A 45,452-nucleotide genomic window follows, 5' to 3' on the forward strand; every position below is an offset into this window, starting at 1 on the left:
GGCACTGAACGGCGCGTTCGCGCACCGCGGCAGCCGGTGAGCTCAGACCTTCGGCCAGCAGCGCCGTGACATCGTCGCCCGAGCGGGCCAGCGCCCAGCGCAGGGCGCCGGCGACGTTGGGATCGGTCTCGGTCAGCGCCGCCTCGACCAAGGCCTCCTTCGGCGCGGGCGCGTCGTCGCCGGAGGTCAGGGCCGCGCGCTGGCGGGTATCGGCGCTCTTCGACCCCAACGCCTGCAGCAGCCCGACCACTTGGAGCACCGCCTCCCAACTGGCAGGACCGGCGCCGTCGATCCGCTGCAGACGCGTGAGCAACTCGGTCTCGGCCGCGATGCGTTCCCTCGTCTGCGCGATGAGGTCGACGACCAGCGTCGCGGGCGTGAAGCCCGGATCGTCTAGCGCACGCCCGATCTCGCGCAGGGAAAGCCCCAGCGACCGCAGGCTCTCGATATGGAAGATCCGCCGGATGTCCTCGGCGGAGTACTCCCGATAGCCGGTGCCGGTACGGGCCGAAGGCCGCAGCAGGCCGAGCGACTCGTAATGCCGGAGCATGCGGGCGCTGACTCCGGAGCGTCGCGCCACCTCGCCGATCAACATGCGGGTCATTCTCCCGGTCCGCCGGTCATTCTCCCCGTCAGCCGGTCACTCTCCCGGCCGGTCCTGGAGGGCGACGACGCGTTTCGCCTCCTCGACGGCGAACGCGAACCCGGCGTCCGGGTCCTGAAGCAACCGCAGTGTGGCCAGCGCGTGCGCGCGTACGCCCCCGTCGGTCGCTGTCGCCGCCGCCCGCAGCGCAGGCTCGGACCTGTCGCCCAGCGCGATCATGGCCCGGCTGAGGCTCAGTTGCGTCTCCCGCCCGCCGCGCCCGAGCTGAGTCGCGAGCAGTGTGGCCAGAGGCGGCTCGTCTCCTTGCGGTACGAGCACCACCGCGGCCCGCCAGGCACTGCGCGCCACCTCGTCCTCGGCGTCGGTCAGCAGCTCTCGCGTGATCGCCGGCCAAGCGCTCCGGTTCCCGAGCTTCGACAGCGTGTGCAGCGCCTGACTGCGTGCCTGCGAACGCGCCGATCCGAGCTCACCCACGAGCGCGGGCAGCGTCAGGGACACCGGGTGGCGGGTGAGTGCCCAGGTCAGCATGTCCCGTACGAAGAACTCGGACTCGATCGCGCAGCGCTCGACCAGCGTGTCCACGAAGCGCGGGTCGGGCGCCGAACCGGCTGCCAGGGCGGCCCGCAGTCGTACGGATGAACGACTGTCCTCGAGCGCCTTGAGCACCCGTGTTCCCTCGGTGTTCTGTCCTGTGATCGTCATCGAGATCACCTCCTCGGCAACGAGCCAAGACCTTGTCACCGTGTCAAGGTCAAACCCCTCGCGCCGCCCGAGCGGCCAGGTAGCCTCCACCGCACAGGAGCCGAGGAGGTCGAGTGGTCCGGGAACACGCAGGCCGGGTGCTGGGGGCGAACCTTCGCGTACTGCGGGGGCAGGCGGGGCTCACGCTCTCCGCCCTGGCCCGGGAGTCGGGCATCGCCAAGGGGACGTTGTCGCAGCTGGAGTCCGGTACGGGCAACCCCACCATTGAGACCGTGTTCAGCTTGTCGAACGCTCTTGGGGTTCCGGTCTCCACGCTCCTCACCGAGCGCACCGACCCGGACGTGGTCCTCGTGCGCTCCGGCGGACTCGAGGTGCTCAGCAGCAACGCCGTCGACCTGCGGATGCTGCGCCGCATGGACATCACCGACAAGGCGATCGAGCTCTACGACCAGCGGGTGCGTCCGGGGGAGGTCCAGCACTCCGCGGGGCACCCGGGACGCGAGCATGTCGTGGTGACATCGGGGCAGCTCAGAGTGGGGCCGCCGGATGCGCCGTACGAGCTGGGGCCCGGTGACTACGTGTGCTTCGACGCCCGGCGGCCGCATGTGTACGAGACCGTCGGCGGACCGGTGGTCTCCGTCCTGATGCTGGAGTACCCGGCCGACGCGGGGCCTCCCGCGCTCGGTGGCTCGTGCGGGATCCCCGCACCGCGCAAGCCGGGGCGTGCGAAGGGTTGACCGCGTCGCCAACTCCTTTCTAGGCTCGGTCCGTTCATTGAAATGAACGGAAGTGGGGTGGGTGGTGTCCCCCGACATCGTGGTCGTGGGTGCCGGCATGATCGGCGCCGCCTGCGCGGAGGCGCTCAGCGCCGCCGGTCTGAGGGTGACGGTCCTCGACCGCGCAGGGATCGCCGGCGGCACGACCGCCGCGGGCGAGGGCAATGTGCTGGTCTCCGATAAGGCACCGGGCCCCGAGCTGGAACTCGCCCGCGCCTCCCGCCGCCGCTGGCCCGACCTGCTCGCCGCGCTGCGCGAAGAGCTCGGCCCCGCGCCGGCCGAGGCGGAGTGGGAGGCCAAGGGTGGCCTGGTGGTCGCGACCACCGACGAGGCCGCGGCGCCCCTGGCGCACTTCGCGGCCGCGCAACGCGCCGTCGGCATCCGCGCTGACGAGATCACCCCGGAAGCCGCCGCGCAGCTCGAACCCCACCTCACCCGGGGCGTCACCGCCGCCGTCCACTATCCCGAGGATGCCCAACTCCAGCCGGTGCTCGCGGCCACCACGCTGCTCGCGGCGGTGCGCGCCCGCGGCGGCGAAGTCCGCGCCGGCACGACGGCGCTCGGCGTGACACGGGACGCCGCCGGACGGGTCAGCGGCGTACGCACCGATGACGGCACCCTCGCCTGCCGTGCGGTGGTCAACGCCTGTGGCCCGTGGGCGGGTTCGTTCGCCGCCCGGGCCGGGGCGCCCATCACGGTGCTGCCACGGCGCGGCATGATCCTGGTGACCGGCCCGCTGCCCCCGGGCACCGTCCGGCGCAAGGTGTACGACGCCGACTACGTCGGCGCGGTCGCCAGCTCGGACGCAGATCTGCAGACCTCGACGGTGGTCGAGGCGACCCGCGCGGGCACGGTGCTCATCGGCTCCAGCCGCGAGCGCGTCGGCTTCGACGAGACCGTACGCGTCGACGTACTGCGGGAGTTGGCACGCAAGGCCGTCGCGCTGTTCCCGGTGCTCGCCGGTGTGCCGGTGATGCGGGCGTACGGGGGTTTCCGGCCGTACGCACCCGATCATCTGCCCGTGATCGGCGCCGACCCGCGGCTGCCCGGCCTGTGGCACGCGACCGGCCACGAAGGCGCGGGCATCGGACTCGCGGCGGCCACCGGACGGCTGCTCGCCGACCTGTACACGGGAGCGGTGCCCGAAGTCGATCCGGAGCCGTTCCGCGTGGACCGGCCGGCTGTCATCGAGGGGGAGGAGGCCGCGTGAAGGTGCTCATCGACGGCAAGGAGACGGTGGCGGCCGAGGGTCAGACCGTGGCGGGCGTGCTGCTCGGCGCGGGGATCACGTCGTGGCGTGCGACCAGGGACGGTGGCCGGCCGCGCGGTGTCTTCTGCGGGATCGGTGTGTGCTTCGACTGCCTGGTCGTGGTCAACGGCATCCCGGACGTACGGGCATGCCAGCGGCTCGTCCGCGACGGCGACGAGATCCGGGCGCAGCACGGTGCGGAACTGCCGTCGTGAGCCGCGTCGTCGTCGTGGGCGGCGGGCCCGCCGGGATGGCCGCCGCGCGGGCAGCCGCGACAGCCGGCGTCCAGGTGCTCCTTATCGACTCGGGCGCGCGGCTGGGCGGCCAGTACCACCGGCAGGACGCGCGCGCGGGCGCCGAGCGGTTCACGCTTCCGCCCGGCGTCGAGCACCTGGGGGAGTCGGTCGTATGGGCGCTGGAACCCGTGGCGGGCGGGCACCGGGTGCATGTGCGCACCGGTCCTGCCGACGGGCCGGGCAGGACCGGCCGTAGCGTCGACACCCCGGCCCTGGTCCTTGCCACCGGCGCGTACGACCGGGCACTGCCCTTCCCCGGCTGGGACCTGCCCGGCGTCTTCACGGCAGGCGCCGCGCAGGCGCTGGCGAAAGGGCAGGGCGTACGCGTGGGGGAGCGGGTGCTGCTCGCCGGCACCGGACCGTTCCTGCTGCCGGTGGCGCGGTCGCTGCTCGATGTCGGCGCACGGGTCGTCGGTGTGCTGGAGGCGGGCGAGCCCGTCACCGGCTGGCTCGCCCGTCCCGGCGGTCTGCTGGCCGGCACCGGAAAACTGGGCGAACTGGCAGGCCACGTCGCGTCGTTGGCGCGCCACCGTGTTCCGTACCGACGCCGCACCGCCGTGATCGAAGCACACGGAACCGACCGCGTCGAAGCGGTCACGACGGCCCGCCTGAACCCCGACTGGACCGTGGTGCCGGGCAGTTCGCGCCGCGTCGAGGTTGATGCCGTGTGCGTCGGATTCGGCTTCACCCCGCAGCTCGAACTCGCCGTCGCGGCACGCTGCGCGCTCGCCGACGGCTTCGTGACCGTAGATGCCGCCCAAGCCACCTCCGTACGCGGCGTGTTCGCGGCCGGGGAGCTCACCGGTATCGGCGGAGCCGAACTCTCCGCCGCGGAGGGCACGATCGCCGGCGTCAGTGCGGCGCGGCTGCTCGGCGCCCGCCCGGCACCACCCGTCCGCGCGCTGCGGAAGGCCCGTACGGGCCGCCGGTTCGCCGCCGCGCTGGACGCCGCCCATCCCGTACGGGACGGCTGGCGCAGCTGGCTGCGCGAGGACACCCTCGTGTGCCGCTGTGAGGAGGTCGCCTACGGGGAACTGTGCGCCGCCGCCCGCGAGCGCGAGGCTTACAGCGGCCGCTCGCTCAAACTCGTCACCCGCGCGGGTCTCGGCCCGTGCCAAGGGCGGATCTGCGGCCGCGCGGTCGGCGAGCTCACCGGTGTCCAGGACGCCGCCGCCACATTCGCCCGGCGCCCGATCGCCGCACCGCTCCGCCTCGGCGAGCTCGCCGAGGACCCGGGCCAAGAGCCCGACGGCCCATAGGACCCGGTGCTTGCGGACGCCTTGCCGGCAACGCCCGCACAAATGGCAGCAACGCCCGCACCGACGACAGCAACTCCCTCACCAGCAGAAGGAGATGGCGCATGACGCAGGAGAAGCTCGACGGAGTCATCGTCGCGACCGCGCTGCCCTACGCCGAGGACCCGAGCGCACCCGCCGGACTCCGCGTCGACCTCGACCGGTACGCGGAGCACTGCCGCTGGCTCATCGAGAACGGCTGCCGAGGTGTCGGGCCCAACGGGTCCCTGGGCGAGTACTCCTCGCTCACCGACGACGAGCGCAGGGCCGTGGCCTGTACCGCGCTCGACGCGGTCGGCGGCGACGGGATCGTGGTGGTCGGCGTGCACGGCGTCGGAGCGCACCAGGCCCGGGCCTGGGCCGAGAAGGCCGCCGAGGACGGTGCGCACGGGGTGCTGTGCCTGCCGCCGACGATGTACCGGGCCAACACCTACGAAGTGATCCACCACTTCGAGCAGGTGGCGAGCGTCGGGCTGCCGGTGATGGCGTACAACAACCCGATCGACACCAAGGTCGACCTGACACCCGAGGTCGTCGCCGAGATCGCCGCGATCGACAACGTGGTGGCCGTGAAGGAGTTCTCCGGTGATGTCCGCCGGATCCTGGAGATACGGGAGAAGGCGCCGGACCTCACCGTCGTCGCGGGGGCCGACGACCTCGTGCTCGAGGCGCTCCTGATGGGCGCCACCGGCTGGTTCGCGGGCTTCCCCAACGTCTTCCCCGCCGAATCCGTACGCCTCTACGAACTGGCCCTCGACGGCAGGCTCGACGAGGCCCGCGCACTGTACGAACCGTTGGTCGCGGCCTTCCGCTGGGACTCACGTACCGAGTTCGTCCAGGCCATCAAGCACGGCATGGACCTCGTCGGCCGCTACGGCGGCCCCTGCCGGCCGCCCCGCGGTCCGCTCACGGGTGGCCAACTGGCCGCGCTCGACGCCGATATGAAACGAGCCGTCGAGTACCTGGCCGAGCAGTCGGTGGGTGCCTGAGATGCGCGCCTCCCGGTATTTCTCCGCCGTCGACTCGCACACCGAAGGCATGCCGACCCGCGTCGTCACCGGCGGCATGGGCGTCATCCCCGGCGCGACCATGGCCGAGCGCCGCGCCTACTTCACCGAACACCTCGACCACATACGCGAGTTCTTCGTCAACGAACCCCGCGGGCACGCCGCGATGAGCGGCGCGATCCTGCAGCCGCCCACCCGGCCCGACGCCCACTACGGCGTCCTGTACATCGAGGTCTCCGGCTGTCTGCCCATGTGCGGTCACGGCACCATCGGGGTGGCGACGGTCCTGGTGGAGACCGGCATGGTCGAGGTCACCGAACCGGTGACCGAGGTCCGGCTCGACACGCCGGCCGGACTCGTCGTCGCCCGAGTGGCGGTCGAGGACGGCCGGGCCACCGCGGTGACGATCCGCAACGTGCCCTCGTTCGCCCTGCAGTTGGACGCGAAGGCCGACGTACCGGGTCTGGGCACGGTCACGTACGACATGGCGTACGGCGGGAACTTCTACGCCATCCTGCCGATCGCCGACCTCGGCATCCCCTTCGACCGCGGCGACTCGGACGCCAAGGACCGCATGCTCAGCGCGGGCCTGGCCATCATGGACGCCATCAATGAACAGAACCGGCCCGTCCACCCGGCCGACCCTTCGCTGGGCGGCTGCAAGCACGTCCAGTTCGTCGCCCCCGGTGACAACGGCAGCGACGCACGCAACGCGATGGCCATCCACCCCGGCTGGTTCGACCGCTCACCCTGCGGCACCGGCACCTCGGCCCGTATGGCGCAACTGCACGCACGCGGCCGACTCGCCCTGAACCAGGACTTCGTCAACGAATCCCTTCTGGGCACCCGCTTCACCGGCCGCCTCGTCGAGGAGACCACCGTGGGCGGCCTCCCTGCCCAGATCCCCACGGTGACCGGCTCTGCCTGGATCACCGGCATGGGACAGTACCTCCTCGACCCGGACGATCCGTTCCCGCGCGGATTCACGCTCTGAGGCAAGGGGTTGCTGAGGTGTGAATCCTTCCCTCCCGGGATCAACCGGTGAAGTTATTCCGGTGGATTGGGGAATTCATTCCCCCGATCATCCCTTGCGTTGCCGGATAACCCCATGCTTTCTTGGCCCCAGCTCAATTCATTCGAGAAATTCATTCCGCTGAAAGGGATGAATTCAGAGCGTGTGGGGGTCCGCAATGAAAGTCCTGCCCCGGTCCGTGACGGAACTGGAGGACGAACTCGCCCGCCCTGGCGTGGAGCTGGCCGCCGAGGCCGGGGCGTGGCCGGACGGCCGGGTGCTGGTTCTCGGTGCCGGGGGCAAGACGGGGACGGGGATCGCGGTGATGGCGCGCCGGGCACTCGACTCGGCGGGCCGCACCGATATCGAGGTGGTCGCCGTATCGCGCTGGACGGACGCCGCACTCGCCACGTATCTGGAGAAGCAGGGTGTACGGACCTTGCGGGCCGACCTTTCCGACCCGGCGGCGGTAGGCGACCTTCCCGACGCCTCCGCGGTCGTCCACCTGGTCGGCGCGAAATTCGGCACCGCGTCGGCCCCTGATCAGGCATGGATGACGAACACCGTGCTGCCCGCCTATGTGACCCGCCGCTTCCCCGCCGCCCGGATCGTGGCCCTGTCCACCGGCAACGTGTACGGGATGACCGCGCCGACCGCCGGGAGCCCTCGGGAGAGCGACCCGACCGACCCGCGGGGCGACTACGCGATCACCTGCCTGGGCCGCGAACAGGTCTTCCGGCACGCCGCGCGCACCTTCGGTACCCCGGTCGCCCTGATCCGCCTCAACTACGCGTGCGAGCCCCGCTACGGGGTCCTCGCCGACCTGGCCCGGACACTCCTGCGGGGCGACGCGGTCGACCTGTCCGCGGGTGCGGTGAACGTGGTCTGGCAGCGGTACGCCAACGAGGTCGTCCTGCGCTGCCTGGGCCATGCCCGCGCCGACGAGGCCTTCACGCTCAACCTCACCGGTCCGGAAACCGCGAGCGTACGCGTCCTCGCCGAGCGGCTCGGTGAACGCCTCGATGTCACGGCCCGGTTCACCGGTGAGCCGCCCGCCACCAGTCTGCTGAGCGACGCGACGCTCTGCCACGGCCTGTTCGGCTATCCGGACCTGCCGCTCGGCGCCCTCATCGACCTTCAGGCGAACTGGCTCCTCGCGGGCGGCGAGACCTGGGACAAGCCGACCAAGTTCGAGCGCAGGGACGGTCGATTCTGATGCCCGCCCGTATCTCCACCCGTACACCCGCCCGTATGCCCGAAGATGTCGCCGCTCTGCTCCACCGGGGCACCGTGATCCCCGCCCACCCTCTGGCCCTCGACGCGGACCGCCGGCTCGACGAGCGCCGCCAACGCGCCCTGACCCGCTACTACATGGACGCCGGCGCGGGCGGCCTCGCGGTCGGTGTGCACACGACTCAGTTCGCCCTGCGGGAGCACGGCCTGCTGCGGACCGTTCTGGAACTGGCCGGCGAAGAAGCTGCCGAGAACGCCGAAGGGCGTCCCGTGGTGCGGATCGCCGGTGTCTGCGGGCCGGTCCGCCAGGCGGTCGCGGAAGCGGAGACCGCCCGCGAACTCGGCTACGACGCCGTCCTGGTCTCCCCGGCGGGAATGCCCGAGGCGGACCTCGACCGCCTGCTCGACCGGACGGCGGCCATCGGCGAGGTCCTGCCGGTGATCGGCTTCTACCTCCAAGAGGCCGTCGGCGGACGGTACTTGCCCCGCGCGTACTGGCGACGGCTGGCCGACCAGGAGTCCACCGTGGCCGTCAAAGCGGCACCGTTCGACCGCTACCGCACTCTCGAACTCGTCCAAGGCATCGCCGAATCCGACCGCGGTCCCGAGGTCGCCCTCTACACCGGCAACGACGACAACATCGTCGACGACCTCCTCACCCCCTTCCACGTGCACGGCCCCGGCGGTCCGGTGGTACGGCACTTCGTGGGCGGGCTGCTCGGCCACTGGGCGGTCTGGACCCGGTCCGCCGGGCGCCTCCTCGCCGATGTGCAGGCAGCCGCACGCGCCGGAGACCCCGCGGCGCGTGAGCGGGCCCTGGCCAGGCTCGCGGGCGACACCGACGCCAACGCGGCCGTGTACGACGTACGGAACGCCTTCGCGGGAGTCATCGCCGGCGTGCATGAAGTGCTGCGGCAGCAAGGCCTGTTGGACGGAGTGTGGTGTCTCGATCCCGCGGAGTCGCTCTCGCCGGGGCAGCGCGAGGAGATCGCCCGGGTCCGGGATCTGTACCCGTGGCTGAGGGAGGAGGACGGCTTCATCGCCGACCGGCTCGCACGCTGGCTCACCTGACCCGGTGTGCCCAACTCCCCGTCCGCCCTCCGCTGGTCCTGCGCCCTTTGCGGTGCTGGCCGGCGGGCGTACGTACCCGATGACGACAATGGAGCCGACACGTGTCCGCCACGCACGGAGGCAGCAGACCCATGACGCCCATGACGCCGGACGACTGGTTCGACACCCTGTGCAGTGCCCGGGCCGACGCCCGTATTCCGGATCCGAAACCCTTGTCGGAGGCGGAGATCGCCACCGCGCTCGACGTGTTCGCGATCCCCGAGCCCGACCGGATCCCGCTGGCGGCCACGCTTCCCGACCCGCGGCGCACCCCGCACCTGTGGGAAGCCCTGCTCCACTGCCGGCGCACCTTGTTCACCACCGACGGCGCCGTGCAGTGGCCCAATGCACCCGAGGAACTCGGCGAGGCGGGCCGGTATTTCTACGCCCACCTCTGCTTCCTGTCCCTGTCCCACGCCCTCTCCCTGCGCCAGGCGCGTGCGATCCCGGACGAGGTGACCCGTGCGACCTTCGCGGACCTCGGCGCCAAGCTCACCACCTACCGCCTCGCACACGGCACCGGCGGCTTCGACCGGCAGACCTGGATCACCCGCCACCTGTGCGGCACCCTGCACCGACTCGGCCGCCTGCAGTTCGAGTTGCGTACGTACGACTCGCCCTCGTGGGGAGCGCAAGGCGCACCGGCGGACGGCCCGGGCGAGGACGAGCCCGTCCTCGACGTCCACATCGCCGACGACGGGCCGCTGACCCCCACCGCGTGCGACGCCTCCTTCGCCGCGGCCCGCCCGTTCCTCGCCCGCCACCATCCGGAGCACCCGGCGGCCTTCGCCACCTGCCACTCCTGGCTCCTGGACCCGGCGCTCGGGAATCACCTGAAGCCGGGCGCCAACATCGTGGCGTTCCAACGCCGCTTCACCCTGCACGGCGACAGCCCGGTCTGCGACGAGGACGTCCTGGAGTTCGTCTTCCACACCCGGCCGGGTACCACGTCCACGGCGGGCCTGCCGCGCGACAACACTCTGCAGCGAGTCCTGCTGGACCAGTTGGACCGGGGTGGTCATTGGCATCTGCGCCACGGGTGGCTCCGTCTGCCGTGAGCCGGAACCACCCGCGGCGCAGGGCCGGGCCGCGCGTTTACATCTTGGGCATGAGCACCGTGTCCACGATGTACACCGTCGCGTTGGCGGTCGGCACGTTGCCGCAGACGACCTTGGAGGAGTCGTTGACCGTGTAGTCCTCACCGGATCCCGCGGTGGTGAGCTTGCTCTTCTCAAGGGTCTCGAAAGAGCCGTTCTCCAGCTGTGCCGGGGTGAGCTTCTGCCCGACCACGTGGTACGTGAGCACCTTGGTGAGCGTCTCCTTGTCGGCGAGGACCTTGTCCAGGTCGGCCTTCGGGATCTTGGCGAAGGCGTCGTTGGTCGGGGCGAACACCGTGAGGTTCTCCGCGTTGTTGAGCGTGTCGACCAGGCCGGCCTTCTTCACCGCGGTCACCAGGGTGGACAGCGCCGGGTTGTTGGACGCGGCGGTGGCGACCGGGTCCGCGGCCATCCCGTCGAAGCTTCCCGCGCCGTCCTCGGGTACGGAGGCACAGGCCGGTCCGAAGGGGCCGGCCATGGGGTCGGCGCTCGCGCTCTTGTCGGCGGACTGCGTCGCCTTGGGCGTCTTGTCCGCGGCCTGGTCGGTGCTGCCCTTGTCGTCGGAGCACGCGGCGAGCGCGAGCGGCAGAGCGAGCGCGGCGGTCGCGGCGACGGCGACGCGGCGAAGACGGAGGGTGGTGTTCATGGTGTTCTCCTTGGGGGTGGACCCGCAGGGTGCGGGCCTTGTCACTGGTTCGTGGGGGAGTGGGACGGGATCAGGTCACGTTGACCACCACCGAATGCCAACCGGAGGCGCCGTCCGGGATCGTGCGGGTGCGCTCACTGGTCTGCGGGGTGCCGGTGCCGTCGGTGGCACGGACCTGGAGGGTGTGGGAGCCGGCCGTGGCGGCCCAGTCCCAGCGCCACTGCCGCCAGGTGTCCAGGGAGCCCTCGGAAGCCAAGTCGGCCCTTTGCCAAGGTCCTTCGTCCACGCGTACCTCGACCCGGTCGATGCCCCGGTGCTGGGCCCAGGCGACGCCGGCCACGGTGACCTTGCCGGAAGCCGGGCGGGCGAACGGCTCGGGCGTGTCGATACGTGACTGGGTCTTGATCGGCGCTTCACGCGCCCAGTCACGCTGCACCCAGTACGGGTCGTACGCATCGAACGTGGTCAGCTCGATGTCCTCGATCCACTTGCAGGCCGAGACGTACCCGTACAGGCCGGGCACGAGCATCCGGACCGGGAAGCCGTGCTCGAAGGGCAACGGCTCCCCGTTCATGCCCAGGGCGAGCATCGCGTCACGTCCGTCCATGACGGTCTCGACCGGAGTGCCGAGGGTCATCCCGTCGACCGAGCGGGCCACCAACTGGTCGGCGGGACCTCCGCGGGACGGCGGGCGGACGCCTGCCTCGTCGAGGAGGGCTGCCAGCGGTACGCCGAGCCAGCGGGCCGAACCGACGTAAGGGCCGCCTACTTCGTTGGAGACGCACGTCATCGTGATGTCGCGCTCGATGAGGGGCCGGTCGAGCAGCTCCTGGAACGTCAGGGTGCGGGGACTGCCCACCCCCTTGCCGTGCAGACGAAGACGCCATCCGCCGGGGTCGACCTGGGGGACGCGAAGCGCCGTGTCGACGCGGTAGAGGTCGCGGTTGGGCGTGGTGAAGGGGGCAACGCCCGGGATCCGGAGGTCCACCGCGCGAGCGAGTGGCGGGGCGGGCGAGGCAGGGAGGGGAAGCCTGACCCTCGCGCGGGCCGTTTCCGCCGTGGCGGACGAGTTCGCCTGCAGTGCCCGTGCCGCCGCTCCCACGCCGGTTGCCGTGACGGCCACGCCCGCGGTGGCCAGGACGAAGCCCCTGCGAGGAAGGCCCCCGGTGGTCGCGGCACCGACTTCCGCGACCACCGGGGAGTGCAGCTTGCCCGCCAGGACGTACAGGACGACGGCTCCGGCGACCGCACCTGCCAGGGCCGGCAAGGCGTCGAGCGGGCCGCCCGCATCCGGCCGGGAGAGCGCAGCCGCCGCACCGAGCGCACCGATCACCACCACACCGGCCGCCGCGATCAGCCGCGAGCGCTGCGCAAGGATCCCCAGGCCCGCCGCGCACAGCGCGAGGACCGCGAGGACACCCAGCTGCAGGACCAGTTTGTCGTCGGTGCCGAACGTCCGGATCGCCCAGTCCTTCACGCCTGGAGGCGTGCGGTCGATGACCGCTCCGCCGACGGCCGTCACCGGCCCCGCCGACGGTCGGGCGCCGACCGCGACGAGCTCCGCGACGGCCAGCGCGGCATACCCGGCGACCAGGCCGCTCAGCGCGGCCCATGCGCCACGCGCTGCTCTCGTTGTCCCTGTGCTCACACCCTTGATTCGAAACGGCGGGTGCTTCCGGCTTGGTCGTTCACCCGAACGTGGCTTCCGAGCCGCGAGTCCCGCAGGTCACACGGACCCACCAAGCCAGATTCGTCGCGGCTCCGAATCACTTGTGCGGGGCAACAGGTGTCCCGCTCATGGACGAGGGGCGGCATGACACGTAAGCAACGCACGGCGGTGATCGGCAGCGGTATCGCCGGACTGACGGCGGCGTACCTCCTGCGCGAGGCCCACGACGTCACTTTGTACGAGAGTGACGACCGGCTCGGCGGTCATGCCCACACCCATGACGTGGTGTCGGGTGACGGGCGCGCGCTGGCCGTCGACTCGGGGTTCATCGTCCACAACGAGCGCACGTATCCCCATCTGCTGCGCCTGTTCGCCGAGTTGGGGGTGGCGACCCGCGAGACCGGCATGACGATGTCGGTGCGGTGCGAGGGCTGCGGACTCGAGTACGCGGGCGCGCGCGGCGCCCGGGGTCTGTTCGCCCGGCCGGCCAACGCCCTGTCGGCGCCGTATCTGTGGATGCTCGGCGAAGTGCCGCGATTCCACCGCGCCGCGCGGCGGCTGCTGGCCGACGGCATCGAAGACAGTGGCACCCTGGGGGAGTTCCTCACCGAGCACCGCTTCTCTCGCTACTTCGTCCGGCACTTCGTCACGCCGGTCGTCTCGGCGGTCTGGTCGTGCCCGCCCGCGACGGCGCTGCGCTATCCCGCGCGCTACCTGTTCGCCTTCCTCGACCACCACGGGATGCTCACGGTCAGCGGCTCCCCGACCTGGCGCACCGTGGTCGGCGGGTCCCGCAGCTATGTGGAGCGGATCGGCAAGCAGCTCGGCGCCGTGCACCTTTCGACACCGGTACGGGCGGTGTGCCGAGGTTCCGACCGGGCCGAGATCCTCACCGAGGACGGCACGGCCGCCGCGTACGACTCGGTGGTCATCGCGACCCACCCGGACCAGGCGCTGCGCCTGCTCGCCGATGCGACCTCGGACGAGCGGCGCGTCCTGGGCGCCTTCCGCTACTCGCGCAACGCGACGCTTCTGCATACCGACCCCACGGTGCTGCCACGCCGCGCCGGAGCCCGCGCGGCCTGGAACTACCGCATGCCCAGCTGCACAGCCGGCGCCGGACACGTGCGGGTCAGTTACGACATGAACCTGCTCCAGGGCCTGGACGCTCCCGAGTCGTACGTGGTCACGCTGGGCGACGACGGCCGGGTCGCCGAGGAGCGGATTCTGGCCCGCATGGTGTACGAGCACCCCTGCTACACACCGGACTCGGTGGCGGCGAGGCGCCAACTCCCGGGCCTGAACGGGCCGGTGACCGTCTATGCCGGGGCCTATCACGGGTGGGGATTCCACGAGGACGGCTGCCGCTCGGGTGTCGAGGCGGCCGCGGCGCTGGGGGTGCGGTGGTGAGCCCCGGAGCGCCGCAGCGTCGGCGGATAAGTACGAGAGACGGGGTGGCCGCAGAGCCCGAAGCCCCGGCGCTGTACCCGGCGCTGGTCACCCACGTCCGCACCAAACCCACGCGCTACGCGCTCGGCCAGCGCACCTACCTCTGGCTGGTCGACCTGGACCGACTGCCGGTGCTGCCCCGCCCGCTGCGCGCGCTGGCGCGGTTCGAGGGCCGCGACCACTTCGCCGGGCGGGACACGACGATCCGCGCCGGCCTTGAGCGTTTCCTCAGGGCGAACGGGATCGAGCTGGAGGGCGGGCGCGTCCTGATGCTCGGCAACGCCCGGGTGTTCGGCCATGTGTTCAACCCCCTGACGCTGTACTGGTGTCACACGGCAGGCGGCCGGCTTCACTGTGTGGTGGCGGAGGTCCACAACACGTACGGCGAGCGGCATGGCTACCTGCTGCTTGCGCATGCAGCGCGCGGCGCCGACGGTCCGAGGCCGGCCGCGAACGGCGCGCGGGACTTCGAGACGGCCAAGGAGTTCTACGTCTCGCCCTTCTTCGCCGTGTCCGGCTCGTACCGGATGCGGCTGCCCGTGCCCGGCGAACACCTGCGCCTCACCGTGCACTTGGAGCAGGACGGCCGGCGGCCCTTCACCGCCACGGTGCGCGGCGAGCGCCGGCCGGCGACCGCGTCGACGCTCATGCGGCTCCTGCTGCGCCAGCCCTGGTCGACCCTCGCCGTGTCCGCGGGCATCCGCCGGCACGGCATCCGGCTGTGGCTGCGCGGCCTGCGCACCGTGCCACGTCCCCCTCATCCCCGGCAGAAGGGAATGCAGTGAGTACGTCTGTCTCCGACGCGTCCGACGCATCGTCGCGCGAAGGATCCGCACCCGGTCCGGCTCCCGTGCGGCTACGGGCAGCCGATGCGGACCGGTGGCCCGATGTGGCGTCCGTCCCGCGTTGTCCGGCGCCGAGACGGGCCGTCGCCCGGGCGCTCGTGCGCCGGGCCCTGGACCGGCTGCCCCTGCGGGCCGAGCTGGGGACCGAGGAAGTCCGCGGTCAGGGAGGGCCGTTGCTGGTCGTACACGACGAACCCGCCTTCATGAGCCGGATCGCGACGGGCGGGCTGATCGGTTTCGGCGAGTCCTACATGGCGGGGGAGTGGGACGCCGAGGACCTGACCGGGGTTCTCGAAGTGCTCGCCGGCAACGTCGCGACGCTGATCCCGCCGTCACTGCAGCGGCTGCGCGGACTGTGGGCCGTGCGCCAGCCCGCCGCGCAGCGCAACACACCCACGGGCGCGCGCACCAACATCCATCGGCACTACGACCTGTCGAACGACTTGTTCGCCTTGTTCCTCGACGGCACCCTCACCTACTCCTCCGCCTGCTTCGACGAACTGCCTGCCAGCCGCGCGCAGCTCACCTCAGCCCAGCACCGCAAGATCGACCTGCTGCTCGACCTGGCCGGCGTCGGACCCGGCACCCGGATGCTCGAAATCGGCACCGGATGGGGCGAGTTGGCGCTGCGGGCCGCAGGCCGCGGCGCGTACGTCCACTCCGTGACGCTCTCCGCCGAACAGCGGACCCTTGCGCGTGAGCGGCTCAGAGCGGCCGGACTCGACCACCGCGCGGAGGTGGAACTGTGCGACTACCGGCAGGTCGAGGGCGAGTACGACGCGATCGTCAGCGTCGAGATGATCGAAGCCGTCGGCGCGGAGTTCTGGCCGGACTACTTCCGCTGCCTGGACCGCCTGCTCGCACCGGGTGGACGCATCGCCCTGCAGGCGATCACCATGCCGCACGAGCGGATGCGCGCCTCGGCGGGCACCCACACCTGGATCCAGAAGTACATCTTCCCCGGCGGCCTGTTGCCCTCCGTCCGCGCGGTGGAGGAAACCCTCACGTCGCACACCACGCTGCGGGTGGAGGCGCGTGAGGGCTACGGCGCCCACTACGCCGAAACACTGCGACTGTGGCGCGAACGCTTCACCGAACGCGCCCTCGAAGCCGACGACTTGGGCTTCGACGCCACCTTCCGCCGCATGTGGACCTTCTACCTCGCCTACTCCGAGGCGGGCTTTCGCTCCCGCTATCTCGACGTCCAGCAATTCCTGCTCACCCGGCGCGACGGAGGTTCCCGATGACCACCACCGGATTCGACTGGGGCTCCTTCGCGGCCCAGCTGCCCTTCACCGCCGCAGCCGCCCTCGGCGTGCTGCTCGCGACCTTCGCCGTCGCGGTACGCAAGGATCTGCACCGGCTCGTGGACGTCGCCTGGGGGGTAGCCTTCTGCGCCGTGGCCCTCGTCTCGTACGCCCTGTCCGCGGGCCAGGGCGATGACGGACGGCGGCTGTGCGTCGCCGTCCTCACCGTCGTGTGGGGTCTGCGGCTCTCCGTGCACATCGCACGGCGGGGCCGGGGCCACGGTGAGGACCCGCGCTACGAGCAGCTGCTCTCCAAGGCGCCGGGCAGCAGGGCGGCTTACGCCTTGCGGATGGTGTACCTGCTGCAGGGAGGCCTCGTGTGGCTGGTGTCCCTGCCGGTCCAGTCCGCGATGTACATCGAGGGGGCGATGAGCCCGGTCGCCGCCGTCGGGGCGGCGCTGTGGCTCCTCGGAATCGTCTTCGAGGCCGTCGGCGACCGGCAGTTGGCACGGTTCAAGTCCGACCCGGCCCACCGCGGCCGGATCATGGACCGGGGCCTGTGGTCCTGGACCCGGCACCCCAACTACTTCGGCGACTTCTGCGTCTGGTGGGGTCTGTTCCTGTTCGTCTGCGACTGGCCGCCGGCTGCCGCGGCCACGGTGATCGGCCCCCTCGTGATGAGCTACCTCCTGACCCGCGGCAGCGGCAAGGCCCTCCTGGAGCGCCACATGGCGGACAGGCCCGGCTACGCCGACTACCGCGAGCGGGTCAGCGGCTTCTTCCCGCGGCCGCCGCGCAAGGCGGCGGGAGGCTGAGGCGGCAGGAACGAGCCGGTGCGTCGGACGGGCCCGACGCACCGGCGGCGCCCGCGGGGGACTTGAACGGCGCCGTAGCGTTTCTTCCTTTTCACAGCCCTAGGCAGGGAACGCCATCACGCCCAGCGGCTCCGTCGTGGGCCGCGGTGAGCCGCCCGCCGGTTCCACCGTGAGGCCCATGCCGCTCGCCCCGTCGATGCGGCCGTCGAGCAGGACGACCCGCTCGGCGCCCGACCCGCTGAACACCCCGGCCGGGCGCATGACGTTCCCGTCGTTGAACCAGAGTTGGTACACCTTGCCGTCGGGCAGTTCCGGGAGGCCCGCCGCGACGAAGGCCGCTCGGTCCTGTGCGCGCGAGACGATGACGGTGCCGCGTGCCCCGTCGGCGAGTTGACCGGCCGCCACTTCGGCGTCCGGCGCGGCCAGAACCGCCGCCAACTCGTCCGCCCGCTGCTGCGCCTGGCGGGCCTGAGACCGGGCGTCCTCGGCCGACTCGTGCTGCCACACGGCGATCCCGCCGAAGGCCGCGGCAGCTGCCAGACACGCTGCAAGCGACAACCGGGGAAGTGCGCGGGCCCAGGTCTGCAGACGACCGCGCGAAGGCACCTCGGGCGGTTCCTGCCGGACCGTCTGGATGCGCTGCAGCACGTGCTCCCGCATGCGTGGGGGTGCGGGCACGGCGACGGCCAGCCCGAGGCGGGTGGTGGTGGCCGCCAGCTCCGCGACTTCCTGAGTGCACGCCTCGCAGGCGGCCAAGTGGCGCTCGAATGCGACACGTTCGACAGGGGCCAGCGCGTGCAGCACGTAGGCACCGGTGGAGGTGTGCAGGTCCGCGGTGGTCACGCGGTCACCCCCAGGCAGTCGCGCAGCCGGATCAGTCCGTCGCGCAGGCGGGTTTTGACCGTGCCCAAGGGGAGGGTGAGGAGCTGGGCGACCTCGCGATAGGTCAGCCCGCGGTAGTAGGCGAGGGTGACCGCCTCGCGCTGCAACGACGTGAGCGCTCCCAGACAGCGGCGCACACGCTGCTGTTCCAGGCGGCTTTCGACCTGCTCGGTGACCTGGTCGTACGCGGGGGTCTGATCGAGGAGCGCGGCTTTGTGCTCGCGCGCCGCGGTCGCCTCGACGGAGCGGACCCGGTCGACCGCACGCCGGTGCGCCAGAGTCATCACCCAGGTCATGGCACTGCCCTTGTCGGGACGGAACCGCGCGGCGGTCCGCCACACCTCGACAAGGACCTCCTGGGCGACTTCCTCCGACTGGGCCGGATCACGCAGCACGCTGCGTACCAGACCGAGTACGGGTGCGCTGACCTGGTCGTAGACCTGTGTGAACTGCTCCTGGTCTCCCCGTGCCACCGCGGCCAGCGCCGTGGCAAGATCCACGCCCCGGGAGGGGCGGGTGCCGGCGTCGCTGCTCTCTGTTGCCCTCACGGATCTCCTCATCGCCTGTGCGCATGTGGTGAAGTCACACGCCACGAGTGATTCGATGCGACCCCTGGTGGCGGATTGGTCTCGGGGCGGAGAAACCCCCGGTCAGCGCAGATTCGGCGCGAGGCTGTCGCGCAGCACGTGCAGTCCGCGCCGCACATGGCTCTTGACCGTGCCGAGCGGAAGCCCGGTGCGCTGGGCGATCTGCGTCTGGGTGAGGTCCGAGTAGTACGCCAGGCGCAGAACCTTCCGCTGCTCGGCGGACAGCCGGTCGAGCTCGTGCTGGATCACGATGCGGTCCACGGCCTGTTGCGCGAGAAGTCCGTCCGGCAGGGTGACGAGCTCTTGAGGTGCTGTCTGTGAGGCGGCCGCGACCAGCTTGGTCCTGCGGGTGCGTGCCGCGAGCGCGTCGGCGATCTTGTGGCGGGTGATGCCGAGGAGCCAGGCGCGCGCGTTGCCGCGCTCGGGCCGGAAGCCGGCACGGCCACGCCATGCGGCCACGAAAACCTGCTGGGTGACGTCCTGCGCTTCGAACTCGTCGCCGAGTGCGCGCCGTGCCACCGTGTGCACCAGCGTTCCCCACTCGTCGTACAGCTGTCGGAAGACCGTGTCGTCGCCCTGCGCGAACGCGGCCTCGAACGTGTCCTGCGCGCGGTCGGCTCCGTCGGCCGCAGTCTCGGCTGTCGTGGTCGTCACGACCCCTCCTTCGACAGGTACGCCAGGCAGTGCACCGTTTCCCTGAAGCGAGGTTCATCCGAGGCGGAAGCAGCGCACAACACGCGTCGTTTGTGCATCGTTTAGGGAGGCGGAGCGAACGCGGCGCTGGAACACTGGCAGTCGGCCGCGGCGACGATCCGGCCCGCGTGTGCCTCCGTATGCAGGCGAAACAGGGAAGTACGGGTGCGGGGCGTGACACCGAGGTGAGGAGCGGCAGATGACGGGCGAGCCGGACGGCCGGGACGGCGGACCACCGGGCGAGGAATCGTCCGGGCTCGCCGACGCCTCGCTGACCACTGGGGCTCTGGCCCGCAGGCTCGGCGTCGCCGCCACCACCCTGCGCACCTGGGAGCGGCGTTACGGCATCGGTCCGAGGAGCCGTGAGGAGGGCCGCCACCGACGCTGGCGGCCGGCCGATGTCGCCAGGATCGAGCACATGTGCCGGCTGACCGCGCAGGGCGTCGCGCCGGGCGAAGCCGCCCGCCTCGCGCTGGCCGGGTCACCACCGAGCACGACGGACCCCGTGACTGTGCGGCAGTCCCTCGGCCAGGGTGCGGCACCCGGCGAGTACGGCGAGCTGCCGCTCGGCCAGGTCTGGCCCGAGAGCCGCGGACTCGGACGCGCGGCGGTCCGTCTGGACGCGGGTGCGGTGCAGGCCAGGCTGCGTGCGGCGGTCGACACCTACGGTGTGGTCGTCGCCTGGGAGCAGATCATCGCCCCGACGCTGCACGCGGTCGGCCGCAAGTGGGCCACATCCAGTGAGTGTTATGTGGACGTCGAACATCTGCTGTCCTGGCATGTCTCCACGACGCTGCGATCGGCTGTTCGAGCGCCGGAGCACGAGCCCTTGCTGCCTCCGGTCCTGCTGGCCTGTATGCCCGAGGAGCAGCACTGCCTGGCGATCGAGGCGCTGTGGGCCGCGCTCGTGGAACGTGGACTGCCCACGCGCATCTTCGGCGCCGGGGTCCCGGTGGAAGCCCTCGAGTCGGCCGTGCGGCGCATCGGTCCGTGCGCGGTCGTGCTCTGGTCGCAGACCCGGCAGACCGCCGATCTCTCCGTGGTCAGGGCGCTGCTTTCCCTGGAGTGGGGTGTCCGCGGCGCCCGCAGCCACCCCTTGGTCCTCCTGGCCGGACCGGGCTGGAGGAGTGCGGTGCACGAGCAAGGAGCAGGCCGTCTCACGGGTCTGGCGTCCGGGCTCGCGGTGCTCGAATCACTGTTCCGTGCGGTGACGCAGTCCTCCGCGGCCCCGCCCGGGCCCCTTCCCGCCGACGAGTGACCTCCATCGGCCGTCGGTCATGCGTCACTCCCGCGGACGCATGACCGACGACCGGGATGGGGGAGTGGTCGTGGTCTTCGGAGGGCTCTCCGCCCGTCTCCGGAGGGGCGCTCCGCTGGGGATTCGCGGCTGGACGGACCGTGGATGCATCAATTCAGGCCACAGGAGGGTGCATCCGTATGTCTCCCGCGCGGGGAAAGGTGGGTGTGACCGCTTCGACCCTCGTCACCGACCGGCGGCCACCCGCCCCGAAGCTCTCCTGAAGGAACGCTCATGACCGTGTCGGTCGTCCTGTTCACCTCCGACCTCCGCCTGCACGACCACCCGCCGCTGCACGCCGCCCTGGACCGGTCGCGCGAGGTGGTGCCGCTGTTCGTACGGGACCGTGCCGTGGACGCGGCCGGCTTCGCCGCGCCCAACCGCCTGGCGTTCCTGGCGGACTGCCTGGCCGACCTCGATGCGGGGCTGCGGGAGCGAGGCGGCCGCCTGGTGCTGCGATCGGGGGACCTCGCGGACGAGGTGGGCAAAGTGGTCACCGAAACCGGCGCCGAGGAGGTGCACCTGGCGGCCGATCACAGCGCGCATGCCCGTCGCCGGGAGGAGCAACTGAGCACGGTCCTCGGGACGTTGGGATGCCGTCTGACCGTGCACGACACCGTCAACACCGTGGTGGCCCCCGGCACGGTGACCCCGGCCTCATCGGACCACTTCGCGGTCTTCACCCCGTACCACCGGCATTGGGCACAGCAGCCGGTGCGCACCCCGCTGCCGGCTCCGCGCACGGTGCGGGTGCCCGAAGGCGTCGGCTCGGAGCCGCTTCCCGTACGCGGATACATCACCGGTGTCTCACCCGCGCTCGCGGCCGGCGGCGAGTGGCCGGCCCGCCAGCAACTGAGCGCGTGGCTGCGCAGCGGTCTGGGTGAGTACGAGGACGGCCACGACGACCTCGGCGGCGACCGTACGTCGCGGCTCTCGCCGCATCTGCACTTCGGCACGCTGTCCCCGGTCGAATGCGTCCAGCGGGCGCTGCGCAAAGGAGGAGCGGGCGCCGAGGCCTTCGTACGGCAGCTGGCCTGGCGCGACTTCCACCGGCAGGTGCTCGCCGCCCGCCCCGCCGCGGCCAAGCGGAACTACCGCTCCCAGCACGACCGTTGGCGCACATCGGTATCGGCCCGTCAGGACTTCGAGGCCTGGAAGGAAGGCCGCACCGGATATCCCGTCATCGACGCGGCCATGCGGCAGCTGCGCCACGAAGGCTGGATGCACAACCGCGGCCGCCTGCTCACCGCGAGTTTCCTCAGCAAGACCCTGTACGTGGACTGGCGCGTCGGCGCCGAGTACTTCCTGTCCCTCCTTGTCGACGGGGACGTGGCCAACAATCAGCTCAACTGGCAGTGGATGGCCGGAACCGGCACCGACTCGCGCCCCAACCGGGTCCTCAACCCGGTGACTCAGGCCAAGCGCTACGACCCGGACGGCGTCTACACGCGCCGCTGGGTGCCGGAACTGGCGGACGTCGCGGCCCCGTTCGTGCACGAGCCGTGGAAGCTCCAAGGACTCGAGCGTGCCGCGATCGACGATTACCCCGACCCCATCGTGGATCTGGCGGACGGACTGGCCCGGTTCAAACGGGCTCGCGGCCGGACGTGACGACGCGCCACGCCCGGCCTTGGGGCTAGGCGTCGCCGGGTGTGCGGCTCAGTGCTCCCGGCCACCACGCCGGACGCCCGATGTCGCGTACCAACGCCGGGACGAGGAGGGACCGTACGACCAAGGTGTCCAGGAGCACGCCGAACGTGACGATGAACGCGATCTGCACCAGGAACGACAGCGGGATCACCGCAAGGGCGGCGAACGTGGCGGCGAGCACCACACCCGCCGAGGAGATCACGCCTCCGGTCGCCGTGAGTCCGCGGAGCACCCCTTCGCGCACGCCGTGGCGCAGGGACTCCTCCCTGACCCGGGACATCAGGAAGATGTTGTAGTCCACGCCGAGCGCCACCAGGAAGACGAAGCCGTACAGCGGTACGGACGGGTCGGTGCCGCCGAAGCCGAGGACGTGCTCGAAGACGAGGGCGGAAACGCCCAGTGTGGCAAGGAAGTTGAGCGCGACGGTCGCGACGAGCAGCAGGGGCATGGCCAGCGAGCGGAGCAGCCCGACGAGGATCACGAGGATGATCGCCAGGACCACCGGGACGATGACCGTGCGGTCGTCCTGCGCGGTGCGCTGGGTGTCGTACTGCTGGGCCGTGTACCCACCGACCAGCGCATCGGCGCCGGGAACCGCGTGCACCGCGGTGCGCAGCCTGGCGACGGTGTCCTTGGCATCATCGCTGTCCGCGGCGGCGCGCAGTGTCGCGTCGATGCGCACGCGTCCGTCCACGACGAGGGGTTTCCCGCCGCCTGGTCGGCCGGAGGCGCTCGCCGGGGCGGCCGACGAGACACCGTCGGTGTCCTCGATCGCGGCAAGCACGGGCTCCAGCCGGTCGGCGTCGGCGATCACCACGGCCGGGTTGCCCGAGCCGCCGGGAAAGTGCCGGCCGAGCGTCTCCTGAGCGGCCACGGAGGAGGTCTCGTTGACGAACACCTCGTCCAGAGGCACGCCCTTGGAGGTGAGCATCGGGGCGAAGCCGGCGCAGATCAGCAGGGCCGCGAGCGTGCCCGCCCAGACCTTGCGCGGCGCCCGGTCCACCAAGTCCGCGATCCTCGTCCACACCCCGTGACCCGCCGACTCCCGCGCGGACTTGGGCTTCGCCGGCCAGTACGCGGCGCGACCGAGCAGCACGAGGACGGCGGGCAGGAACGTGAGGGTGCTGAGCACGGCGCACACGATGCCGATCGCGCCGACGGGCCCGAGAGCCCGGTTGTTGGTGAGATCACTGAGCAGCAGCGCGAGCAGTCCGAGGGCCACGGTGGCTCCGCTCGCGACGACCGGCCCGAACGACCGCCTCAGCGCCGACCGCATCGCCTGCATACGGTCACCGCTTACGGGCAACTCCTCGCGGAATCGTGCCGTGAGCAGCAGCGCGTAGTCGGTCGCGGCGCCGATGACGAGGATCGAGAGGATGCCCTGCACCTGGCCGTCGACCCGTACGACGTCGTGGTCGGCGAGCGCGTAGACGATCGCGCAGGCGAGCCCCAGGGCGAACACCGCGCCGAGGATGATCACGAGCGGCAGCAGCAGACTGCGGTACACGAGCAACAGGATCAGCAGCACGGTGACGAGGGCGGCGGCAAGGAGCAGGCCGTCGATGCCGGCGAACGCGTCGGACAGGTCGGCCTGACTCGCCGCCGGGCCCGCGATCTGCGCCTGCGTGCCGGACACCTTCGCCGCGGCGGAGTCCACCCGGGCGAGCACATCCGGCAGTTTCTCCCCGAGGTCCGGCCGCAGTTGGACGATGCCCTGCATGGCTTCGCCGTCCTCGGACAGCACCGCGGGGGAGGGGCTCCCGACCGTGCCGTCCGCGCCCTTGAGCGAGGCGAGCGCCTCGGTGGCCGCCGCGAGCTGCGCCTTCCCGAGCTTCTGGCCCGCCTCCTCGCCGGTCCACACGACGATCGCGGGGAGCGTCTCCTCTTGCCGGAACTGACGCTGGGCGTCCAGGACTTGAGTGGACTCGGCGTTCCGTGGCAGGAAGGCGGCCTGATCGTTGGTGGCGACGTGCCCCAGCTTGCCCGCGTATGGCCCGAGCGTGCCGCCGATGCCCAGCCAGGCGATCAGCAGGACGACGGGAACCAGCCAGCGTGCGAGCCGTGCTCCGCTGAACATGAAGATCCTCTCGAATCGAGAAAGCTCGATGAAAAACAATCTCAATGATTGAAACATTCTCGTGCGGGCTGGATGAGGCCAGGGTGCCCCGCGCGACAACCGTGTATACGGCCCGACCATCGCGTTCGGATGCGGTGTGTCCTGCCGCGTTCTCGCCCGCATCCAAGAACCCTGGGACACCAGAAGGATCAAGAGGAGCCCGAACGGGATACGCCCCGCCGGGCGGAGCACGCGGAGGAGCACGTGAACACCGCAGACACCTCGTCGGGCCGGCACTGCCTGGTCACCGGCGCCACGGGATACATCGGCGGTCGCCTGGTGCCCGAACTGCTCGACGCCGGGCATCAGGTGCGCTGCCTCGCCCGGACCCCGCGCAAGCTGCGCGACCACCCGTGGGCAGGCCGCGTGGAGGTCGTACGCGGCGACGTGACCGACGCGTCCGACGTGGCCGAGGCGATGCGCGGCATCGACACCGCGTACTACCTGGTGCATGCGCTCGGAACGGGGCGTGGCTTCGAGGAGACCGACCGGGAGGCGGCCCGGATCTTCGGCGAACAGGCGCGGGCCGCGGGCGTGCGACGGATTGTCTACCTCGGCGGACTCACCCCCGAAGGCGTCCCGGAGGCGGAGCTCTCACCCCATCTGCGGTCCCGGGCGGAAGTCGGCAGGACCCTGCTCGCGTCCGGCGTGCCGACCGCGGTGCTGCGGGCCGCGGTCATCGTCGGCTCCGGGTCCGCCTCCTTCGAGATGCTGCGCTATCTCACCGAGCGTCTGCCGGCCATGATCACACCGAAGTGGGTGCGGACCAGGATCCAGCCCATCGCCGTCCGCGACGTGCTCCGCTACCTCGTCGGCTGCGCCGATCTGCCGGACGAGGTCCACCGCACCTTCGACGTCGGGGGACCCGACGTCGTCACGTACGTGGACATGATGCGCCAGTACGCGGTGATCGCCGGCCTGCCGCCGCGCCTGATCGTGCCCGTGCCCGTACTGACCCCTCGGCTGTCCAGCCACTGGGTCGGGCTCGTCACGCCGGTCCCGCGCTCGATCGCGAGACCGCTCACGGAGTCGCTGCGCCACGAAGTCGTCTGCCACGAACACGACATCGCCACCTATGTGCCCGATCTCCCAGGGCGCCCCATGCCTTTCGCCGCGGCCGTCGAACTGGCCCTGCAAAAGGTCCAGGACGCCCAGGTTGCCACCCGATGGTCCTCCGCCTCGGTCCCGGGCGCCCCGAGCGACCCGCTGCCCACCGACCCCGACTGGGCGGGCGGCAGCCTCTACACGGACTGCCGCGAACGCGGCGTGGACGTCGCCCCGCACGCCCTGTGGCGCGTCATCGAGGGAGTGGGCGGAGACAACGGCTGGTACTCCTTCCCAATCGCCTGGGCGGTCCGCGGCTGGCTCGACCGGCTCGTCGGCGGCGTGGGCCTGCGCCGCGGCCGACGCGACGCGCACCACCTGCGGGTGGGCGACTCCCTCGACTTCTGGCGCGTCGAGGAGATCGACCCCGGCCGCCTGCTCCGCCTGCGCGCCGAGATGCGGCTGCCCGGCCTCGCCTGGCTCGAGATGTACGTGGACCAGGACGCCCAGGGCCACACCCGCTACCGCCAGCGCGCCCTCTTCCATCCCCGGGGCCTGCTGGGGCATGCGTACTGGTGGAGCGTCGCGCCCTTCCACGCGGTGGTCTTCGGGGGCATGGCCCGCAACATTGCGCGGGCTGCGGAGCAGGAGTCGGCGCCTGCGAACTCGCTTGATGCCAAGGGCCCTTGAGTCCGGTGAGGGACGATGCGCCGGGAGTCCGGTCGCGGGCGGCGGCCAGTTGCGCTCGGATGCGGCGAGATTCCGGCGACCCGTCAGGCCGATCAAATCCCTTGGATTCACCTGCGAAACCCCGGCACAATCCCCCTTGGATCGGCGCAGGGGAGAGTTTGTTTGCACGTGTTCGTGTGTGCCGGGTGCGGTACGGAGCTGACAGCGCCGATGACCCGGGTAGCCCTCCCCGTACATACGCACTACGGGGCTTGGGAGGAACTTCATCCTCCGCTGATGGACCCCGCGACGTACGCGGTCGAGCCCCTGCCTACCGGGCCACCCTGGAGGTTGTGGGATGACGTCGGAGCGGAAGTGGCCGCCCAGCAAGGCGTGTTCGCGCGGACGTACCGCATCTCCTTCGGCGCGCGGAACAGGATTGTCATCGCCCCCGGAGACTCCCGGTCCATGATCCTCATCCCCGAGAAGTGCGAAGGCTACTGTCGCGGCGTCGACGGCCGGGACGGTCCGAACCTGGCGTGCCAGGGGTGCGGTCAGCCCGTGGCAACCCGCATGGACGACTGCGGCATGTGGCAGACGGTATGGCTCGAGCCCGGCTCGGTCGTACGCCGCGCGTCGGGGCTGCCGCCGGGGCCGGCTCAGGCTTGGAGTGATCTGGAACGCCCCGAGCATCGCGTTCCGCCCATCGACCCCGACGGGTCGTGGAGTCGCCGCTGGGAGGCGGCGGTCGGCGTCGCGCTGGCCCATCTTGTGGCGGTCACCGAGGCCCGTCCGGTGAGCCTGCCCATCGGTCCTGTCTCCGAGTTGCTCGGGCACGCGGTAGGTCGGTACCTGCCTGCCGGGCCAGATGCCCGGTCGTTGGCTCTCGGGGGACCGGGGCTCCTTCCACCCCGATCCCGGCCCGACGTTCTCGTCGTTCCGCGCCACCCCCTCACGGGGGCGCCCTGGCATCCGCCGGGCGATGACGGTGCTGTCGTGCCGTTGGACAGCGGAGTCTGGGCGTATCTCGCCCACCCCCGGGGCGAAACCTCGCCGATGCCCGCCACCGGAGTCATCCCGAAGGGCGTCCTCCGCGACGACTACTCGCTGCCGTCACGTCCGTGGCATCCGCTGAGGGCTAACGCGGACGCATTCGTCGGCACGCTGGTCCGGCTACCGGCAATACAGGGACCTCGGCTGCACGGGTTTCGCGACGAATGAAGTGGCGGGCGCACGTCCGCGGGGATGCTGTCGTCCGGATCCGACGCAAGGGAGTGGCTCTTGAATGACATGGCTCCGAGCGAGCTCATCTCTCTCGCCGATGACGAGGGGAACAGCGTCACGGTCACAGTGTCGGGACGCGATCCCCGATGGAGTGCCGGGCTGGCGGCGGAGATCGCGATCAGGACTCCCTTCGTGACCGGCCGACTCGACTTGGCCCTCTACGCCTCGAAACTGGACGGCTGGAAGGAAGCGCTGGACCGGCTCGACGCTGGTCAGGACGTCGCCTGGATGGAGATGAGCAGAGGGCCCTCGCTCCGCATCCAGCTCAACGGTGAGCGTGACTGCCCGGAGGTCGTCGTGGACGACGAGTCAGGGTCGATGGTTACCGTGCGGGTGCCGATCCTCCTTCCGGAGGACTGGATTGCTGACCATCGGCAGCGGCTGCGCCAAGTGATGGATCACTGGATTCCGCTGCTCTCCGCGAGCCGGTCGGAGTGACATCACTTGCGCGTGGCGGTGGTGCGCGCCGCGGAGCAGGAGCCCACGCCCACGAACTCGCAGCAGGCTAAGCGCCCTTGAGCCCGGTGCGGGCCGTCTCGGCGGGAGCGTGGTCGCGGGCGGTGGCCAGTTCGTCGTTGAGGGTGGCGAGGAAGCGTACGACGACGGCCAGTTCGGCGTCGGTGAAGCCGGCGCGTGCTTCGGTCGCGGCGGCGGCCAGCGGGCGGAAGAAGGCGCGGGCCGTGCGCTGGGCGTCGTTCACGTAGTGCAGGTGGACAACCCGGCGATCGGCGCTCTCGCGCGAGCGCCGGACGTGGCCGGCCCGCTCGAGCCGGTCGAGACAGGCGGTGACCGCGCCCGAGGTGAGGCCCAGGTGTTCGCGCAGCCGGCCCGGAGTGAGGGGTTCCTCCGCGTCGAGGATCGCGGCGAGGGCTTGTACGTCGGTCGCGTGCAGACCTTGCGTGGCGGCGAACCCGTGGACCACCCGGTTGATCTCACCGTTCATACGGCGCAACTGCACCGCCAAGGCGCGCAGGTCCGCGTCCGCCGGAGCAGGCAGGTCCGATTCCGTCCGCGCGTGCAGGTCCGCGTCGTTCGGCGCGGACGATGCCCGCCTGCTGCCGCGTACCGAATCTTCTGCACTCACCACCTGCCCACCTTATCGGTGGCGGGGGTGTGGCCAGGGCGGACGGCCCACCGAAGGGACCGCCCGCCCCGGCGCCAGGCGTCGAGGTGTGAGCCTCACCCTTGCCGTAGTGGCGGCATCGGTACGGGAACGGAGTAGGTCGACGCCCCCGCCCCGACCCCGCCTTCGCAGGTGTTCGGCGGCTGGGTGCCGAGCCCTCGGGTGGATGGCTTCTCGGCCGCCCAGAACATGTAGCCGAGCATGCCCGGTGTGGACCCCGCCCCGTTCGGCGCCACGTTCTGCACGTACGAACCCGTCGTACTCTGCAGCGAGCTCGCGAAGTTCGTGCACTCGGGCAGCGGCGAACGTCCGTACGCGATGTACAGGCCGCCAGTGAACTTGGCGGGCGCCAGCGGCGGCACCGGCGGTGCGAACTGCGGCTTGCCGTCCACGTGTTCCTGCCAGCTGGCGGTCGCCGCGCTCGCCGAGGGCTGGCGCGCCGGCACCATCGCGTTGGCGTAGTCGAGCACGGGCGTGTCCGTACGCAGCCAGTCGGCGGTCGCCTTGCGGTTGACGGCGATCAGCCACCGGTCGCCGGCCGCCACGTCGATGGTGAGCCGCGCGGCCGGCCTGCTGCCGCTCGCGTCGTACGGGTGCACCGAGCGGTAGGCGTCGATGAAGGCCTGCAGACCGGTGAGGTTCGGGTCGGTGTTCTGCTCGTAGTCGATCTCGATGCCGACACCGAGGCGGCTCGCCAACGCCGCTGCGTTGAGCCCGAGTTGGGTGGGGTTCTCGGCGAGTGCGGCATCCCATTCGTCGGTGTACGTGATCCCGCCGATGGACAGCATCACCCGCACTCCGCGCGAGGTGAAGTACTGCACGATCTCGGGGGTCATGCCCTTGGGGACACCGTCCACGGTCGTGGCGTCGTCGGTGAGACGCAGCAGTTTCTGCGGTTCGACGAAGCTGAGCACGACGACGTTCACGGAGGGACGTCCGTCGCCGCGGTCGATCAGCCAGTGGTTCATCGAGTCGAACTCGGCGACGGAGCGCACCCGTCCCCACGTGCAGAAGTCGTCACCGCAGTGCCAGGCCCCGTAGACCTGGGGCGGTGTGCCGGCCGCGGCGGAACTCGAGGGTGCGGTCGGGATCAGCAGCGCGACGAGCAGGCCGAGGACGGCGAGCAATCTGTGGCGTGCGAAGAAGGAGCGACGGCGCATACGAACCTCCGGAGGAGAGGGAGCGAGCGACCAGACGGCGCGGGCAGCATGGCAGGTCCATACCAACCCGACAAGACGGCGCGTACGCTCCCTGCTCCCTGCTCCCTGCTCCCTGCTCCTTCGCTCCGGTTCAGTTCACTTCACTTCAGCTCAGTTCACTTCAGCTCGCGTGAGTCCTTCAGGTCGCAGTTGGTGAAGGACGGTGCCCGTGTGCACAGCGCCGTGAGCTCTTCGTTGAGTTTGGCGACCTCGGGCCGCTCGTTATTGCGCATGGCGGCTTCGTGCGACTCGAACTCGATGATCGCGAGGTAGCGTCCCGACTTGTCGCGGTCCTGGAGCAGGATGCGGTGTGTGGGCCCACCGGACTTGCCCTGCATCTTCTGCTCGAAGCGGTCGAGCAGCTTGCGCAGCTCGTCGATCTTCTGAGTCTCGAAGGCGATGATCTGAACGAACTTCTGGCTCATGGGGGCCTCCCCCTCATGCCGTCGCGCCCCGGGCCGGAACGCGCTCGGGACCCAAGCAACCACCCCCACCGGCGCGCGGCAATCACCTGCGCACGCTTGCCGGGGCTGGGAATTCCTACGCCGTGTGGGGTCGGGAGCCGACGCCGTCCTGCGGATCCTCCGCAAGCCGTCCCAACGGCTCCGGCCGCCCCTCCGGTCAGCCGGCCCCCGCTCAGCCGGTCCCCGCGCTCAGCCCGTCCCCCCGACCGTGGCCCTCAACTCGTGCAGGCGCAGCGCCAGATGGAGGCGCAGCGCCGTGTCCGGGGAGCGCCAGTCCTCGCCGAGCAGGACCCCGATCCGGTCCAGGCGCTTGAGTAGGGTGTTGAGATGGACGTGCAGGGCGCGGGCCGTCCGGCTCAGGTTCCCGGAGTGGGCGAAGTAGGCGGCCGCCGTGGTCACGAGGTCGGTGGACCGCCGCCGGTCGTACGCGAGGAGCGTGCCGAGTTCGTCCTCGAGGAAACGGTTCAGATCGTCCGTGCGGTCGGGGTCGAAGACGAGCGCGTACATCCCGTACCGCTGCGTGGCGGCCCCCCGGTCCTGTTCGCCCAGGGCCCGCAGCACCTTGATGCAGCGCTGCGCCAGCGTGAACGAACGGGCACGTTCCTGACCCACGATCCGGTCGGCGACGAGGAGGCTCGGCGCACCGAGCGTACGGCCCAGCTCTTGGTGCAGGGCGCGGGCGGCGTCGTCCGCGTCCTCGGCGCGAAGGAGCATGGTCGCGCGCCCGAGGTATTCGCCCGCCAGCCCCGACCACCTGGCCGACAGGGGTTTGAGGTGCCGGACGATGTCGCTCGCGGATCTCTCCGGGCAGTCGGCCACGACCAGGGTGTCGAGGTGGTCGACGTCGACGCCGCGGGCGAGCGCCCGGTCGCGCTGGGCCGGGTGCAGGGGAGCGGGGGACATCAGCTCCATGAGGAGCTCGCCGCGGACCCGTTCCTCCGCTTCGACGCGGGCGTCGCGCATGAGGATGAGCATCCCCATGATCTGCGCGGAGCGTTCCAGCATGCGGACGTCCGCCGGCTCCGGCGGGTCCCGGCGGGCCAGGGACAGGAAGCCGAAGTGGCTTCCGCCGGCGCGTACGGCCACCACACTGCGGAAGGTGCCGTCCTCGCCCCGCACCGTGGCGCACCGCCCGGTGCCGCGTGCCTCTTCGCGCAGCTCCCGGGTCAAGTCGCCTCCAGCGCCCGCCTGTTGCCCCTCGGGGGAGCGGGTCGCGAGCACGATGTCGTCCCGGTCCTGGACGGTCACCGTGCCCTGCAGATGCTCGACGAGGAGCTGCGCGATATCGCCGGGACCGCCGCCGGTCAGCACCACGTGCGTGAGGGCTTCGTGTACGGACGCGGCGCGTTCCATCGTGGTGACCTGGTCCTCGATGGTGCGATACGCATCCGTGAGGCGCTCCAGTGAGCTGCGGGTCTGCTCGTAGAGCCGGGCATTGTTCAGGGCCACCGCGGCATGGCTGGCGAAAGCGCTGAAGAGCGCCACCTCGTCCTTCTCGAAGGGACGCTCGCTGCGGTCGGCGGCGAACAGGGCGCCGATAGCCTCGTCGCCCACCAGGAGCGGGACGCCGAGCAGTGCCATGAGCCCTTCACGGGGGACCAGGAGATCGAAGGCGGGATCGTGGGGGAGGGCTTGTGCCTCACGGTAGTTGCTCACCCAGAACGGCGCCTTGGACTCGATCACGCGCCCGCCCAGGCCGAGTCCCGGTGGCAGCCGGGCCGAGGAGAACTCGGGCGAGATCGTTCCGGCGGACGCCCGGACGACCAGGCGCCCCTCCTCGTCGAGGAGCGACAGATAGGCGAAGTCGCTGCCGATCAGCTCATGGGCGTGCCGCACGATCGACCGCAGGACCTCGTCGACCTCACCGAGCGCTGTCAGTGAACGGGCGGTCGTGTACAGGCTGTTGAGCTCCCGCTCGCGCCGCAGCCGGTAGGCGGGCAGCTCGCCGTCGCCGTCGCCGTGGGTACGCCCGGAGTCTGTGCCTGCCATCGATACCCCCGCATGGAATCAGGTGGTTGATGCTTCCACCCGGATGTGGCTATGAGTGGATGTCCTTTCCATACTATGGGCGGCGCGCGCGGCCCTAACCTCGCCCCACGACACACGGCCGTACCGCGCGATGCGGTCTCCGTGCCCGACCCCTGGGAGTGAGAAGGATGTCGATTCCTGCCGACGGCGGCCTGTACGCCGTCGCGACCCGCAAGGCGATGCTGAGGCTGCTGCCCCTGCTGTGCCTCGCCTACTTCATGTCGTACGTCGACCGCACGAACATCGCGCTCGCGAAGACCCATCTGCAGGTGGACGTCGGTATCAGCGTGGCCGCGTTCGGCCTCGGCGCCGGCCTGTTCTTCCTGACGTACGCGCTCTTCGAGGTCCCCAGCAACCTGATCATGTACCGGGTCGGCCCGCGGCGCTGGATCGCCCGCATCGCGCTGAGCTGGGGTGCGGTCACGGCGCTGATGATGTTCATCGCGAACGACATCACCTTCTACATCGGGCGGATGGCGCTCGGCGCGGCCGAGGCAGGCCTCTACCCCGCGATGATGTTCATGATGACCCGGTGGTTCGCGCAGAAGGACCGCGCCACCGCGATCGGGTTCATCTACCTCGCGCCCACACTCGGGCTGCTCCTGGGCGGCCCGCTCGGCGGTGCGCTGATGGAACTCGACGACCTGGCCGGATTCCACGGCTGGCAGTGGATGTTCCTGATCGAGGGCCTGATCACGATGGTGATCGGCTTGGTGGTCCTCGCCTTCCTGCCCGAAGTGCCGTCCGACGCACGCTGGTTGCGAGCGGACGAGGCGGCGGCGCTGAGCGAACAGGCGAACAGGGGCGCCGATCCCCGCGCCGGGCACAGCCTCAAGGGCAATCTGGGCCAGGCGTTCGGGCGGCCGTTCATCCTGCTCATCGGGATCATCTACTTCCTCAACCAGGTCACGATGAACGGGGTCACGTTCAACGTGCCATCGATCATCGAGTCGTTGGACGTGAGCGGATCGTTCCTGATCGGACTGCTCAGCGGAGTGACGGGAATCGGGGGAACGATCGGCGTGCTCGTGATGCCGGCGGTGTTCCGGCGCCTTCCTCGCGAGTCCCTCACCATCGGTGTCCTGGCCGTGGCACCCGCGGCGATCGCGGCGGTGTACCTCGCGGTGTCGTCGCCCACCGTGCGCATCGTGCTGATCGGCATCATGTCCGCGATCATCTTCGGCACACTGCCGGTCTTCTGGTCCGTCGCCATGGCCCGTATGTCGGGCATCGTGGCCGCCGCCGGCCTGGCCTTCATCAACACCGTCGGACTGACCGGCGGATTCGTGGGGCCGTACTTGTTCGGACTGGCGGAGGCCGACTCCGGCGACCCCGCCTCCGGCTTCTCCATCGTGATCATCGCGTCCCTCGTCGGCGGCGCCCTCGCGGTGGCCCTGCACCGCGCGCTGCGGCACGAGGACGCCAAGTCCGCGCCGGCCGCGACCCCCGTCCCCGAGCGCAACCCGGAGGTGCAGCCGTGACGTTCCTGCCCGAGGAAGGATTCCCGCTGGCCGAGGTCCCCGGAGCGTACGCCGCAGAGGTGGGCGACACCGTGGCGGTACGGGCCGATGCCGGCGTGCTGACCTGGTCCGATCTGCACCGCGGGAGCAACCGCGTCGCACGGGGCCTGCTGGACGCCGGAGCTGCCACCGGCCGGATCGTGACCCTGCTGCTGCCCAACTCGACCGACCTGGTCCTGGCCGTGTTCGCCTGCTACAAAGCCGGTGCCACCCCGCAGGTCCTCTCCCCGAGGATGAAGCCGGCGGAACTCGACGCGATCCTCGAACTCGGCGACCCCGCCGTGGTGGTCACCGAACCAGGCGGCGCGCGACTCGGCCACAAGACCGTCGACGACCTGGCGGCCGGGCAGCCCGACCATGACCTGGACGCGGCCCTGGCACCCTCGTGGAAGGCCCCGACCTCCGGCGGATCCACCGGCCGCCCGAAGATCATCCTGTCCGGTCGGCCGGCGGTCACCTCCGGCTTCGATACGGGAATGTGGGGGATCGAACCGCGACAGCAGGCGCTGATCACCGCTCCGCTGCACCACAACGCCCCGTTCGTCACGGCCCTTTCGACCCTCTTCCTCGGCGGCACGGTCACCCTGCTGACCCGGTTCGACGCAGAGCGGACGCTGTCCGCGATCGACGAGTACGGCGTGGACTGGGTGTATCTCGTCCCCACGATGATGCGCCGCATCACGGCGCTCCCGGACGAGGTGCGCGACCGGTATGCGCTCGCCTCCCTGCGGTCGGTCTGGCACTGCGCCGAACCCTGCCCGGTGTGGCTGAAGCGGAAGTGGATCGAGTGGCTCGGCCCGGAGCGGATCTGGGAGTTGTACGGGGGCACGGAAGCCGAGGCCGGGTGCACCCTGCGCGGCGACGAATGGCTCCGGCACGTCGGCTCGGTGGGACAGGTGACCTGGGGAGAGATGAAGCTGCTCGACCTCGACGGCGCCGAGATCACCGCTCCCGATGTCTCCGGCGAGATCTATATGCGGGTGACCCCGGGGACGGCCGCCACCTACCGCTACATCGGCGCCGAACCCACCGCGCGCGACGGCTGGTCCTCGCTCGGGGACATCGGGCGGTTCGACGCCGACGGCTATCTGTATCTGCTCGACCGACGGTCGGACATGATCACCGTCGGCGGCGTCAACGTGTACCCGGCGGAGATCGAGGCCGCACTGGTCGAGCACGCACACGTCCTGACCGCGGTCGTGATCGGTCTGCCCGACGCGGACACCGGCAACCGGCTGCACGCGATCGTCCACACGCCCGAACGGGCCGCTGTCACCGCGGACGAGATCCGCGCCTTCCTCGACGGCCGGCTGTCACACCACAAGCTGCCGAAGACGATCGAACTGGTCCATGACTCCTTGCGCGACGCGGCGGGCAAGGTCCGCCGCTCCGAGCTGCGCGCCCAGCGCGTCACCGGGCTCGCCCCATGAACAGAGGCCAACCGATGACACATGGTCCAACCGACGACGACGGGAGGAACACGGCCGTGAACCCCAGCACTTCGGGAAGACGAACCCTCCGTATCGGAGGGATCCTCGCCGCCGCCACCGCACTGCTCGCCTCTTCGATGAGCGCGCGGCCGGCCGAAGCCGCCGGTGTACGGTGCGAGGCCCTTGTGGGGACGGCTGTCCCGGCGGCCGTCATCTCGCTCCCCACCAACGGCGGCAAGGTCACGTCGGCATCGCAGGTGACGGAGGCGGTCGGCGGCCGGAGCGTCACGTACTGCCGTATCGACGCGTCCCTCTTCCCCGTGGACCGCTCCGCACCCGCCATCGGGATGCGGCTCGCCCTGCCACGGGACTGGAACGGCAGATCGATGATGTTCGGCGGCGGCGGCTTCAACGGCACCATCCCCGATCTCCGGGCGAACGTTCCCTTCGGACCTCAGGACCGGCCTGTCCCCTTGGCGCGTGGATACGCGATGTACGCGAGCGACTCCGGGCATCAGGCGGATCCCGCCAAGCACCCCGTCGCGTCCCTTGACGGCTCCTTCGCGGTGAACGACGAGGCGCTGCGGAACTTCGCCGCCGGCGACGCGCTCAAGAAGACCCACGATGCCGCCCAGTTCCTGATCCGGCAGGGATACCGGGCCAAGCCTGCCCGGGTGTGCTTCGCCGGCGGGTCGACCGGTGGACGCGAGGCCCTGGCGGTGGTCCAGCGGTGGCCGGATGCCTTCGACGGCGTGATCTCCGCGTATCCGGCATGGAACAACCTCGCCGAAGCGCTCTATCTGGGCCACGCGACGCGGCAGTTGGCGCGGCCGGGTGCGTTCCCCGGCCCCGAGCAGCAGGCCCTGCTCCACACCAGTGTCATCCGGGCCTGCGACGGCCTCGACGGGCTGACGGACAAGGTCGTCTCGAACCCGGAGGCCTGCCGCTTCGCGCCGGAGCGGCTGCGCTGTCCCGACGGCGGCGACAGCGGACCCTCCTGTCTCTCGGACCGGCAGATCGCCTCGGTGAGGGCCATCTCCTCGCCGTGGAAGTGGCCGTACAAGGTCGCGAGCGGCGAACAGGGTTACCCCGGCTTCCCGTTCCTCTCCGGCGCCGACATGAGAACACCGCTCCTCGGATTCGGAACGACGGCACCCTCCACGCCCATGCCACTGACGAGCGGATACGGCATGCAGTACTGGGACCAGTGGGTGAGGTACTTCCTGACGCGGGACCCCGGCCACGACTCCCTGGCCGTCGACCCCGAGCGGCCGGGCGAGTGGCTCGACCGGATCAGCCGGCTGTCCGAGCTCCAGGACCTCAACCACGCGGATCTGCGCGCGTTCTCACGGTCGGGCGGCAAGCTCCTGCTGCTGCACGGCGCCGCCGACGAGCTCGTCTCACACCGCTCGACGAACGACTACTACGAGCGAGTGAGCGCCACGATGGGGGAGCGGGGAACGAAGGAGTTCTCGCGCTACTACCTCGTCCCCGGCGCCAACCACGCGAACTTCGGCACCCCCGCGTTCGCCGCCGCCTGGGACTCGGTCACCGCGCTCGAGCAGTGGTCCGAACACAACCGGGCCCCGAACGCTCCGGTCGTCACCGACGCACGCGACGGCAGGGCCCGCCCTCTGTGTGCGTACCCGCTGTGGCCGAAGTACCGGTCGGGCGACCCCGCCGGCGCGGGAAGCTTCACCTGCTCCCGTTGACACCATCTGCTCGGGACCGCCCGGGGTTTCCTTACGCGCCGGAATGGATGCCCTGCGCCCGTGCGGCGTCCAGCCAGCGCGGGAACTCCTGCACGAGCTGGTCGTAGAGCACGTCGTCCGGCACGGCGAGCGGGTCGTGTCCTGCGTGGAAGAACCCCGCGTTGTCGACAACACGCTTGTGGGGAACGGCGAGTTCGTCGAGTTTGCGCAGGAAGTCGAACTGCTTGCTGTGCGGGTCGCCGAAGCCGATGAACTGCCAGAACAGCGGCAGCTTCGCCGCCTTGCACACATAGCGTTCGGCGGCGAGCTTGTTGATCGGGCCACCGTCCGTCTGGAAGACCACCAGGGCAGGGGCGGTGGTGCCGCTGTCGAGGTAGTGGTCGATGACCGCGTCCATCGCGAGGTGGTAGCTGGTCTTGCCCATATGCCCGAGCCGGGACACGATCTGCTCGATCCGGCCCTGGTGGCCTGCCAGTTCGATGGTCTCGACCGCGTCGATGTCGGTGGAGAAGAAGACGGTGGGCACCTGGCCGTCGTCGTCGAGATGCGCCGAGAGCCCGAGCACGCGGTCGGCGAGCGCCTGCACACTGCCGTTCTTGTAGTACGGCTTCATCGAGCCGGAGTAGTCCACCACCAGGTAGACAGCGGCCCGTTGACCGTCGAGCCCGTGCTTGGTCAGGGACACCCCGGCACTCTTGTAGAGACTGACCAGCGCCGGCGCCGTCTCCTCCACCTTGCGCAGACTGATCGCCGCCATATCGCCGCCCCCTGGCTCGCCGTTCGGTACGGATTGCGAGGTTACGGCACATGCCTGTGCATCTGCGGGGCGGATGGTGTCAGTCGGAGGGTGGGAGGCGAGCGGGTACGTTGAGCGTATGGTCGGCAAGGAGGCGAGGAGTGGCTGAAGTCGTCCCGTACCTGCTGGCTTTCGGCGGCCTGATCGCGGTGATGGCGTTCTTCACCTGGCTGAAGCGCCTCGTGCTCCGCCGCGGCCTGTCCGGGTCGGCGCTGCGCGGCGCGCTGGCCTCGTACGAGGAGGCGATGCGTATCACGTCACACGAGTCCCACATCGAGATCCGCGCCCAGGCCGACCGCCAGGCGCCCGCCTTCGACGACGACCCACGGTGGACGGGCCGCACCCTCGCAGGTGCGAACGCGGTCCGGACGCGGCGCTCGAGCGGTCCAGTCAGATCGGGCCGTCCGGTCAGACGCCGCCGGCTCCGTCGGCTGCGACGCCAGCGGGTATTCGGTACGGCAGCCGGCCCGCCTGTACCTCGCTCCTACCGACTCATCACGCTCGCAGCTCGCGGCTTCCGGCGCGGTTCTTCGCGATGTTCCTGATCTTCCTCGTGCTGCCTGACTCGGCGAGCAGGGCGAGCACGGCCGCCGACGTCGACCTCTCGGCGAGGACACGCTGCATCCAGTCGGTGACCTTCGCCAGCTCGCTCGGCGTCGGCACGTGACCTTCCTCGACGGTCAGACGGAACAGCCAATCGTCGATACGACGGCGGATGAACTCGCGAAACGCATCCGTCCTCAACCGGTTGAGCTCCGGCAGCAGTTCGGCCGACCACTGCCGGAACCCGGCAGGACCGGTCGCCTTCATCGCGATGTGGTCCACGAGAGCGACCACCGCTGTCTTGGATGCCATCTCGTCGGGGTCGCGCAGGATCGTGGCCACGATCGCGCGATCCCGTTCGCGGCTCTGCGAGGCAGCGGTCACCAGGACGACGCGTTGGTACGCGGCCGATCGGACATGCCCGTCCGCGACGGCGTCCTCGACATCCACGTCGAGGATGGCGGCCTCTGCCAGCAACTCGGCCACATCGGAACGCAAGGTCATCGCTTGCCCGCCTAGTCGGACGAGGACAGGATGCGGGCCGCCATCGCCTCGATGAGGTCATCGAGAGGGTACGGCGCCAGCAGCTCCGGGACGGTGAGGTCGTCCACGATGAGGCCGAGCATCGCGAGGTAGAGCAGGACGACGCTGATGCGGTCGCCAGGCAGGCCGGCGCCCAGGTGAAAGCCGATGTTCGCGTCGAGCTGTGCGGTGAAGAACCGGGTGAGTTCCGCGTGCAGTTCGGGGCGCCGGGTCGCCTCCAGACGCAGCTCCATGAGGGCCAGCCAGCTGCTGCGGTCGGCGCGCATCCGGCCGAGCAGCTGCTTGAGGAGCGTCGCGACCAAGTCGGCCGAAGGCTTCTCGCGCATCGTGTCGGCGAGTTGGGACTCGTCCGGCGTCAGCCGCTCCTGGATACGGGTCATGACCTGCGCCAGGAGTTCGGCGCGGTGCGCGAAGTAGTTGGTGGTCGTGCCCTTGGGGACCTGCGCTTCGGTGTCGACCGCGCGCAGGGTCAGCCCGCGTGAGCCCTCGCGGGCGAGGACCTCGATGGCGGCGTCGAGGAGGGCTGTGCGGCGGGCCGCGTTCTGGCGCATCGGCTGTTCCTTCCGGAAACTCATTGACACCACTGCAAGTGCAGTACTACGTTCTAACCACTGCAAGCAGAGTACATCAGTTGCCGTGACCGCGGATATCCGCCAAGGAGTCAGATGCGAAACCAGCGCAATACCCAGCGGATCAACCCCCAGCAGAACGCCCGCTTCCCGCAGCCCGCCAAGCCCCGCTCCATTCCCCGCCCCCGCCCGCTGCCCAAGCCGGGCACCCGCCGCTGAAGGCCGACCACCGAAGGCACCTATGACAGCCCCCATCACGCACCGCACCGCAGACCACACACCCGAAGATCGCCGTCCTGAGGAGGGCCCCGTGCGCAAGCTCGTCTACTTCATCGCTTCCACCCTCGACGGACAGATCGCCGGCCCCGACGGCGCCGATCCCACCAGTGGTCCGGACGCGTTCTGGCCGATCACCGAGGACTACCTGGGGCACCTGATCGCCGAGTTCCCCGAGACGCTGCCGGCCCCCGCGCGTCAGGCCCTCGGTGTCACCGCCCCGGGCACCCGCTTCGACACCGTCCTGGAGGGTCGGCGCACCTACCAGGTCGGCCTGGACGCCGGCCTCACCGACGCCTACCCGCACCTGCGCCACCTCGTCTTCTCCCGCACCTTGCCCGAGAGTCCCGACCCCCGCGTCGAACTGGTCAGGGAGGACCCGGTCGACAGGGTGCGGCAGCTCAAGCAGGAAGACGGGAAGGACATCTGGCTCATCGGCGGCGGCGAACTGGCCGGCGCGCTGTACACGGAGATCGACCAGCTCATCCTCAAGCTGGGCCCGCTCACCGTCGGCGCCGGGATCCCGCTCTTCGGTACCAAGGCGGCGTTCGACCCTGCCGTGTTCACCCTCACCGACAGCAAGATCCTGGAGAGTGGCAGTGCCTTCCTCACCTACACGAAGAAGCGATAGCCGCCCGCGCCTGGCCCGTGCGGGCGGCGGCCCCTCGGTCGACCCGTGCGGGCGGTGGTGCCTCAGTCGTCCCGTGTCCATGAGCCAAGCACCATCAGCGTCCTGGTCCCGATGACCTTGCCGGATCCGCGCAGACGGTCGATCACCTCCTGCAGATGGTTGATGTCCCGTACGCGCATATGGACGAGGGCGTCGAGGTCACCGGCGATGGTGAACACCGCCTGCACCTCGGGCGCACGCGAAGCGCTGCCGAGGATGTCCTTGACGCTGGTGGTCCCGGCGTAGCGGAGTTCCGTGAACGCCTCGATGCCCCAGCCGAGCTTCGCGTGGTCGACCTGCACGGTGAAGCCGGTGATCACCCCGGACTCGCGCATCCGGTCGATACGGCGCTTGACCGCGGCCACGGAGAGGCCGACCTCGGGCGCCATCTCCGAGAACGTGCGACGGCCGTCCGCCTGGAGCAGGCGCAGCAGTTGGTGGTCCGTCTCGTCCAGCTCGTCACTCGGCATGGCGGGCTCCTCCTGTGGTGATCACTGGCGGCGATTGGCGATCGGCGATCGGCGATCGGCGACTGGTGGTCGGCGACCGTCGGCAGCGGACCGCCGGTATCCGGCATCCGACGCAATGAAATCAAGCGACAGGGGCAACTTCCATGACTTCTTTGCGTCTTGTGCGCGATCAGGCGAGCGGGTCTTGCGTGCCCTGAAGTCGGGTTGTGTGCTGGGAGGGTTCCCGCTCCCCGAACCCCCGCCGCCGTGGAGGACCCTGTGAGTGTTCGCAGCCGAGCCCTTTCTCTCGACGACAAGTACACGGCCACCGAAGGCCGCGCCTTGATGTCCGGGGTGCAGGCCCTGGTCCGCCTCACGCTGGAACAGCGGCGCCTCGACCGTGAACGAGGCTTGGACACGCGGGTGTTCGTCTCCGGCTACCAAGGTTCTCCGCTGGGCGGCCTGGACTTGGAGATGGGCCGCGCCTCCCGGTTCCTCGACGATGCCGGCGTGGTCTTCCGGGCGGGGCTGAACGAGGAGCTCGCCGCCACTGCGGTCGGCGGCACACAGCACCTCGGCAGACTGCCGGGCGGACGGCACGAGGGTGTGACCGGGTTCTGGTACGGCAAGAACCCCGGCCTCGACCGGGCCGCCGATGCCATCCGGCACGCCACGACGGCCGGCACCGCTCCGCTGGGCGGCGCGGTCGCCTGGATCGGGGACGACCCGGACTGCAAGTCCTCGACCCTGCCCAGCAGTTGCGAAGTGCTGTGCCAGAGCCTCGGGCTGCCGCTGTTCGCCCCGGGTTCGGTGCGCGAACTCATCGAGTACGGACTGCACGCCGTCGCCCTGTCCAGGGCCGCGGGACTGTGGACGGGCCTGAAGATCGTGGCCGATGTCGCGGACTCGTCGGCCACCGTCGACCTCGCCGACCTCCACCGGAACGTCCCCGTCCCGGAGCGCCGGGTCCAGGCCCCGGCAAAGGTGCTGGTCGGACCGGCCGCGCTGGACGCCGAAGAGGATCTGCTGACCCGCCGCCTGGCCATCGCCCGTGCCTACGCGCGCCAGCACGGCATCAACCGGATCGTCTCCTCGGCCCGGCAGGCGCGCCTCGGTGTGGTCGCTTCGGGGGCGTCCTTCGCCGTCGTACGCAGGGCGCTGAGCGATCTCGGCATCGGTGAGGCGGAAGCGGAGCGGCTCGGTGTCCGACTCGTCGGATTGGGCATGCCCTTCCCCTTGGACGCCGGTCACCTGGCCGAACTGACGGCGGGGCTCGAGCAGTTGCTGGTCGTGGAGGACAAGAGCGACTTCCTCGAAGGGCAGATCAAGCAGGCCCTGTACGGGCGGTCCGACGCGCCGGTCATCGTCGGGCGACGGGACGCGGCAGGACGCGCGCTGCTGCCGGTGCGCGGCGCCGTGAAGGCCGACGACGTCGCCCGCGCGCTGGCCGGACTCATCGGCGCCGAGCGTCTGCCACGCCCTTCGGCCGCTCTCGTACCGGAAAAGCGGCACGCCGGACCGCGGCTGCTGCCGCTCGTCGCCGACCGCACACCGTTCTTCTGCTCCGGCTGCCCGCACAACCGCTCCACGCGCACCACCCAGGACACCCTCGTCGGGGTGGGCATCGGATGCCACGCCATGGTCGCCCTCGACGACAGCGGCATGCGCGGCAACCTGGTCGGCCTGACGCAGATGGGCGGCGAAGGGGCACAGTGGTTCGGCCTCGCACCCTTCACCGACGACCGGCATTTCGTGCAGAACCTGGGCGACGGCACCTTCCACCACTCCGGCTCGCTCGCCGTGCGCGCCGCCGTCGCGGCCGGTGTGACCATGACGTACAAGCTCCTCTACAACGAGGCCGTCGCGATGACCGGCGGGCAGAGCGTCGAGGGCGGACTGGACGTTCCCGCGCTCACCCGGCTGCTCGCCCTCGAAGGTGTGCGCCGCATCGTGATCACCACGGACGAGCCGCGCCGCTACCGGGGAATCCGTCTGGACCGTCAGGCGAGCGTGCGCCACCGCGACGAACTCGCGGAAGTCGAAGCCGAGTTGGCCGCGGTCGACGGGGTGACCGTCCTGATCCATGACGACCGCTGCGCGGCCGAGGAGCGCCGGATGCGCAAGCGCGGCCTGCTGCCCACACCCGTCGCGAAGGTGGTCGTCAACGAGCGCGTCTGCGAAGGCTGCGGTGACTGCGCCGAGCAGTCGACGTGCCTGTCGGTACAGCCCGTCGAGACCGAGTTCGGCAGCAAGACGCGTATCCACCAGCCGTCCTGCAACTCCGACCTCAGCTGCCTCAAGGGCGACTGCCCCTCTTTCCTGCTGGTCGAGCCGGGTTCCTCCGCAGCACCGTCGGCCCCGGACCGGCTGCCCGAACCTCCCGACGGGCTGCCCGAACCGCAGGACCGCTTCGGCGGCCGCGAAGTCGTCCTGCGCATGCCCGGCATCGGCGGCACCGGTGTCGTCACGGTCTCCCAGATCCTGCAGATGGCCGCGCACCTGGACGGCCTGCACGCGGCAGGACTCGACCAGACCGGTCTGGCGCAGAAGGGCGGGCCCGTCGTCAGTGACGTACGCATCGGCAAGGACCCCGTCACCGGTTCCGTGCGGGCCTCGGGCCGTGGTGTCGACGTCCTCATCGGCTTCGACCTGCTCGGCGCGGCATCCGACGCGACGCTGGCCACGTGCACCCCGGAGCGGACGATCGCCGTCGTCAACACGGCCGTCGTCCCCACCGCCGCCATGATCACGCGACACGTCGCCGTGCCCGGCAGCCCGCAGGACGCCCTGGTCAAGATCGCCTCGGCCACCCGGGACGCGACACCGCTGGCCCTGGACGCCCAAGGTCTGGCAGAACAGCTCTTCGGCGACCACATGCCGGCCAACATGCTGCTGCTCGGCGCCGCCTACCAGCACGGCTGCCTGCCCGTCAGCGCGCAGGCGGTGGAACTTGCCGTCGAACTCAACGGTGCGTCCGTGGCGAAGAATCTGGCCGCGTTCCGCTGGGGGCGCGCCGTGGCGCTCGACCCCGAGGCGGTACGCCGAGACGTTCCCCCGCCGCAGCAGCCGGCGACCCCCCTCAGCAGCACCCTGGAGGAAGCGGTCGCCCTGCGCGCCGACGACCTCGCCGCGTACCAGAACACCGCCTACGCCGAGCGCTACCAGCAGGCGGTGAAGGCCGTCACCGCCCTGGCCACGGACCGTGCGGGGGAGGAGGGCGGACGCCGCGTCGCCCACGCGTTCGCCGCCTCGCTGCACCAGCTGATGGCGTACAAGGACGAGTACGAGGTCGCCCGGCTGCATCTGGACCCGGCCGAACAGGCCCGCATCCGCGCCGAGTTCGGAGCGGTCGCGCGCGTCTCGGTCCTGCTGCACCCACCCGTATTGCGCGCACTGGGGATCAACCGCAAACTGCGGCTGCGACGCACCAGCGGGCCGGCGTTCCGGCTGCTGCGGGCCGGCCGCAAGCTGCGGGGCACCCTGCTGGACCCCTTCGCCCGTACCGAGGTCCGCCGCACGGAGCGGGCCCTGGTCACCGAGTACCAGCAGCTGATGCGCCAGGCCCTGGAGCAGCTCACCCCCGACAACGTTGACGACGTCGTACGGCTGGCCGAACTGCCGCAGACGATCCGGGGATACGAGCACATCAAGATGGCCCGGGTGGTGGAGTACCGCACGCAGGCGCGGGTCGCCCTCGACGGCCTTGCGCAGTGATGCGGACGGCCTTCGGCAGTCACCGGGCTGCCTAGTGCAGTGAGCGGGCTGCATGGTGCACGGATCGGGCGGCAGCGGAGGGCCAGGAGATCGACGTGCCGGTGACCTGCGGTCACAACTCGATCCGTATCGGCTCCAACCGGCGCATCCGGCAAGCGGAACCAGCGCACCAGCCAAGATCCACCCTTGCGCCGTAGCGCCCGCCCGTGCATCTTCATGCACACGCTCAACCAGGGGGTGGACGCATGCCGTTGATCGGCCGGGAGCGGGAAGTGGCGGTGCTCAGAGCGGCGTTGGGGCAGGCGCCCTGCGTGGTGTACGTCGCGGGCGAGGCGGGCGTCGGCAAGAGCGCGCTGGTGGCGGCGGCCGCGCCACAGGCGCGGGTGGTGCGCTGCGGCGCCGGGCCGGGGGAGGGCGGCGACGTGCTCGTGGGGCCGGGCCCCTTGGACGGTGCGGCGCTCGCGGGACCGGGACCGGTGGTCATCGAGGATCTGCAGTGGGCGGACGCCACGACACTGCGGCGCCTGCGCGACTGCCTCGCCGAACCCCCGGCCGGGATGCGGCTGTTGCTCCTGTACCGCCCCGAGGAGCTCACTGTGCCAGGTCTGCCCCTGGGTGTCGCGGGCAGCCAGGCGCACACCGTGTCCCGCACCCAGCTCGACCTCGCGCCGCTCACGCCCGAAGACGTCATCACCTGGTCCCGACTGCCCGAGGACGAGGCGCAGGCCCTGTACGAGGTGAGCGCGGGGCTGCCTCACGTACTGGCGGATCTGCTGCAGGCGCCGGAATCGGACGGCGCGCCGCCCCGCCTCACCCAGCTCACCCTCGACCGGTGCTCCGGCCTGGACCCGGATGCGCAGGCGCTGGTCCACGCCGCCGCGGTGCTCGGAGAGCCCGCCGACGAGAAGGTGCTGGCCGCTGTGGCGGGGCTGCCCGCCCCACGTGCCCAGACCGCCCTGCTCGCTGCTCTGGCCGGACGCCTGCTCACGGAGACACCGCAGGCCGCTTATCGCTGCCATCCGCCGCTCGCCGCACGGGCCGTGCTCGATCAGCTGCCGGGGCCGGTCCGCCGCAGGCTGCACGGACGGGCCGCCGAAGCGCTGGCCCGGCTGCCCCGGCCGGTCCCGCTGGCCCGGGTCGCC

The 45,452-nt window shown here is 70.8% G+C and carries 42 protein-coding genes; 26 read left to right on the forward strand and 16 right to left on the reverse strand.

Annotation, left to right across the window (positions count from 1 at the left end; all coding sequences use genetic code 11):
* Together ABT367_RS21795 and ABT367_RS21800 are read right to left on the reverse strand one after the other, a co-directional pair.
* The coding region (locus ABT367_RS21795; RefSeq protein ID WP_352254771.1) for a MerR family transcriptional regulator at positions 1 to 595 on the reverse strand (595 nt) is incomplete at its 3' end.
* A 45-nt stretch (positions 596 to 640) separates the two neighbouring features.
* Positions 641 to 1,306 (reverse strand): HEAT repeat domain-containing protein, encoded by a 666-nt coding sequence (locus ABT367_RS21800; RefSeq protein ID WP_352254736.1) that lies wholly within the window; start codon positions 1,304 to 1,306, stop codon positions 641 to 643.
* Between the two features lie 113 nt (positions 1,307 to 1,419).
* Between ABT367_RS21800 and ABT367_RS21805 the strand changes: the two genes are divergently transcribed.
* The 9 genes from ABT367_RS21805 (at position 1,420) to ABT367_RS21845 (ending at position 10,342) form a co-directional block, all read left to right on the forward strand.
* Positions 1,420 to 2,043: a helix-turn-helix domain-containing protein gene (locus tag ABT367_RS21805; protein ID WP_352254737.1), complete on the forward strand. Its 624-nt coding sequence runs from the start codon at positions 1,420 to 1,422 to the stop codon at positions 2,041 to 2,043.
* A gap of 64 nt (positions 2,044 to 2,107) precedes the next feature.
* A complete protein-coding gene (locus ABT367_RS21810) occupies positions 2,108 to 3,292 on the forward strand; it encodes an NAD(P)/FAD-dependent oxidoreductase (protein ID WP_352254772.1) in 1,185 nt (394 codons plus the stop codon).
* On the forward strand, positions 3,289 to 3,546 hold the full coding sequence (locus ABT367_RS21815) for a (2Fe-2S)-binding protein (RefSeq protein ID WP_352254738.1): 258 nt from the start codon (positions 3,289 to 3,291) through the stop codon (positions 3,544 to 3,546). The genes ABT367_RS21810 and ABT367_RS21815 overlap by 4 nt, the downstream gene beginning before the upstream one ends.
* The gene (locus ABT367_RS21820; protein ID WP_352254739.1) at positions 3,543 to 4,886 is read left to right on the forward strand and encodes an NAD(P)/FAD-dependent oxidoreductase; all 1,344 of its coding nucleotides are present in this window, start codon (positions 3,543 to 3,545) and stop codon (positions 4,884 to 4,886) included. Before ABT367_RS21815 ends, ABT367_RS21820 begins: the two co-directional genes overlap by 4 nt.
* Before the next feature lie 101 nt (positions 4,887 to 4,987).
* Positions 4,988 to 5,911, forward strand: coding sequence for a dihydrodipicolinate synthase family protein (locus ABT367_RS21825; protein ID WP_352254740.1), 924 nt, complete (start codon positions 4,988 to 4,990; stop codon positions 5,909 to 5,911).
* Position 5,912: 1 nt separating this feature from the next.
* A complete protein-coding gene (locus ABT367_RS21830) occupies positions 5,913 to 6,923 on the forward strand; it encodes a proline racemase family protein (protein WP_352254741.1) in 1,011 nt (336 codons plus the stop codon).
* Positions 6,924 to 7,119: 196 nt separating this feature from the next.
* A complete protein-coding gene (locus tag ABT367_RS21835) occupies positions 7,120 to 8,157 on the forward strand; it encodes an NAD-dependent epimerase/dehydratase family protein (protein ID WP_352254742.1) in 1,038 nt (345 codons plus the stop codon).
* On the forward strand, positions 8,157 to 9,245 hold the full coding sequence (locus ABT367_RS21840) for a dihydrodipicolinate synthase family protein (RefSeq protein WP_434975509.1): 1,089 nt from the start codon (positions 8,157 to 8,159) through the stop codon (positions 9,243 to 9,245). The genes ABT367_RS21835 and ABT367_RS21840 overlap by 1 nt, the downstream gene beginning before the upstream one ends.
* Before the next feature lie 131 nt (positions 9,246 to 9,376).
* Positions 9,377 to 10,342, forward strand: coding sequence for an acyltransferase domain-containing protein (locus ABT367_RS21845; protein WP_352254744.1), 966 nt, complete (start codon positions 9,377 to 9,379; stop codon positions 10,340 to 10,342).
* Positions 10,343 to 10,379: 37 nt separating this feature from the next.
* Here ABT367_RS21845 and ABT367_RS21850 read toward each other — a convergent pair whose 3' ends face one another.
* Together ABT367_RS21850 and ABT367_RS21855 are read right to left on the reverse strand one after the other, a co-directional pair.
* Positions 10,380 to 11,027 (reverse strand): fasciclin domain-containing protein, encoded by a 648-nt coding sequence (locus tag ABT367_RS21850; protein WP_352254745.1) that lies wholly within the window; start codon positions 11,025 to 11,027, stop codon positions 10,380 to 10,382.
* Positions 11,028 to 11,097: 70 nt separating this feature from the next.
* The gene (locus tag ABT367_RS21855; RefSeq protein ID WP_352254773.1) at positions 11,098 to 12,684 is read right to left on the reverse strand and encodes a molybdopterin-dependent oxidoreductase; all 1,587 of its coding nucleotides are present in this window, start codon (positions 12,682 to 12,684) and stop codon (positions 11,098 to 11,100) included.
* Positions 12,685 to 12,840: 156 nt separating this feature from the next.
* Here ABT367_RS21855 and ABT367_RS21860 point away from each other — a divergent pair, with 156 nt between their 5' ends.
* From ABT367_RS21860 to ABT367_RS21875, 4 genes are all read left to right on the forward strand, one after another.
* The gene (locus ABT367_RS21860; protein WP_352254746.1) at positions 12,841 to 14,106 is read left to right on the forward strand and encodes an NAD(P)/FAD-dependent oxidoreductase; all 1,266 of its coding nucleotides are present in this window, start codon (positions 12,841 to 12,843) and stop codon (positions 14,104 to 14,106) included.
* Positions 14,107 to 14,150: 44 nt separating this feature from the next.
* A complete protein-coding gene (locus ABT367_RS21865) occupies positions 14,151 to 14,930 on the forward strand; it encodes a DUF1365 domain-containing protein (protein ID WP_352254747.1) in 780 nt (259 codons plus the stop codon).
* 233 nt (positions 14,931 to 15,163) lie between these two features.
* Positions 15,164 to 16,237 carry a class I SAM-dependent methyltransferase gene (locus tag ABT367_RS21870; protein WP_434975510.1) on the forward strand — a complete coding sequence of 358 codons (1,074 nt, stop codon included), beginning with the start codon at positions 15,164 to 15,166 and terminating at the stop codon, positions 16,235 to 16,237.
* On the forward strand, positions 16,234 to 17,052 hold the full coding sequence (locus ABT367_RS21875; protein ID WP_352254748.1) for a DUF1295 domain-containing protein: 819 nt from the start codon (positions 16,234 to 16,236) through the stop codon (positions 17,050 to 17,052). Before ABT367_RS21870 ends, ABT367_RS21875 begins: the two co-directional genes overlap by 4 nt.
* 99 nt (positions 17,053 to 17,151) lie before the next feature.
* On the opposite strand, the gene ABT367_RS21880 is transcribed toward ABT367_RS21875, so the two are convergent.
* From ABT367_RS21880 to ABT367_RS21890, 3 genes are all read right to left on the reverse strand, one after another.
* Positions 17,152 to 17,895: an anti-sigma factor gene (locus tag ABT367_RS21880; protein ID WP_352254749.1), complete on the reverse strand. Its 744-nt coding sequence runs from the start codon at positions 17,893 to 17,895 to the stop codon at positions 17,152 to 17,154.
* Entirely contained in the window at positions 17,892 to 18,482 is a 591-nt protein-coding gene (locus ABT367_RS21885) for a sigma-70 family RNA polymerase sigma factor (RefSeq protein WP_352254750.1), read from the reverse strand. The genes ABT367_RS21880 and ABT367_RS21885 overlap by 4 nt, the downstream gene beginning before the upstream one ends.
* Positions 18,483 to 18,584: 102 nt before the next feature.
* Positions 18,585 to 19,175, reverse strand: coding sequence for an RNA polymerase sigma factor (locus tag ABT367_RS21890; RefSeq protein ID WP_434975511.1), 591 nt, complete (start codon positions 19,173 to 19,175; stop codon positions 18,585 to 18,587).
* Between the two features lie 238 nt (positions 19,176 to 19,413).
* Between ABT367_RS21890 and ABT367_RS21895 the strand changes: the two genes are divergently transcribed.
* Together ABT367_RS21895 and ABT367_RS21900 are read left to right on the forward strand one after the other, a co-directional pair.
* Positions 19,414 to 20,472 (forward strand): MerR family transcriptional regulator, encoded by a 1,059-nt coding sequence (locus tag ABT367_RS21895; protein WP_352254751.1) that lies wholly within the window; start codon positions 19,414 to 19,416, stop codon positions 20,470 to 20,472.
* Between the two features lie 273 nt (positions 20,473 to 20,745).
* Complete coding sequence (locus tag ABT367_RS21900; RefSeq protein ID WP_352254752.1) at positions 20,746 to 22,122, forward strand: cryptochrome/photolyase family protein; 1,377 nt, start codon at positions 20,746 to 20,748, stop codon at positions 22,120 to 22,122.
* 25 nt (positions 22,123 to 22,147) lie between these two features.
* Here ABT367_RS21900 and ABT367_RS21905 read toward each other — a convergent pair whose 3' ends face one another.
* Entirely contained in the window at positions 22,148 to 24,238 is a 2,091-nt protein-coding gene (locus ABT367_RS21905; protein WP_352254753.1) for an MMPL family transporter, read from the reverse strand.
* A 129-nt stretch (positions 24,239 to 24,367) separates the two neighbouring features.
* Between ABT367_RS21905 and ABT367_RS21910 the strand changes: the two genes are divergently transcribed.
* The 3 genes from ABT367_RS21910 to ABT367_RS21920 all read left to right on the forward strand — a co-directional run bounded on the left by ABT367_RS21910 (position 24,368) and on the right by ABT367_RS21920 (position 27,712).
* On the forward strand, positions 24,368 to 26,011 hold the full coding sequence (locus ABT367_RS21910; protein WP_434975512.1) for an SDR family oxidoreductase: 1,644 nt from the start codon (positions 24,368 to 24,370) through the stop codon (positions 26,009 to 26,011).
* Between the two features lie 354 nt (positions 26,012 to 26,365).
* Complete coding sequence (locus tag ABT367_RS21915) at positions 26,366 to 27,211, forward strand: hypothetical protein (RefSeq protein WP_352254755.1); 846 nt, start codon at positions 26,366 to 26,368, stop codon at positions 27,209 to 27,211.
* A gap of 69 nt (positions 27,212 to 27,280) precedes the next feature.
* Positions 27,281 to 27,712: a DUF5959 family protein gene (locus ABT367_RS21920; RefSeq protein WP_352254776.1), complete on the forward strand. Its 432-nt coding sequence runs from the start codon at positions 27,281 to 27,283 to the stop codon at positions 27,710 to 27,712.
* A gap of 67 nt (positions 27,713 to 27,779) precedes the next feature.
* Here the strand turns inward: ABT367_RS21920 and ABT367_RS21925 are convergent, their stop codons facing one another.
* The 4 genes from ABT367_RS21925 to ABT367_RS21940 all read right to left on the reverse strand — a co-directional run bounded on the left by ABT367_RS21925 (position 27,780) and on the right by ABT367_RS21940 (position 32,049).
* Entirely contained in the window at positions 27,780 to 28,295 is a 516-nt protein-coding gene (locus ABT367_RS21925) for a MarR family winged helix-turn-helix transcriptional regulator (protein ID WP_352254777.1), read from the reverse strand.
* 158 nt (positions 28,296 to 28,453) lie between these two features.
* Positions 28,454 to 29,557 carry a hypothetical protein gene (locus ABT367_RS21930; RefSeq protein ID WP_352254756.1) on the reverse strand — a complete coding sequence of 368 codons (1,104 nt, stop codon included), beginning with the start codon at positions 29,555 to 29,557 and terminating at the stop codon, positions 28,454 to 28,456.
* Positions 29,558 to 29,712: 155 nt separating this feature from the next.
* Positions 29,713 to 30,021: a hypothetical protein gene (locus tag ABT367_RS21935; protein WP_352254757.1), complete on the reverse strand. Its 309-nt coding sequence runs from the start codon at positions 30,019 to 30,021 to the stop codon at positions 29,713 to 29,715.
* A gap of 228 nt (positions 30,022 to 30,249) precedes the next feature.
* Positions 30,250 to 32,049 carry a helix-turn-helix domain-containing protein gene (locus ABT367_RS21940; RefSeq protein WP_352254758.1) on the reverse strand — a complete coding sequence of 600 codons (1,800 nt, stop codon included), beginning with the start codon at positions 32,047 to 32,049 and terminating at the stop codon, positions 30,250 to 30,252.
* A 167-nt stretch (positions 32,050 to 32,216) separates the two neighbouring features.
* Between ABT367_RS21940 and ABT367_RS21945 the strand changes: the two genes are divergently transcribed.
* Genes ABT367_RS21945 through ABT367_RS21955 form a run of 3 tightly spaced genes read left to right on the forward strand, consistent with a single transcriptional unit; the run spans position 32,217 to position 36,750 of the window.
* Entirely contained in the window at positions 32,217 to 33,569 is a 1,353-nt protein-coding gene (locus tag ABT367_RS21945; RefSeq protein WP_352254759.1) for an MFS transporter, read from the forward strand.
* The gene (locus tag ABT367_RS21950; protein WP_352254760.1) at positions 33,566 to 35,038 is read left to right on the forward strand and encodes an AMP-binding protein; all 1,473 of its coding nucleotides are present in this window, start codon (positions 33,566 to 33,568) and stop codon (positions 35,036 to 35,038) included. The genes ABT367_RS21945 and ABT367_RS21950 overlap by 4 nt, the downstream gene beginning before the upstream one ends.
* A 56-nt stretch (positions 35,039 to 35,094) precedes the next feature.
* Complete coding sequence (locus ABT367_RS21955) at positions 35,095 to 36,750, forward strand: tannase/feruloyl esterase family alpha/beta hydrolase (protein WP_352254761.1); 1,656 nt, start codon at positions 35,095 to 35,097, stop codon at positions 36,748 to 36,750.
* Positions 36,751 to 36,781: 31 nt separating this feature from the next.
* On the opposite strand, the gene ABT367_RS21960 is transcribed toward ABT367_RS21955, so the two are convergent.
* Positions 36,782 to 37,507: a VWA domain-containing protein gene (locus ABT367_RS21960; RefSeq protein ID WP_352254762.1), complete on the reverse strand. Its 726-nt coding sequence runs from the start codon at positions 37,505 to 37,507 to the stop codon at positions 36,782 to 36,784.
* Between the two features lie 140 nt (positions 37,508 to 37,647).
* Here ABT367_RS21960 and ABT367_RS21965 point away from each other — a divergent pair, with 140 nt between their 5' ends.
* Positions 37,648 to 38,091 carry a hypothetical protein gene (locus ABT367_RS21965; RefSeq protein WP_352254763.1) on the forward strand — a complete coding sequence of 148 codons (444 nt, stop codon included), beginning with the start codon at positions 37,648 to 37,650 and terminating at the stop codon, positions 38,089 to 38,091.
* Here the strand turns inward: ABT367_RS21965 and ABT367_RS21970 are convergent.
* Together ABT367_RS21970 and ABT367_RS21975 are read right to left on the reverse strand one after the other, a co-directional pair.
* Complete coding sequence (locus ABT367_RS21970) at positions 38,042 to 38,593, reverse strand: hypothetical protein (RefSeq protein ID WP_352254764.1); 552 nt, start codon at positions 38,591 to 38,593, stop codon at positions 38,042 to 38,044. The two genes, ABT367_RS21965 and ABT367_RS21970, sit on opposite strands and share 50 nt — an antisense overlap.
* Before the next feature lie 11 nt (positions 38,594 to 38,604).
* On the reverse strand, positions 38,605 to 39,207 hold the full coding sequence (locus ABT367_RS21975; RefSeq protein ID WP_352254765.1) for a TetR/AcrR family transcriptional regulator: 603 nt from the start codon (positions 39,205 to 39,207) through the stop codon (positions 38,605 to 38,607).
* Between the two features lie 90 nt (positions 39,208 to 39,297).
* Between ABT367_RS21975 and ABT367_RS21980 the strand changes: the two genes are divergently transcribed.
* Together ABT367_RS21980 and ABT367_RS21985 are read left to right on the forward strand one after the other, a co-directional pair.
* On the forward strand, positions 39,298 to 39,420 hold the full coding sequence (locus ABT367_RS21980; protein WP_352254766.1) for a hypothetical protein: 123 nt from the start codon (positions 39,298 to 39,300) through the stop codon (positions 39,418 to 39,420).
* A gap of 91 nt (positions 39,421 to 39,511) precedes the next feature.
* Positions 39,512 to 40,108, forward strand: a complete 597-nt coding sequence (locus ABT367_RS21985; protein ID WP_352254767.1) for a dihydrofolate reductase family protein — start codon at positions 39,512 to 39,514, stop codon at positions 40,106 to 40,108.
* A gap of 62 nt (positions 40,109 to 40,170) precedes the next feature.
* On the opposite strand, the gene ABT367_RS21990 is transcribed toward ABT367_RS21985, so the two are convergent.
* Positions 40,171 to 40,617, reverse strand: coding sequence for an Lrp/AsnC family transcriptional regulator (locus ABT367_RS21990; RefSeq protein ID WP_352254768.1), 447 nt, complete (start codon positions 40,615 to 40,617; stop codon positions 40,171 to 40,173).
* A gap of 258 nt (positions 40,618 to 40,875) precedes the next feature.
* On the opposite strand from ABT367_RS21990, the gene ABT367_RS21995 reads away from it, so the two are divergent.
* Both ABT367_RS21995 and ABT367_RS22000 read left to right on the forward strand, forming a co-directional pair.
* Positions 40,876 to 44,310 (forward strand): indolepyruvate ferredoxin oxidoreductase family protein, encoded by a 3,435-nt coding sequence (locus ABT367_RS21995; RefSeq protein ID WP_352254769.1) that lies wholly within the window; start codon positions 40,876 to 40,878, stop codon positions 44,308 to 44,310.
* A gap of 245 nt (positions 44,311 to 44,555) precedes the next feature.
* Positions 44,556 to 45,452 (forward strand): AAA family ATPase (locus tag ABT367_RS22000; protein ID WP_352254770.1); only part of this gene is annotated, 897 nt, incomplete at its 3' end.

This window comes from Streptomyces mesophilus (assembly GCF_040300965.1).
In the GTDB taxonomy this organism is placed as follows: Bacteria; Actinomycetota; Actinomycetes; order Streptomycetales; family Streptomycetaceae; genus Streptomyces; species Streptomyces mesophilus_A.

What these genes read in the sequence shown, in the direction of transcription:
- ABT367_RS21940 (WP_352254758.1), bottom strand. Translation starts at nt 32,049, where the DNA reads ATGGCAGGCACAGACTCCGGGCGTACCCACGGCGACGGCGACGGCGAG.
- ABT367_RS21960 (WP_352254762.1), bottom strand. Translation starts at nt 37,507, where the DNA reads ATGGCGGCGATCAGTCTGCGCAAGGTGGAGGAGACGGCGCCGGCGCTG.
- ABT367_RS21840 (WP_434975509.1), top strand. Translation starts at nt 8,157, where the DNA reads ATGCCCGCCCGTATCTCCACCCGTACACCCGCCCGTATGCCCGAAGAT.
- ABT367_RS21830 (WP_352254741.1), top strand. Translation starts at nt 5,913, where the DNA reads ATGCGCGCCTCCCGGTATTTCTCCGCCGTCGACTCGCACACCGAAGGC.
- ABT367_RS21845 (WP_352254744.1), top strand. Translation starts at nt 9,377, where the DNA reads ATGACGCCCATGACGCCGGACGACTGGTTCGACACCCTGTGCAGTGCC.
- ABT367_RS21975 (WP_352254765.1), bottom strand. Translation starts at nt 39,207, where the DNA reads ATGAGTTTCCGGAAGGAACAGCCGATGCGCCAGAACGCGGCCCGCCGC.
- ABT367_RS21920 (WP_352254776.1), top strand. Translation starts at nt 27,281, where the DNA reads ATGGCTCCGAGCGAGCTCATCTCTCTCGCCGATGACGAGGGGAACAGC.
- ABT367_RS21945 (WP_352254759.1), top strand. Translation starts at nt 32,217, where the DNA reads ATGTCGATTCCTGCCGACGGCGGCCTGTACGCCGTCGCGACCCGCAAG.
- ABT367_RS21905 (WP_352254753.1), bottom strand. Translation starts at nt 24,238, where the DNA reads ATGTTCAGCGGAGCACGGCTCGCACGCTGGCTGGTTCCCGTCGTCCTG.
- ABT367_RS21910 (WP_434975512.1), top strand. Translation starts at nt 24,368, where the DNA reads ATGCGGTGTGTCCTGCCGCGTTCTCGCCCGCATCCAAGAACCCTGGGA.
- ABT367_RS21825 (WP_352254740.1), top strand. Translation starts at nt 4,988, where the DNA reads ATGACGCAGGAGAAGCTCGACGGAGTCATCGTCGCGACCGCGCTGCCC.
- ABT367_RS21990 (WP_352254768.1), bottom strand. Translation starts at nt 40,617, where the DNA reads ATGCCGAGTGACGAGCTGGACGAGACGGACCACCAACTGCTGCGCCTG.
- ABT367_RS21800 (WP_352254736.1), bottom strand. Translation starts at nt 1,306, where the DNA reads ATGACGATCACAGGACAGAACACCGAGGGAACACGGGTGCTCAAGGCG.
- ABT367_RS21935 (WP_352254757.1), bottom strand. Translation starts at nt 30,021, where the DNA reads ATGAGCCAGAAGTTCGTTCAGATCATCGCCTTCGAGACTCAGAAGATC.
- ABT367_RS21900 (WP_352254752.1), top strand. Translation starts at nt 20,746, where the DNA reads ATGACCGTGTCGGTCGTCCTGTTCACCTCCGACCTCCGCCTGCACGAC.
- ABT367_RS21930 (WP_352254756.1), bottom strand. Translation starts at nt 29,557, where the DNA reads ATGCGCCGTCGCTCCTTCTTCGCACGCCACAGATTGCTCGCCGTCCTC.
- ABT367_RS21895 (WP_352254751.1), top strand. Translation starts at nt 19,414, where the DNA reads ATGACGGGCGAGCCGGACGGCCGGGACGGCGGACCACCGGGCGAGGAA.
- ABT367_RS21980 (WP_352254766.1), top strand. Translation starts at nt 39,298, where the DNA reads ATGCGAAACCAGCGCAATACCCAGCGGATCAACCCCCAGCAGAACGCC.
- ABT367_RS21970 (WP_352254764.1), bottom strand. Translation starts at nt 38,593, where the DNA reads ATGACCTTGCGTTCCGATGTGGCCGAGTTGCTGGCAGAGGCCGCCATC.
- ABT367_RS21860 (WP_352254746.1), top strand. Translation starts at nt 12,841, where the DNA reads ATGACACGTAAGCAACGCACGGCGGTGATCGGCAGCGGTATCGCCGGA.
- ABT367_RS21850 (WP_352254745.1), bottom strand. Translation starts at nt 11,027, where the DNA reads ATGAACACCACCCTCCGTCTTCGCCGCGTCGCCGTCGCCGCGACCGCC.
- ABT367_RS21835 (WP_352254742.1), top strand. Translation starts at nt 7,120, where the DNA reads ATGAAAGTCCTGCCCCGGTCCGTGACGGAACTGGAGGACGAACTCGCC.
- ABT367_RS21875 (WP_352254748.1), top strand. Translation starts at nt 16,234, where the DNA reads ATGACCACCACCGGATTCGACTGGGGCTCCTTCGCGGCCCAGCTGCCC.